Below are 57,671 nucleotides of genomic sequence, written 5' to 3' on the forward strand. Positions count from 1 at the left end.
TGTCGAACCGGAAACGATTCGCATCGGTTGCACGCCGATGGTCAATCTTTTCGAGCAGCGTTGTGAACCGATCCGGGTCAGCTACACGATGCCGGAATACCGAGTGATTCCCGATGCCCGCCAGCCCCGGGCCTTTGAAGTTCACAGTCTTTCAAGCGTGACGGCAATCGATTCGGAACGCGACGAAAAGGTTTATCACCCGTTTTATTCGGTCCGGCACGCCGGCGAGGAACGGCTGCGGCGGGGGTTTTATCATTTGCATCGGCGTCGATCGGGGCAAAGCGGCGGGGCCAAGGATCTGGCGACCGAGGTCTATTTGTCATTGGTCGATTTAGATTTCCAGCCCGACCAGAGTGACGGAACCGTGCTCGATGTGCGGGCGCTTTGCACGAGCCGAAATCTGCCCCAGCGATTGGAGTTTGGCGGCGGCCGCCCCAAGCTGCAGCTGGTTCACGGCGGACCGCTGGAAGCCCCCAAGTGCGTCACCCAACCGCGGGTGACACTGCGACCGCCGCTGGAAAAAGGCACGTACTGGCGGATGATCAGCCATCTGTCGCTCGGTCACGTGTCGCTGTTCGACGCCGACGAAGGGGCCACGGCGCTGCGAGAAATCCTGGGGCTGTACGATTTCATCGGCAAGGGAGACTCTCAGCAACGGATCGATTCGATTCGGTCGGTCAAGTGCCGGCCCGGAGTCGCGCGGTGCCAAAACCCGTCCGGCGGATCAACGCTGTGTCGCGGTCTGGACCTGGACATCTTGATCGACGAAGAACGTTTAAGCAGTGGCGGTGCCTATCTGCTCGGCATGGTGCTGGAACGATTCCTGTCCCTGTACGCTTCCATCAATTCCTTTACCCGAACCTCGTTGCGAAGTAGCCTCCGAGAACAAGAGGTTGCCCGATGGCCGGCGCGATCCGGAAGACAGACGTTTCTGTAAGCAAGCGGCTCGTCGACGAGCCGTATCAATTCAGTTTCTTTCAAGCCGTTCGGCTGCTGCTCTCCGGTGCGCTGGCGGAGATGGATCGCGATCTGTCGTTGGGGTCCAAGGCCCGTCGCGGGCGTCTGGGAACGGTCAGCAACATTTCCGAAGAAGGCGTCCGCTTTCGATCCGAAGTCTCGCTGAGTTTCTCGCCCAGCGAGATCGTGTCGCTGCAACCGAGACAGAGACGACGCGACGAGGACGACGATTCGGACAACCAGCCTTGGGAACTGGAGATTGCGTTTTGGGGACTGATCGGTCCGGCCGGCGCGTTGCCGAATCATTACACCCAACTGGTGATCGACCGCGTGCACAACAAAGACGTTGCGATGCGGGACTTTTTGGACATCTTTTCCCATCGCCAGCTGTCGTTTTTTTACCGGGCCTGGGAAAAATACTTCTTGCCGGCCGGTTTCGAAAACGCGGTCAACGAGCGACGCCCCGAAAACGATCTCGTTCGCGAAGCCCTACTCGCGATCGTCGGCCGCGGGACCAAGCACGTCCGCAATCGCTTGGAATCGGCCGATGACGCCTGTGTTTATTACGGCGGCCAATTCGTCGATCGCCCGACCGCCGAATCCCTCCGCGCGATGGTGTCGGATTACTTGCAATTGCCGGCCAAAGTGCTGTCACTGTTCGGCCAATGGCTGGTGTTGCCGATCGCCGAACGATCGCGTTTGGGGCGTGCCGATGGCCATTGCCGAATGGGCGTCGATACGATCATGGGAGACCGGACGTGGGACCCCAGTTCCAAATTCCGAATCCAGATCGGGCCGGTGACCTGGCAACAATTCGAAAGCTTGATGCCCACCGGCGAAACCTTGGTGCGGATCTGCCAATTCATCCGCAGCTACGTCGGGTTGGAATTTGATTTTGACCTGCAAGTCATCCTGTTGGCCGACGAAATTCCGGTCTGTGAAATGCCCTCGGAATCGTCCTTCACCGGCCCCGGCGAATCGACCAAGGTCAAACCGCATTTGGGATGGAACACTTGGCTGTGCAGTAAACCGCCCACGCACGACAGCGACGACGCGGTTTTTCACCACGACGGTGCGCCAACACGGTAGAACATAGATGTCCTCTTCTCTGACCTTCGACGCTTGACCGAACCATGGCACAAATCAATCTCAAAGAACTCGTCGGAAAACTCAACGACACTTGCCGTGGCGCTCTGGAAGCGGCGGCGGGGCTGTGTCTGTCCCGAACCAATTACAACATCGAGATCGAGCACTGGTTGCTGAAGTTGTTGGAGAACGACCAGTCCGACCTGACGATCGCCTGTAAAGCGTCGGGCGTGGACGTCTCTCATTTGATGTCCGATTTGAACAAAGCGATCGACAAGTTCAAAACCGGCAACGGCCGACCGCCCGCACTCTCGCCCAACGTGGTGGACCTGGTTCGCGAATCCTGGCTGTTCGCATCGGTCGATCACGGCGTCGCCAAAGTCCGCTCCGGTCACTTGCTGGTCGCCTTGTTGACGTCCTCGACGTTGCGACCGCTCGCCCGCGACGCCTCCGATCAATTCGACGAAATCAACGGCGACGCCATCATTCAAGATTTCGGAGTGCTGCTCGCCGATAGCGAAGAGTCGCAGATCCCGATGGCGGTCGGCGGTGGCGGGCCGCGGCCGGGCGGAGACCCGACCAAGCCGACGACCGGACCGACCAAAACACCGTCACTGGATCAATTCACCATCGATTTGACCAGTCGCGCCGAAGCCGGACAAATCGACCCGGTGCTCGGACGCGATCCCGAAATTCGCCAGATCATCGACATCCTGACCCGCCGACGTCAAAACAATCCGATCCTGACCGGTGAAGCTGGGGTGGGGAAAACCGCTGTGGTGGAAGGCTTCGCGCTCCGCGTGGCTGCCGGCGATGTCCCCGAAGCGATCCGAAACGTTCGCATACGAACCTTGGACCTGGGGCTGCTGCAAGCCGGTGCGGGCATGAAAGGCGAATTCGAGAATCGGCTCCGCGGGGTGATCGACGAAGTCAAGGGATCACCCACGCCGATCATCTTGTTCATCGACGAAGCCCACACGATGATCGGTGCGGGCGGCCAAGCCGGACAAGGCGACGCCGCCAACTTGCTCAAACCCGCCCTCGCCCGCGGCGAACTGCGGACCGTCGCCGCAACGACCTGGGCGGAATACAAGAAATACTTCGAAAAGGACGCCGCACTGGCCAGACGGTTCCAAGTGGTCAAAGTCGACGAACCCGATGAACCGACGGCCGTCGAGATGATGCGGGGCTTGGTCGACACACTGGAAAACCACCACCACGTCCGCATCATGAACGATGCCGTCGTCGAAGCGGTCAAGCTGTCCAATCGTTACATCACCGGCCGACAACTGCCCGACAAATCGGTCAGCTTGCTCGATACCGCGTGCGCGCGGATTCAGCTGAGCCAATCGTCGACACCGCCGGCGATCGAAGATGCGACCCGTCGCCGCGCTCAACTGGACGTTTCGTTACGCATCCTCCGCCGGGAAGAACAAACCGGCATGGACCATTCCGAAGCCATCGCGGCCGCCGAGGAGGCAAAGGTTGCGGTCGAGCAACGGCTCGAAACACTCAACGAACAATGGGAAACGGAAAAAGAGATCCTGGCGAAAATCATCGACCTTCGTAAACGGCTCGACAAAGACTCCCCCGAGCACTGGAAAGCGGAGCAGAAAGAGTCGGGAGAACAAGACGCCGCCAAGGGTTCCGAAGCCAAAGATGCTGCGAAGTCTGCGGACAAGGACGCTGAAGGATCTGCAGAGGAAGCCGCACCGCCGACCGAAGAGCAACTGCAAGCCTGGCGAAAGGAATTGGTCGGTTTGGAAAAGCAACTCAAAAAGGTCCAAGGCGAAACGCCTCTGCTGTTCCCCTGTGTCGATTCCAGTGCGATCGCCGAAACCGTTGCCGCCTGGACCGGCATCCCGGTCGGACGAATGGTCAGCAACGAAATTAACACCGTGCTGAACCTGAAAGAGCTGATGGAGGAATCGATCGTCGGCCAGTCCCACGCGCTCGATCGGATCGCGCAAAGCATTCGAACCAGCCGCGCCCAATTGCGAGATCCACGGATGCCGATCGGCGTGTTTTTGTTGGCCGGTACCAGCGGCGTCGGCAAGACCGAAACCGCGATCACGCTGGCCAATCTGCTCTACGGCGGCGAGCAGAACATGACCACGATCAACATGTCAGAATTCAAGGAAGAGCACAAAGTCTCGCTGTTGATGGGATCGCCTCCCGGCTACGTCGGCTATGGCGAAGGAGGCGTGTTGACCGAAGCCGTCCGTCGTAAACCGTACTCGGTCGTGCTACTGGACGAAGTCGAAAAGGCACACCCCGGTGTCCAGGACATCTTTTACCAAGTCTTCGACAAGGGCAACATGAAAGACGGCGAAGGCCGCGATATCGATTTCAAGAACACGGTGATCATCATGACCACCAATGCGGGAACGGATCTGATCAAGAGCCTGTGCGCCGATGACGAAACGATGCCCGATCCCGATGGGTTTCTGGAAGCCGTCTTCCCCGAACTGCTCAAGACGTTCAAGCCGGCGTTCTTGGGCCGAACGAGCGTGATCCCGTTTTACCCGCTCAGCGACGACGTGATGAGCAAAATCGTTCGGCTGAAACTCGGCAAGGTGCAGCGTCGTGTGGCGGACAGCTATGGTGCCAAGTTCACGTACAGCGATGACGTCGTCGACGGGATTCGTGCGCGGTGCACGGAAGTCGACACGGGGGCTCGAAACGTCGATCACATTCTGAACAAGTCGCTGCTGCCCGAATTGTCATCCCAAGTGCTGTCCAGCCTGGCCACCAACGCATCGATCACCGAAATCGCCATCGACATGAAAGACGACGAGTTCGTCTACACCGTCCACAGCGAAGACCCGGTCGCCGGTTAAAAGCAGCACGTCCTACGACGACCCATCATCCCGTCATGAAGACGCCCCGTCCGAACGACATGGGATTGAGCAACGTTGGTGTCCAGCCTTCAGGCGCATCCCACTCGCTGCGAAGCAGCGAAATGGGCGGCTAAAGCCTGCACACCAGCAAACGTTGGTGTCCAGCCTTCAGGCGCATCCCGCTCGCTGCGAAGCAGCGAAATGGGCGGCTAAAGCCTGCACACCAGCAACGTTGGTGTCCAGCCTTCAAGCGCATCCCACTCGCTGCGAAGCAGCGAAATGGGCGGCTAAAGCCTGCACACCAGCTACGTTGGTGTCCAGCCTTCAGGCGCATCCCACTCGCTGCGAAGCAGCGAAATGGGCGGCTAAAGCCTGCAAACCAGCAAACGTTGGTGTCCAGCCTTCAGGCGCATCCCGCTCGCTGCGAAGCAGCGAAATGGGCGGCTAAAGCCTGCACACCAGCAAACGTTGGTGTCCAGCCTTCAGACGTCCCCACTCGCTGCGGGGGACGTCGATTGTATTACTGACGAATGACTTGCCGTATCGCGTTGTGGGAACGACTCGCGAGCGGCAACCGCTCCTGCGGCCCGCACGCCAGCGGCGTGCCACATCAAAGCTTGGGGTCGCGCCCGCGCACCCCAAGTTCCTGTCGCCTTTTGGCAACCAATTTAGATTCTCTCCCCCTGGGAGAGACGGCGTTTGCGCAGTAAGCAAACGCCAGAGAGGGCCCACGCTGCAAAAGTCTTGACGCCTGCCGCTACGATCAAATCCGTCACTTATACAATCGATGTCCAATGGGGTTAAACAGAGCCCCCACCCGGAGTGCGCTTCGCGACTCCGGGCTTTGTTGTGGCACCGCTCTGCGGTGTGCACCGCAGAGCGGTGCCTAGCCCAAAAGTCGCTCAGTAATACAATCGACGTCCCGAGCAGCGACACCTCCTAATCACGACACATCGCCTCACCAACGTCCGGCATCGATTAGACTGGGACAGCGATCGGCAATCTCCGCGACGGCTGGGACGACAACAAAAACAAGACCAGTGAGAGTATCACCGGAACGATGAGTGGCGACGACGAAGACCGTTGGGTTAGCTGGGAACGCGACGACGGCACGACGGTCAGCATCGATGTCAAAAATGGCCAGCAAACGATCACAGACGACACCTCCGGCACGGCAGCGACCAGCCCGACATACACCACCGTCTACGCGAGCCACATCGACGAACCGGTCGTGCGTGACGCCACCGGCGGCTTGCAATACTACCATCGCGGCCAACAGTACAGTGTTACGGCGCTGACCGATTCAACAGGCACGATCAAGGAACAGTACGCGTATGATGCCTATGGCAATCTCTCGATCTTCGATTCAAGCGGAACTGCGCGTACGAGCAGTGCCGAAGGCAACCGCTACGCGTACACCGGACGCGAGTACGACGACGTTCTCGATCTGTATCATTACCGCGCCCGCATGTACGACTCGATCGCCGGCCGATTCTGCTCCAGAGACCAAATAGGGTACTACGACGGGATGAATCTGGTTCAATATGGTCATGGACGTCCCACAATTGCCGTTGACTACACCGGATACGAGGGAGTCATGACAAGTGACTGTGGTAGCACGGAGATAACTAGCACGTTCGGCCCAACATTTGTTTCAGGGATGCCGTGGAGCAATGGACCTGCGGACGGAGGTTTCGCGGTAACGGTTCCAGATATCGACATGGACTGCAATTGCTCACCGTGCTGTAGTGATGGAAAGTTTTACGTAAGCAGTATTTCGTTTTCCATTACCATGACGATCTTTATCGATGTTGCGAAAATATTGGAGTACAACCGGACGCGAACGCCCCCCGCGCCGCCGCTAACGCTTGAGGGAATCTATGGTCATGAACAGCAGCACGTGATGAACATGAGCTTCTGGTGGGCAACGGAAGGCAGTTCCCAAATTGGCGATGCACTTTCAGGATTGGGGAATGGCGAGTTCTCTCCAATCATTAGTACCGAGGCCGGGTGTGAGGCGTCTTGCCTTGACTTTAAGGACGCCCTGAGAAGTATCGTTGTCACTGCGTACCTTTCGCAGACTCACACCGCTCCGAACCCGCCACCCTTCCCGCAACCACGTGTTCCCAGCCCACCCTTAGGCCCCACGACGATCGCACCAAAATCTGGTTTCAGTATTCGTCGAAGCCTTGCCTCAGTGAACCCCTCTGCCAATAAATTCAGCCAGACTGGTTTTTCACTGCCCTGTTATGGAGATGGCAATGGCTTCCCAAATCGATGTGTTTCACGAGTGTTTTGATCAGGTCGGCGACCCGCGAGTCGCAGGCCGGACAATCCATCCACTTAACTCGATTCTGTTTTTGGTTGTCTCGGCGGTCATCGCAGGCGCGGACGGACCTGATGAGATCGAAAGCTTCGGTGGTGAGAAACTGGATTGGCTATCCAAATTCGCCGACTTTGATGCCGGCATTCCGTCTCACGATACCATCACGCGAGTGTTGTCCCTGATCAAACCAGCCGAGTTTCAGAAGGCGCTGCTTCAATGGCACGCTCATCTCTGCGAGATTAATTGGGATCACGCCAGCAAGGACGACAATCGTCCCGTTCACGTTGCGATCGATGGCAAGACGGTGCGCGGATCCTATACCGATGCGGAGAAATCTGATGCGATTCATATCGTCAGTGCCTGGGCGACCGCAAATGGTGTCACGCTTGGGCAAACCGAGGTCGACTCAAAGTCCAACGAAATCACGGCAATTCCCGAATTGCTCGATCTAATCGACTTACGCAATTCGATCGTGACGCTCGATGCCATGGGATGCCAAAAGTCGATTGCTGAAAAGATCGTCGAGGGAGGTGGCGACTATCTGTTCGCTGTCAAAGACAACCATCCCAAGCTCTGTGCTGCCATCGCCGATCACTTTGAGATGGCCCATAACGATGGGCTCACAGCCCACGGTGTTCGGGCAATGACGACCACAGGAAAGCAGGCCGCGCGTGAAGAGGAACGCTTCTATGCGACCTGCCCAATTCCAAAAGCACTTCGCGAACTGACCGACCAGTGGAAAGGAGCAAAAAGTATCTGCCAAGCGAATACTTGCACGACTCGTGGTGACCGGCAATCAAGCGATGTTCGCTACTACATTTCGAGCCGACCGGCGCGGGTGCATGAATTCTCAAATTGTGCTCGTAGCCATTGGAGTATAGAGAGCATGCACTGGGTCCTCGATGTCGTGTTTCATGAGGACTCCAGTCGGCTCCGAACCAAGAACGCGACATCGAACATGAGCTTTGCTCGTCGGTTTGTGACGACGCTTCTCAAGCGAGACACTCGGAAGAAGAGCCTCAGGCGGAAGCGAAAAATCGCTGGCTGGAACAGCGAATTCCTCGAGAAACTCCTGTTTGCAGCCTAATTTTGGTGCGATCGTCGTGCCTTAGGCCCCTCTCCAATGCCACCTCACCCGATACCGTTTGTTCCTGGAGATGATGATGTTGAAGTGCTTTATTAATTGGGCAGATCCAGCGGTCCGTTTTGTCGCCTTGTTGGTGTTGGCTCTTGGAGTAGCGGTCATCTTAGAGCGACAAATTGAGGCAGAACCGGGAGAATCAACAAGTCCGAACGCAATTCCACCGCGCATGCTTGAAGGGCTTTTTGACAAAAAGCTGCCAGTAGGTGGAATGGCAGGCTACTCTGGGAAGATCTACAAATCTGAAAATGCGGGTGACTTTTTTACCTACTCTTCGGTAGTTCTCAACAAAGACTGTGCTGTTGTTTTTGTTTACAGGTCTGCCCAATCGAGGCCCATGGAAAAGTTAACTGAAGCAAAGAACCTTCACGAGCTTTATCGACACTCGGTGCTGCGTCAGCGTGATATGCATTCCGACTGGCAGATGAGACGAGCCGGAAGCTATCGCCTTCCCCTGAGGAAGGAATCAAGGGTTTCGGGTACCGAAAGTCAAAGCACAAACGAATCGAATGGGCCAGGTTGGAATTGCCCACGAAAAGTTGACAGTGGATTGGCAGATGTCAGACTTCTCTGACAGGAGAACCGATTCATGGACAAGCGTCGAAAATTCAGCCGAGAATTCAAACTGGCCGCCGTCAAGAAAGTGATGGAACAAGGACTGTCGTATACCGTTGTCGCCCGAGACCTTGGCGTTGGCGATAACCTGATCCGCAATTGGAAGAAGTCTTTCGAGGAAGATGGGACTCTCGCAGACGGGGTCGCTGGTAATCAGTCGGTTGAAGCTGAACTCAAACGACTGCGTGAAGAGAACCGGCAGCTCAAAATGGAGCGAGACATTTTAAAAAAAGCGACGGCGTTCTTTGCGAAAGAAAGCAACTGAGGCTGCAGTTTATCGGCGAACATCGCGATCGATGGCCGATCGCGGTCCTCTGTCGAGTCCTGGAAGTGACGCGTGCGGCATACTACCGGTTTGTCGCCCGTGATCCTAGCGAAACCAAAGTCAAAGAAATGCAGGTCACTCAGGCCATCCACGAAATCCGGTTGGAGAATCACTTCGATTCCTACGGAAGTCCGCGGATGCATCGTGAGGTCATTAAGCAAGGCATCCAGTGCTGCCGAAACACCGTAGCCAAATACATGCAGAAGGCCGGAATCCAGGCGAATCGGCGGACTAAGTTCCGAATATCGACAACCGATTCCAATCACGATCAGCCGATCGCCCCCAATCGACTCAACCAAGATTTCTCGACAGAAGACATCAATCAAGTCTGGCTTACCGACATCACCTACATCCCTACAAAAGAAGGATTCACCTACCTGTGCGCGTTTGTCGACCTGCATTCACGAAAGATCATCGGATGGAAAACCAGTCGTAAGATCGATTCCGAGCTGGTGATTGAATCGCTCGATCAAGCGATCGCGTTTCGTTCCCCAAGTGCGGGGTTGATCGTCCACAGCGATCGCGGTTCTCAGTATGCGAGCGCAGCGTTTCGACGCCGGTTGGCCGAACGTGAACTTGTTCAGAGCATGAGTCGCCGCGGGAACTGCTACGACAACGCACCGATGGAATCTTTCTTCAAGAGCTACAAGACCGAGGAAGTCCAAGAAGTCTACGGCACCCATGAACACGCCACACGCGGCGTGTCAGAATACATCGAACAATTTTACAACCCTCGCCGCTTGCACTCGTCACTGGACTACCGAAGTCCAATCGACTTTGAGCAAGCGATTACCAGAACGTCACTCGTTGGTGAAACCTGATCCATCAGGGCTCGCTATTTACCTTCCCGTTAAGATCGGTCCACTGTCAACTTTTCGTGGGCAATTCCAGGTTTCTTAGATGAGTAACCGATGCGATTAAAATTCGCACAGCGCCACCGCAAGGCGGCGTTCTCTTTCTGTCGGCGGACGATTGACGTGATCACAGGACTGAGCCGACTTCCGCCGCAATGGATGGCCCACCTGCCTCACTACGCTTGGCGGTTACGATGACCGCCTGCTGTCTTCGGCACGATGCCGGACCTCGCACCATCCGGCACGAAAGAACGCCGAAGGCACGGCGGGTAGGATGCCCGTCGACTGAAACCCGTCGGGGACAGGATGTCCGTCGGAGAACGATGGCAGGGAGCGGGAAGCAAGAAAGGGAGACACGGAGAGGGGGAGACAAGGAGAGTGGGAGTGATGATGGTCGTGGAGTAATCGAGCGGGCCATCGTTCGGCGACCGGAGTGAGGGAGGGATCGACCGAGCGGAGCCGACGGTCGACGGAGGTGGTGACAGCGACCGAAGGATGAGGGTAGCGCCGAGCGCAGCGAGCACCACCGACGCCGAGGGCGGAGCCCGATGAGAACAGTGCGAGGCAGGATGCCGAGCTCGATATCAAGAAGGGCGAAAGTGACCGCGACGAGCGACAGCGACGTAAGCCGGGAACGAGACGCTCGGTCAACCTTCAACCGACAGCTTGTCTGTTCGGCCAAAGCCCTCAGCGAATCACCGACAGGCTCCCCGGCAGTCACGGGCGCATCAATCTCCGGCGCACGCGACTTCACGCAAAAGGCCGACGCCTCACTCTTCCCATACGTTTTTTGGCTTTCGCCGATTTCGGACTGACGCCGTCACCCGTGACCGTCCGGTGGCAGTCCGAGAGAAGGCGAGAGTCAAAAAACCAAAGTGCGATCGTTAACACCAAGTGCGTTGACTTTAACGATTGATCCCGAAGCGGTTTTCTACTTTCGCAGCGGTTGGCCGATCGACACGCTTGACAGTGAGCGGAAGCTGTCGCGTCATGGAGGGCCGGCCGATCCGTGAGCCCCTGAGCCACGTTTCACCATCGCACCGTCAAGGCTCTCGACCGCCAACGACAGCCGACAGGTGCGCAGCTTTCGCGGACCCGACCGGCAAACCGCCGACACCTCTCCCCGCGATCTCTACCAGATTCAAAGCACCCAGCATGGGCCGGGCCACCGGTCTGCGCGCACCCAACGGAGCCGACACAATGAACGAAGACTTCCTCAACGCGATCATCGAAAACCCATTCAAGGCTGTCGCCGAATTCTATGCTTCATGCTTGAAGGAAAGCGAGCGAGCCATGGCGTACGTCAATGACGAACTTCATCTCACCAACGAACAAGCGACCGAACAACAAGTCGGATTTGCCGATCGAACACTCGGCAAGCAGATCCCGCAGCGACGTATCAAGCGTGGTCGTGAAGTCCGCGACGCGCTCGTCAACGCCGGCCTCTACAAGGCCAACGGACGAGAAATAATGCGTGGCCGTGTCACGGTTTCGATCACCGACAACGAAGGCAGCATCGTCGGCTTGCGTGGCTACAAGATCGATGCGCATGCAAGCGGTCCCGACGTGATCGTTGTTGGCGAAGAAGTCAAGACACTGTCCACGAATCACACCAATGACACGAATGAAGACAGTGCCACCGACACCAAGCCTAAGCCGACAACCCAAGACGAGAACGAACTGATCATCGAAGACAATCAAATCATCTTCATCCGCGATGATCGCCGCTATCGCATTCGCGGTCTTGAAAAGAACAAGTCGACGCTGACACTCAAGGTCAACCTGATGGCTTCGCGCGATGACCTCGTTCACATGGACACGCTTGATCTTGTCAAGGCCCGATCACGAACGTCGTTTATCAAGGCTACCGCGACGGAACTCTACACCGATGCGGACATCATCAAAAAAGACATTGGCACGTTGCTGCTGAAACTCGAAGCGTTGCAGTCCGATCGCATCGCGGCGTTGAAACAACCGACACGCGTCGAAGTGGAGCTCAGCGATGAAGAACAACGCGAAGCGTTGGGTCTGCTTCGCTCGCCCAACCTGCTCGAACGCATCGTTGCCGACATGGATGCCTGCGGGATCGTCGGCGAATCCACCAACAAGCTCGCCGGCTATCTGGCCGCGACCAGCCGCAAGCTTGCCAAACCACTCGCCATTGTGATCCAGTCATCATCCAGTGCCGGCAAGACATCGCTGATGGACGCGGTGCTTTCGATGATGCCAAGCGAAGACGTCAACCGCTTCAGCGGCATGACCGGTCAGTCGTTGTTCTACCTTGACAGCGACAGCATCAAACACAAGATCCTAGCCATCGCCGAAGACGAAGGCATCCGTCAAGCATCTTACGCGCTGAAGCTGCTTCAAAGCGAAGGCGAACTGCGTCACGCCACGGTCGGCCGCGGCGAAGATGGCCGCAGTCAAACCCAAGAGCACCACGTCGAAGGCCCCACGCAAATCTTCCTCACGACAACAGCCCTCGACATCGACGAAGAACTGATCAATCGGTGCCTGATCTTGACTGTCGATGAATCGCGCAATCAGACCGACGCGATCCAAAACATCCAACGCGATGCGCGCGCAGCCGTGCTCAGTCAATCCAACGAACTCAAACGCAACATTCGCGAGCTGCATAAAAACGCACAACGACTGATCCGTCCGCTCACGATCGTCAATCCCTACGCGCCCCAGCTGACCTTCGCCAACTACAAAACCAGGCTTCGCCGTGATCACGAAAAGTATCTCACGCTGATCGACACAATCGCCCTGCTGCATCAACACGGCCGCGAAGTCAAAACCGTTGACCACAACGATCAATCGATCGAGTACATTGAAGTCACCCAAAATGACATCGCCGTTGCCAACGGCATCGCGGGTCTGGTTCTCGGGCGCAGCCTTGATGAACTCGCACCACAGACTCGCAATCTACTCGGCCTGCTCAACGACTACGTCACCGACACGGCCAAAGCGAACGCGGTTCCCCGCGACGCAGTCCGCTTCACGCGTCGCGACATCCGTGAAGCAACCGCGATCGGCAACAGCCAATTGAGCATTCACTTAAACCGTCTTGTCGATCTCGAATACGTCCACGTTCATCGCGGCAAAAACGGTCAGCGATACGTCTACGAGCTGCTCTACTGCGGCGAAGGCCGCGAGGGTCAACCGTTTATGATGGGACTGATCGATCCCAGCAAGCTCACCGAACCTGCAACTACAACCAAAACCTTCCGGGCCACCAAGTAAGCTTCCGGCCCTAGCCAAAACCTGCCGCCCTGCTTTCCGGCGGCTTCCACCGACCTTCAACCCGCTTCCGATTCACCCAAGTCGTTGTACCGCAACGACCTAGCCTCTCTGGCGTCAAACCTGATGCCAAAACCTCGCAAGGCCCCCTTATTGAAAGCCTTGTCATAGCTGCATCGCCGCGTTGGTGATGCCGTCTTCTTCGGCCGAGTGACGTTCACCCGACCGCTTTCACCCCGATCGAGCACGCCCGGCTACCGGTGCGCGCCGATCACAACCAAAGGATGCAAATCCATGTCCCAAGTTCCTCTTCCCACCGTCCTGCTGTCTCGCTACTTCAGTTATCTCAAGATGAACAACTGGTCGACCAACACCCTCTCGCGCCGCGACTATGTCTTGAACAAGTTCATTAGCTGGTCAAGCGAACGCGGAATCGACACGGTGACTGAGATCACATCCGATCTACTCGCTGCTTACCGACGTTGGCTTTATCACTATCGCAACGAGCGTACCGGCAAGCCACTCAAGTTCTGCACTCAAGCAAGTTATCTCTCAACGGTCGCGCACTGGCTCGGTTGGCTCAATGAACAAGGCTGGATTGAAACTGACCCATCAACAAATCTCGAACTGCCTAAAGAAGAACAACGCTTACCGTCATCGCATCTGACGATCGATGAAATCGAAGCGCTGCTCAGTTCCGTCGATCTCACAACACCAACCGGTCTTCGCGACCGCGCAATCTTGGAACTGTTATATGCCACCGGCATGCGACGCGCGGAGTTGATCGCACTGAAGCTTGACGACATCAACCACGAGTCTGGTCTTGCCATGATCCGCCAAGGCAAAGGCCGCAAGGACCGCGTGGTCCCCACCGGCAAGCGTGCCCTCCAGTGGCTGATGAAATACCTTCACGACGGCCGTCCTGCGCTGATCGCTGAAGACACGCAAGTGATCTTCTTAACGACCCGCGGCAACGCGTTCCACCCCGTCACGCTCAGTCAGCTCGTCAGAAGCTACCTGACCGCGTCCGGCATCACGAAGCCGGGCAGTTGTCACATGCTTCGTCACACGACGGCCACGCTGATGCTCGAAGGCGGCGCGGATCTGCGTTCGATTCAAACGCTCTTGGGTCACGAGCAGCTCAACACGACGCAAATCTACACCCACGTCTCGATCAAACGCCTCCGCGAAGTCCACGACAAAACCCATCCGGGATCCAAGGACCGACCACCGCAATCAGATCCCAACAAGTCCGACGACAAACCCACCGAGTAGTCGATCGATCCACTACAATATCGGGATGCTCTGTCATCGATCATCCCGCCGCCAAAACCTTCGCCAACGTCTCGCGCGCACCCGCGCGCGAGGCGTGAAACCGTGCGCCGATTTAAATTCAAACCGTAGCTGCAAAACGCTTCGTCAACCAACTTGCTCGCCCGGCAAATCACGCCCTGAAAACGACAGGCCATCTATCAAGTTCACGGTTCGCTATCTCCGCGGCCAACAGTACAGCATCACCGCACTGACCGATTCGAGCGGGGCGATCAAGGAAAGGTACGCGTATGATGCGTATGGTGGGTTGTCGATCTTTGATGGCAGCGGAACTGCACGTACGACGACGGCCGAAGGCAATCGGTATACCTACACGGGTCGCGAGTGGGATGCTGAGCTTACTTTGTATCATTACCGCGCCCGCATGTACGATTCGAGTAGCGGGAGATTCTGTTCGAGAGATCCGATCGGATACGCAGACGGATTCAACCTCTATAGCTGTCATATTGGACTTGCCGAGGTTGATCCTTCAGGCCTTTCCTTCTCAGTCGACTACATTGAAATGCCGCTTGCAGAATACTGGGAGATGGAGGGAACGGATACTTTTGCAAAAACGCGAGCGACAAACTTAACTGGCCTGGACGGCCGGACCATTGGTTGGAGATGGCAAATGCTCGACACCAAGAAAATAAGCAATTGTTGCTATTGCGCAAAAGTTGGAGATCCGCTCACACCCCATCTCCGCGTATCCGTGAAGCTTGCAGGATTTGACCAGCAATGGATGACAAGGCATGGGCATAACGCCATAGAGCGTCATGAACTTCGACGCGTGGCGGCATTCAGGAAAGGGTATAACGAGTATCTCGAACCGATCACGAGATTGTCAACAAAGTGTGGCTGGGTATGTCGAAGTAGTGAGAGCGAAGCCAAAGACGTGCTCGACAAATACATAGGAGAGTTGAGCAAGGCTTCGAGAGATCAGTTCAACAATTACATAGAAACTGCACAAGCAGCAATTGATGTTGAAAACCAAAATATCCGATGGGCCTACCGCAGGGTGGGCGGAACGGGAATAGTCCACTTGAGACAATTGCACAACGGTTTTCGCTTTATCGCGGAGATACCAAAGCCAAAAAAGTTTTCACCTCCAGCTTGCCCTGACAAGGGCGACTGCCATCCGCTGCAAAAAAAGCGGTAGATTTTGCATCAGATTTGCTTTCCGGTGCCTATTGGAACCAGAATACTAAACCCATTACAAAAGGCATGATTCTGAAATACTCGCTTCGATGTCTACTTCTCGTTGTTCTCGGCTTTGCAGTCTTGGCGGTAATCTTCAGAGATTGGAGTGCGGCTGCTGCGTACAATCGATCGGGGCGACGCCAGGACTTTATCGCCGTTGCGAAAATGAGCGGATTCTATAGTGATCTTGAAAACCAGATTGGTCCTCCAAATGCTCAAATTGATAAGGAGTGGCTGTCGCTTTTGAAAAAGGAGCTCGAACGAAATGGAATCGAGGTACTGGATTCCGATAAGTGGAAATTGTACCGATCGCGAGAGAACTCAGTCGACTTCGTTCATATCGTCCATGTGCGTGGAGACGAGATTGTTGGACTGTATGAGCACCGCCCGTCTTCGGAGATCATAGCGGATTAGCGTTCAAAAAGGACAACGCAATCAAAGGGGCCGGGGGGCTGAATCCCGCAATTCAGCGGCGGACGATTGACGTGATCACACGACCGAGCCAACTTCCGCCGCAACGCTTGGCCGCGAAGCTACCCCGGTTGACCGGTCGGACAAAGCTCGCACGCAAAAGAACGCCGAAGGCACGGCGGGTAGGATGCCCGTCGACTGAAACCCGTCGGGGACAGGATGTCCGTCGGAGACCGATGGTAGGAAGCGGGAAGCAAGAGAGGGAGACACGGAGAGGGGGAGACAAGGAGAATGGGAGTGATGATGGTGGTGGAGTAATCGAGCGGGCCATCCTTCGCCGACCGGAGTGAGGGAGGGATCGACCGAGCGGAGCCGACGGTTGACGGAGGTGGTGACAGCGACCGAAGGATGAGGGTAGCGCCGAGCGCGAGCGAGCAGCACCGACGCCGAGGGCGGAGCCCGATCAGAACAGTGCGAGGCAGGATGCCGAGCTCCTTATCAAGAAGGGCGAAAGTGACCGCGACGAGCGACAGCGACGTAAGCCGGGAACGAGACGCTCGGTCAACCTTCAACCGACAGCTTGTCTGTTCGGCCAAAGCCCTCAGCGAATCACCGACAGGCTCCCCGGCAGTCACGGGCGCATCAATCTCCGGCGCACGCGACTTCACGCAAAAGGCCGACGCCTCACTCTTCCCATACGTTTTTTGGCTTTCGCCGATTTCGGACTGACGCCGTCACCCGTGACCGTCCGGTGGCAGTCCGAGAGAAGGCGAGAGTCAAAAAACCAAAGTGCGATCGTTAACACCAAGTGCGTTGACTTTAACGATTGATCCCGAAGCGGTTTTCTACTTTCGCAGCGGTTGGCCGATCGACACGCTTGACAGTGAGCGGAAGCTGTCGCGTCATGGAGGGCCGGCCGATCCGTGAGCCCCTGAGCCACGTTTCACCATCGCACCGTCAAGGCTCTCGACCGCCAACGACAGCCGACAGGTGCGCAGCTTTCGCGGACCCGACCGGCAAACCGCCGACACCTCTCCCCGCGATCTCTACCAGATTCAAAGCACCCAGCATGGGCCGGGCCACCGGTCTGCGCGCACCCAACGGAGCCGACACAATGAACGAAGACTTCCTCAACGCGATCATCGAAAACCCATTCAAGGCTGTCGCCGAATTCTATGCTTCATGCTTGAAGGAAAGCGAGCGAGCCATGGCGTACGTCAATGACGAACTTCATCTCACCAACGAACAAGCGACCGAACAACAAGTCGGATTTGCCGATCGAACACTCGGCAAGCAGATCCCGCAGCGACGTATCAAGCGTGGTCGTGAAGTCCGCGACGCGCTCGTCAACGCCGGCCTCTACAAGGCCAACGGACGAGAAACAATGCGTGGCCGTGTCACGGTTTCGATCACCGACAACGAAGGCAGCATCGTCGGCTTGCGTGGCTACAAGATCGATGCGCATGCAAGCGGTCCCGACGTGATCGTTGTTGGCGAAGAAGTCAAGACACTGTCCACGAATCACACCAATGACACGAATGAAGACAGTGCCACCGACACCAAGCCTAAGCCGACAACCCAAGACGAGAACGAACTGATCATCGAAGACAATCAAATCATCTTCATCCGCGATGATCGCCGCTATCGCATTCGCGGTCTTGAAAAGAACAAGTCGACGCTGACACTCAAGGTCAACCTGATGGCTTCGCGCGATGACCTCGTTCACATGGACACGCTTGATCTTGTCAAGGCCCGATCACGAACGTCGTTTATCAAGGCTACCGCGACGGAACTCTACACCGATGCGGACATCATCAAAAAAGACATTGGCACGTTGCTGCTGAAACTCGAAGCGTTGCAGTCCGATCGCATCGCGGCGTTGAAACAACCGACACGCGTCGAAGTGGAGCTCAGCGATGAAGAACAACGCGAAGCGTTGGGTCTGCTTCGCTCGCCCAACCTGCTCGAACGCATCGTTGCCGACATGGATGCCTGCGGGATCGTCGGCGAATCCACCAACAAGCTCGCCGGCTATCTGGCCGCGACCAGCCGCAAGCTTGCCAAACCACTCGCCATTGTGATCCAGTCATCATCCAGTGCCGGCAAGACATCGCTGATGGACGCGGTGCTTTCGATGATGCCAAGCGAAGACGTCAACCGCTTCAGCGGCATGACCGGTCAGTCGTTGTTCTACCTTGACAGCGACAGCATCAAACACAAGATCCTAGCCATCGCCGAAGACGAAGGCATCCGTCAAGCATCTTACGCGCTGAAGCTGCTTCAAAGCGAAGGCGAACTGCGTCACGCCACGGTCGGCCGCGGCGAAGATGGCCGCAGTCAAACCCAAGAGCACCACGTCGAAGGCCCCACGCAAATCTTCCTCACGACAACAGCCCTCGACATCGACGAAGAACTGATCAATCGGTGCCTGATCTTGACTGTCGATGAATCGCGCAATCAGACCGACGCGATCCAAAACATCCAACGCGATGCGCGCGCAGCCGTGCTCAGTCAATCCAACGAACTCAAACGCAACATTCGCGAGCTGCATAAAAACGCACAACGACTGATCCGTCCGCTCACGATCGTCAATCCCTACGCGCCCCAGCTGACCTTCGCCAACTACAAAACCAGGCTTCGCCGTGATCACGAAAAGTATCTCACGCTGATCGACACAATCGCCCTGCTGCATCAACACGGCCGCGAAGTCAAAACCGTTGACCACAACGATCAATCGATCGAGTACATTGAAGTCACCCAAAATGACATCGCCGTTGCCAACGGCATCGCGGGTCTGGTTCTCGGGCGCAGCCTTGATGAACTCGCACCACAGACTCGCAATCTACTCGGCCTGCTCAACGACTACGTCACCGACACGGCCAAAGCGAACGCGGTTCCCCGCGACGCAGTCCGCTTCACGCGTCGCGACATCCGTGAAGCAACCGCGATCGGCAACAGCCAATTGAGCATTCACTTAAACCGTCTTGTCGATCTCGAATACGTCCACGTTCATCGCGGCAAAAACGGTCAGCGATACGTCTACGAGCTGCTCTACTGCGGCGAAGGCCGCGAGGGTCAACCGTTTATGATGGGACTGATCGATCCCAGCAAGCTCACCGAACCTGCAACTACAACCAAAACCTTCCGGGCCACCAAGTAAGCTTCCGGCCCTAGCCAAAACCTGCCGCCCTGCTTTCCGGCGGCTTCCACCGACCTTCAACCCGCTTCCGATTCACCCAAGTCGTTGTACCGCAACGACCTAGCCTCTCTGGCGTCAAACCTGATGCCAAAACCTCGCAAGGCCCCCTTATTGAAAGCCTTGTCATAGCTGCATCGCCGCGTTGGTGATGCCGTCTTCTTCGGCCGAGTGACGTTCACCCGACCGCTTTCACCCCGATCGAGCACGCCCGGCTACCGGTGCGCGCCGATCACAACCAAAGGATGCAAATCCATGTCCCAAGTTCCTCTTCCCACCGTCCTGCTGTCTCGCTACTTCAGTTATCTCAAGATGAACAACTGGTCGACCAACACCCTCTCGCGCCGCGACTATGTCTTGAACAAGTTCATTAGCTGGTCAAGCGAACGCGGAATCGACACGGTGACTGAGATCACATCCGATCTACTCGCTGCTTACCGACGTTGGCTTTATCACTATCGCAACGAGCGTACCGGCAAGCCACTCAAGTTCTGCACTCAAGCAAGTTATCTCTCAACGGTCGCGCACTGGCTCGGTTGGCTCAATGAACAAGGCTGGATTGAAACTGACCCATCAACAAATCTCGAACTGCCTAAAGAAGAACAACGCTTACCGTCATCGCATCTGACGATCGATGAAATCGAAGCGCTGCTCAGTTCCGTCGATCTCACAACACCAACCGGTCTTCGCGACCGCGCAATCTTGGAACTGTTATATGCCACCGGCATGCGACGCGCGGAGTTGATCGCACTGAAGCTTGACGACATCAACCACGAGTCTGGTCTTGCCATGATCCGCCAAGGCAAAGGCCGCAAGGACCGCGTGGTCCCCACCGGCAAGCGTGCCCTCCAGTGGCTGATGAAATACCTTCACGACGGCCGTCCTGCGCTGATCGCTGAAGACACGCAAGTGATCTTCTTAACGACCCGCGGCAACGCGTTCCACCCCGTCACGCTCAGTCAGCTCGTCAGAAGCTACCTGACCGCGTCCGGCATCACGAAGCCGGGCAGTTGTCACATGCTTCGTCACACGACGGCCACGCTGATGCTCGAAGGCGGCGCGGATCTGCGTTCGATTCAAACGCTCTTGGGTCACGAGCAGCTCAACACGACGCAAATCTACACCCACGTCTCGATCAAACGCCTCCGCGAAGTCCACGACAAAACCCATCCGGGATCCAAGGACCGACCACCGCAATCAGATCCCAACAAGTCCGACGACAAACCCACCGAGTAGTCGATCGATCCACTACAATATCGGGATGCTCTGTCATCGATCATCCCGCCGCCAAAACCTTCGCCAACGTCTCGCGCGCACCCGCGCGCGAGGCGTGAAACCGTGCGCCGATTTAAATTCAAACCGTAGCTGCAAAACGCTTCGTCAACCAACTTGCTCGCCCGGCAAATCACGCCCTGAAAACGACAGGCCATCTATCAAGTTCACGGTTCGCTATCTCCGCGGCCAACAGTACAGTGTTACGGCGCTGACCGATTCAACAGGCACGATCAAGGAACAGTACGCGTATGATGCCTATGGCAATCTCTCGATCTTCGATTCAAGCGGAACTGCGCGTACGAGCAGTGCCGAAGGCAACCGCTACGCGTACACCGGACGCGAGTACGACGACGTTCTCGATCTGTATCATTACCGCGCCCGCATGTACGACTCGATCGCCGGCCGATTCTGCTCCAGAGACCAAATAGGGTACTACGACGGGATGAATCTGGTTCAATATGGTCATGGACGTCCCACAATTGCCGTTGACTACACCGGATACGAGGGAGTCATGACAAGTGACTGTGGTAGCACGGAGATAACTAGCACGTTCGGCCCAACATTTGTTTCAGGGATGCCGTGGAGCAATGGACCTGCGGACGGAGGTTTCGCGGTAACGGTTCCAGATATCGACATGGACTGCAATTGCTCACCGTGCTGTAGTGATGGAAAGTTTTACGTAAGCAGTATTTCGTTTTCCATTACCATGACGATCTTTATCGATGTTGCGAAAATATTGGAGTACAACCGGACGCGAACGCCCCCCGCGCCGCCGCTAACGCTTGAGGGAATCTATGGTCATGAACAGCAGCACGTGATGAACATGAGCTTCTGGTGGGCAACGGAAGGCAGTTCCCAAATTGGCGATGCACTTTCAGGATTGGGGAATGGCGAGTTCTCTCCAATCATTAGTACCGAGGCCGGGTGTGAGGCGTCTTGCCTTGACTTTAAGGACGCCCTGAGAAGTATCGTTGTCACTGCGTACCTTTCGCAGACTCACACCGCTCCGAACCCGCCACCCTTCCCGCAACCACGTGTTCCCAGCCCACCCTTAGGCCCCTCTCCAATGCCACCTCACCCGATACCGTTTGTTCCTGGAGATGATGATGTTGAAGTGCTTTATTAATTGGGCAGATCCAGCGGTCCGTTTTGTCGCCTTGTTGGTGTTGGCTCTTGGAGTAGCGGTCATCTTAGAGCGACAAATTGAGGCAGAACCGGGAGAATCAACAAGTCCGAACGCAATTCCACCGCGCATGCTTGAAGGGCTTTTTGACAAAAAGCTGCCAGTAGGTGGAATGGCAGGCTACTCTGGGAAGATCTACAAATCTGAAAATGCGGGTGACTTTTTTACCTACTCTTCGGTAGTTCTCAACAAAGACTGTGCTGTTGTTTTTGTTTACAGGTCTGCCCAATCGAGGCCCATGGAAAAGTTAACTGAAGCAAAGAACCTTCACGAGCTTTATCGACACTCGGTGCTGCGTCAGCGTGATATGCATTCCGACTGGCAGATGAGACGAGCCGGAAGCTATCGCCTTCCCCTGAGGAAGGAATCAAGGGTTTCGGGTACCGAAAGTCAAAGCACAAACGAATCGAATGGGCCAGGTTTCTTAGATGAGTAACCGATGCGATTAAAATTCGCACAGCGCCACCGCAAGGCGGCGTTCTCTTTCTGTCGGCGGACGATTGACGTGATCACAGGACTGAGCCGACTTCCGCCGCAATGGATGGCCCACCTGCCTCACTACGCTTGGCGGTTACGATGACCGCCTGCTGTCTTCGGCACGATGCCGGACCTCGCACCATCCGGCACGAAAGAACGCCGAAGGCACGGCGGGTAGGATGCCCGTCGACTGAAACCCGTCGGGGACAGGATGTCCGTCGGAGAACGATGGCAGGGAGCGGGAAGCAAGAAAGGGAGACACGGAGAGGGGGAGACAAGGAGAGTGGGAGTGATGATGGTCGTGGAGTAATCGAGCGGGCCATCGTTCGGCGACCGGAGTGAGGGAGGGATCGACCGAGCGGAGCCGACGGTCGACGGAGGTGGTGACAGCGACCGAAGGATGAGGGTAGCGCCGAGCGCAGCGAGCACCACCGACGCCGAGGGCGGAGCCCGATGAGAACAGTGCGAGGCAGGATGCCGAGCTCGATATCAAGAAGGGCGCAAGTGACCGCGACGAGCGACAGCGACGTAAGCCGGGAACGAGACGCTCGGCGAACCATCAACCGACAGCTTGTCTGTTCGGCCAAAGCCCGCTGCGAATCTCCGACAGGCTCCCCCGGCGCGGAACCGCCCAGGCTGACCAACAACAGCCGATCCAAGCCGGCCGCTCACTCTTCCCCCTACGTTTTTTGGCTTTCGCCGAGCCGGACTGACGCCGTCACCCGTGACCCTCCGGTGGCAGTCCGAGAGAAGGCGAGAGGCGAAAAACGCCCACGTGCGATCGTTAACACCAAGTGCGTTGACTTTAACGATTGATCCCGATGCGGTTTTCTACTTTCGCGGCGGTTGGCGAATTGCTCTGTTGACAACCAGGCGGAGCTGTCGCGTCATCGAGGTGGTCCACGCTCTCGGGCTCATTGAGCTTGATCGCCATCGCCACCGATCAAGGCCGCCGCCATCAGTGACAACCGAGGGACACGCAGCGCAGCCGGCCGGATCGCCAAGCCCACGCGACTCCGACGGCGTGGATCTTTTCCCACGCGACCGCGCGATCGCAACGTTCCCAACTCAAGGTCAACCCGATGGCTTCGACGTTACAAACGCAAGTTCAAAGCTACATCGCTCACCTTCAACGCTCCGGACACAAACGACGCGTCGTCAACACCACCAAGAAGCAACTCGATTACTTCGTCACGTGGTGCCAAACGCTATCGATCGACTCGACAGATCAGCTCAGCGACATCACCGCCAGCGACTACCTCGAACACCTTCAAAACGAAACTGATTTACTCAACGGTTCGGTGATTGGAACCCGCATCGTTCGTGAACGCATCACCTAGCTCCGCCGCTTGCTCGAATGGCTCGCACGAGACGCCACTTTCTCAAGCGATATCGCATCGACGGTCCCCACGGTCGACAAACGCGGCAAAGTGAACTTGCCAAACACGTGCACCTACAACCAAAACCTTCCGGCCTAAGAGCAAGAGCTTCCGGGCCAAACGGCCAAGCTGATGGGTCACTTCTGGCCGGGTTCCGTCGACCTTCTGGCGCCTTCCGATTCACCCAAACCCCTGCGAGAAGTCCACAGCCGCACCCACCCAGGTGCACACGAACGTCTCCCCAAATCAGAAAACCGACCTTCTGGATAACGGTTTATGGGGTACAATGTCGGGTCGTGGATTGTGCCGTTCCCCGACATCTGATCACGGACCTGAGAGACGTAAAAAATGAGTCGGATCTCCGAAGAACTCGATGCAAAACTCAATGAGCTTGATCCACTGCGGGCGAAAAGCCTAATCATCCTCGTACGCCGTGCAATCAAAGAGGTTGAGCAGATTGAGCCCTCGTCTCTATCTGATTGGCCGGAAGGCTATTTTGAGCAGACTGCGGGTTCGTTTTCGGATGAACCTTTGGAGCGATCCCCGCAAGGGGCACCAACCATCCGCGATAGCTGGTGATGCGATATCTGTTAGACACCAACGCGTGGATTCAATATCTAAAGGTACCTGCGAGCCCAATCGCGGTGAAACTTGCATCATTGAGTCCGGCCGATATTGTCACCTGCTCGATCGTCCGCAGCGAGCTACTCCACGGGGCAGAGAAATATGGCAACCGGTTGCGACGAGTCTCGTTAGTGGAGGCCACCTTAGCCCCCTTCATTTCGTTCCCGTTTGATGACGATGACGCGCGCGAATACGCAAGACTTCGTCATTCGCTCGAACTTTCAGGAAACCTCATCGGTCCCTACGATCTGCAAATTGCAGCGGTCTGCCTCCGGCATGACTTCACCTTGGTGACGAACAACACCCGTGAATTCTCGCGGGTGACTGGGTTGCGAGTGGAAGACTGGCAATAGCGACCAGGCCCCTATGCCGTCAATGCCTTACAATGGCGGGATGCTCCGCAAGTCACCATCCCGCCGTCACAATCTTCAACGCCATCTCGCGCACACATGCGCGCGAGGCGAAATCTCATGAGGCCCCTCAATTCTGAATCATAGCCGCAGATTGGCCTCTCCTTCGCGTCGCTCGCCCCGCAAATCACGCCCTGAAAGTGGCGTGTCACTTACAACCCTCGCCCGATGCAACCTCCGCGGCCAGCGTACAGTGTCAACGCGTTGACGGATTCGAGTGGGACGATTAAGGAACGTTACGCGTATGATGCGTATGGTGGATTGTCGATCTTCGATGGTAGCGGGACGGGACGCACGTCGACGACCGAAGGAAACCGCTACACCTACACCGGTAGGGAGTGGGATGAGGAGTTCGAACTCTACCACTTCCGGGCTCGAATGTATGATCCGGTGTGTGGGCGGTTTTGCGCGAAGGATCTTCTCGGATATGTTGATGGCCAAAATGCCTACGCGAATTATTTCTCAATCTTACGCGTTGACCCAACTGGTCTCACTTCGCAAGATCTGGTTGGAATTGACAAGCAAGGGAACTTCATTTGGAAACGAACTCCCGAAAACACGTGCTACATCCGGACTGCAACTGGTGAAGTGGACGTTCGCTGCCCGATTACTCCTCCTTCCCATCCGAACAAGTTTGACTACTTGGACGGACTTCGCGGGATCTACAATGGGATTTCGAAGTTGCAAGCTGCATGCAAGAGCTGTCAATGCGAGTGCACCGAGGCGGAATGCCGCACGGATCCGATTTTACTTGTGAAGGCGTGGCTGTCAGCTTGGCAAGCAAACTTCAGCAGTGCACCGGACAGAAATCCCATTAGAGTTGGTGGCTGGTACTGCTACGACTGGGCACAGATATTCGAGTCCGCCTTTGATCGAGTTGGTTCAAAGTGTTTTTCAAAGGAGTTGCGGGCAAGTTCACATGGCAAGCCGCCCAAAGTCTACATTCATGTTTGGCTCACTGTCACAGTAGGATCGACCAGTGCTTCCAATTGCCAAGTATCGCTTGATAACGGGTTTGGGCTTATCGAAATGACATATTCGGGTGGGCATCCAATTGCGCATCCATTTGATCCCGAAAAAGAACTTTACTGGAGCACTTGCGATGAAGACCGGGTCTTACCGTTCCCTGTATGGTCAAGCACTTACTAAAGTCATCGCATGTCTAACCACTACTATTCTGGCCGTACCGCCGCATGCACATGCAGAGACTCAAACTGTCGTTAAATCGCAAAAACTCGTGGTTTGCGTCTCTGCAAAATTTGGCGATGGAATTCGTACGGAAACGCTATTGATATCGCAACGCGGTAACGAAACTCGGTGGTCGGCAATTCTCGGCGAAGGGCGATTACGCCAGGAGTTGAGCGGAACAACGCAGTTCGGAGAGAGTGATTTTCGGGATTACCTTAAGAGTTTGAGGGCCGACCTAGAACAGCGCAGCGGTTTGGGAGGAAGGCTGCATCGAGACGACATCGTCTTTGTTTTTTCAGCAATCGAAGGAGACAGTATGGCTTGGACACTGCCTCTCAGGCTCTCGAACCTAGCAGGTGGCCTCAAATCGAGTAAGAAGATCCAGGGATTGCTGCACTTGATCCATAAAGCAAAGGGCAATAGAATTGGATATGTGAATCACTATCTTTTATCAGATTCTCCTACAGGGGCCCAAGCAACTGGTTTTGCACCCGAACGTAGGGAGAAAAAGGAGGAGACGCTGAGGTCAAAAAACTAGGGCCAGCTTTTTGATCGGCAACTCGCGAGATATGAGGAAGAGAAAAAGGGGAAGAGTTTTTTAATGCGAAGCCAGCACCCACAGACGGTGACCAAATGAGGCGGACGATTGATGTGAACGCAGGACCGAGCCGACTTCCGCCGCAACGCTTGGCCATCTTCCTTTACCGATTGGACGACACCGCACATCTCGGGCATGAAAGAACGCCGTTAGGCACGCACGACGATCGCACCAAAATCTGGTTTCAGTATTCGTCGAAGCCTTGCCTCAGTGAACCCCTCTGCCAATAAATTCAGCCAGACTGGTTTTTCACTGCCCTGTTATGGAGATGGCAATGGCTTCCCAAATCGATGTGTTTCACGAGTGTTTTGATCAGGTCGGCGACCCGCGAGTCGCAGGCCGGACAATCCATCCACTTAACTCGATTCTGTTTTTGGTTGTCTCGGCGGTCATCGCAGGCGCGGACGGACCTGATGAGATCGAAAGCTTCGGTGGTGAGAAACTGGATTGGCTATCCAAATTCGCCGACTTTGATGCCGGCATTCCGTCTCACGATACCATCACGCGAGTGTTGTCCCTGATCAAACCAGCCGAGTTTCAGAAGGCGCTGCTTCAATGGCACGCTCATCTCTGCGAGATTAATTGGGATCACGCCAGCAAGGACGACAATCGTCCCGTTCACGTTGCGATCGATGGCAAGACGGTGCGCGGATCCTATACCGATGCGGAGAAATCTGATGCGATTCATATCGTCAGTGCCTGGGCGACCGCAAATGGTGTCACGCTTGGGCAAACCGAGGTCGACTCAAAGTCCAACGAAATCACGGCAATTCCCGAATTGCTCGATCTAATCGACTTACGCAATTCGATCGTGACGCTCGATGCCATGGGATGCCAAAAGTCGATTGCTGAAAAGATCGTCGAGGGAGGTGGCGACTATCTGTTCGCTGTCAAAGACAACCATCCCAAGCTCTGTGCTGCCATCGCCGATCACTTTGAGATGGCCCATAACGATGGGCTCACAGCCCACGGTGTTCGGGCAATGACGACCACAGGAAAGCAGGCCGCGCGTGAAGAGGAACGCTTCTATGCGACCTGCCCAATTCCAAAAGCACTTCGCGAACTGACCGACCAGTGGAAAGGAGCAAAAAGTATCTGCCAAGCGAATACTTGCACGACTCGTGGTGACCGGCAATCAAGCGATGTTCGCTACTACATTTCGAGCCGACCGGCGCGGGTGCATGAATTCTCAAATTGTGCTCGTAGCCATTGGAGTATAGAGAGCATGCACTGGGTCCTCGATGTCGTGTTTCATGAGGACTCCAGTCGGCTCCGAACCAAGAACGCGACATCGAACATGAGCTTTGCTCGTCGGTTTGTGACGACGCTTCTCAAGCGAGACACTCGGAAGAAGAGCCTCAGGCGGAAGCGAAAAATCGCTGGCTGGAACAGCGAATTCCTCGAGAAACTCCTGTTTGCAGCCTAATTTTGGTGCGATCGTCGTGGTTAGGCACGGCGGGTAGGATGCCCGTCGACTGACACCCGTCGGGGACAGGATGTCCGTCGGAGAACGATGGCAGGGAGCGGGAAGCAAGAGAGGGAGACACGGAGAGGGGGAGACAAGGAGAGTGGGAGTGATGATGGCGGTGGAGTAATCGAGCGGGCCATCGTTCGGCGACCGGAGTGTGGGAGGGATCGTCCGAGCGGAGCCGGCGGCCCGCGGAGGTGATTGCAAGTGACCGAAGGATGAGAATAGCGCCGAGCGCGAGCGAGCAGCACCGACGCCGAGGGCGGAGCCCGATCAGAACAGTGCGAGGCGGGATGCCGAGCTCATTATCTAGAAGGGCGTAAGTGACCGCGACGAGCGACAGCGACGTAAGCCGGGAACGAGCCACTCGGCAAACCATCAACCGACAGCTTGTCTGTTCGGCCAAAGCCCTTTGCGAATCACCGGCAGTCACGGGCATGGTGTCCGAACCGTTGGTGTGCAGCCTTCAGGCGCTCTTCCACGACGCCTTCGGCGCTCGAACAGCTGAACAAGGATCGGCTGAAGCCTAGACACCAACGGCTCGTACTCGCCGGTCGCCCCAGCGAGCAAGCCGAACCTGGGCAGGTAGAACGGTTGCCCTCACTTCATTTGATTATTCCGGATCGAGGCGTTCGGCTTCACCCGAATCGGCGAACAGCCGATGCTTGCGTAGCCTGACTTCGATGAATTTGGCCAACATCGAACACGAGACGGCGATCAGCGACGGTATCAATGCGTCTTCCCAGGTCATGTTAATCGTCCCTTGAGTGAAAATCGGATCCAGCGAAAGCCTAGGTCGACGGATGCTCCACACCGCTCACCAGACGTCTGATGTCGCCCAGTCCTCGTGAGATGCGTGCAGTCCAGGTGGACTTTGCAGGCTGTACGCCTTCGGTCGACCGATCGATCGCTGTCGCCGCAGAGGTCAACGGCGAATGCCGGGCGATCCTGCCGAGACAGGGGGCGACCGCGCTGCCAAAGCGTGTCGCGGGGATCGGGATGGTGTATAAAGATGAGACGCGGGTGTGATCGAGTCGATCGCGCGCAGCGCGGCGCATCAAACTGCCCGACGGTGCAAATGCATTGCCAACAGTTGAATTGCTGCATCAAGCATTCTGGTGGCGCGATTGTTGCAGGCAAGCGGTGTTCCAAAAGCGAACGAAGTTCCCTCACGCAAGGGGCCATCCGATGGACCGCAGACGTTGCCATTCTCTCTTCCAGGCGTCGTGTCTTCTGACCGCCTTTCCACTGGCCCTGGCGCTCTGTGCCTCAAGCCGTCTGTTCGCGGGGGACGGTGAACCGGATTCCGGCTCGCTGGTTCAGCAAGCCTTGCGGGCCGAGCTGGATGGCGACTCCGAAAAACGCGAGATGTATCTGACCAGCGCGATCAGGCAGAATCCCAACGATTCGGCGGCCCGATCGATGTCTGGGTTTCTCAAACAGGATGATCGATGGATGCCAGTCCAGCGGTCGGCGTCACTCAATGCATCAAACGATGTTCTTTCCCAATACAGTTTCCTGAGGGATCGATACGCCGGAACACTGGCCGGAGAGATTGCGCTCGCGCGTTGGTGTCGAATCAACGAGATGGAAGATCGCGAGCAATTGCACTGGAGGAACGTCATTGCAAGCGATCCTAATCATGACGAAGCACGGAAACGACTCAAACTGCGGGAATTCCGCGGCCAGCTGATGACCAAGGAAGAAGTGGACGCCTACAAGCAGTCGTTGATCGATGACAAGCGGGCACTTCGCAAATGGGAACCCACGCTCAATCGATTGCGGCGAGAACTGGAATCGACTCCATCGGCCCAAGAATCGGATGCCTGGAAGCATTTAGCCGCGATCGATGATCCCGAGGCCGTTGCTGCCATGGAAAAACTGGTGCGGCGCGTTGACACGAATTTGCAAATTCATCTGGTCGACACGATCGGCAGCATCCAAGCGCAAGACTCCGCCGACGCGCTGGTTCGACTTTCACTGAACTTGAGTGACACCGACGCACGAGAAGCCGCGGCACGAAAGTTGGCCGAACATCCGGTCCATGCTTATGCGCCACAATATCTGGATCAATTGGAGTCACCCATTCAAGCCGTGTCCAGCCTCAACGCGATCGGATACACGGTCATCAGCCATACGCGGTTGCGACAAGAGCGTCCCGACGACGCGATCAACCTGTTCCAATCGACCAACGCGGGCTTGACCGTCCAAGACCCCCGATTCCGTGCCACCCCCGCCTATCGGCAAATTGTTGCCCGTGAAGTTTCCTTGCATCGCCGCAAGATTGCCGAAACCGAGCGAGCCGTGGCGCAAAAGAATGCTCAGACCGAGCAGCTCAATGGTCGAATCTTCAACGCCCTACGCATCGCAACGGGCGAAGAGATGGGCGATGTTCCGAGCCTGTGGTGGGATTGGTGGAAGCACTACAACGAATACCTGGTCCCCGATTACAAACGGGAGTACTACTTTACCAACACGGACTATCGTCGGCGTACCATTCGCGCGCCGCAAGCGCGTCGCTGTGAGTGTTTTCCGGCAGGCACGTTGGTTCACACCGAGACAGGCAAACGGCCCATCGAAGGGATTCGGCCGGGCGACAAGGTGCTTTCCCAGGATCTGACGACGGGTGAGCTGTCGTATCGGCTAGTGCTTCAAACAAGCATTCGACCGCCGAGCGACACGATGCAGATCGCGGTCGGTGGCGAGTTGATCACCGCAACGGTCGGCCATCCGTTCTGGGTCGTCGGGCGAGGATGGACGATGGCGAAGGAACTGAATCCAGGCGATCGACTCCGCGAGATTCACCGGTCCACTCCGATCGACGTGACCGAAGGAGGTGTGGACAGCGAAGCCTACAATCTGATGGTCGACCAGACGCATTCGTATTTTGTCGGAGACGCAGGCTTTCTCGTCCACGACAACATCATTCGCGAAGCATCGAGATCCCCGCTGCCCGGCTGGAATCCGAACGATGAAATCTGACGTCAACGATGCGATGGCAAAACGACGGGACGGCAGAATCGTGGGATGGCAGAATCGTGGGTTGGCAGAATCGTGGGTTGGCAGAATCGTGGGTTGGCAGAATGATGGGTTGGCAGAATGATGGGTTGGCAGAATGATGGGTTGGCAGAATGATGGGTTGGCAGAATGATGGGTTGGCAACCGGAACACCGCAGGCCCCATTTCGATCTATCACCCCCATCTCCTTGTCTCCCCATCTCCTTGTCTCCCCATCTCCTTGTCTCCCCATCTCCTTGTCTCCCCATCTCCTTGTCTCCCCATCCTGCCACTTCAAATCATACTGTCGCTCCACCATCGAGAACCCTTTCTCCGTCCGTCGCTCGGCGGTATCGGGCTCAAATCGACAAGTCGCAATTTACTTCAACAGTTTGTCGCCTCCGCTGCGTTTCATCAGTTCGATCAACTGTAGCTCATCGACTTCGATGCCCAGACCGGGGCCGGTCGGGACGTGGGCTTGATCCTTTTCGATTCGCAGCGGCACCTTGAGCACGCTGGCGGTGAGGAACTGGTCCCCGTTGAGTGCGGCGGGCTTGTTTAAGCCGTAGGCTCCGTACAGTCCCAAAGTTGCCGCCAGCGAGATGTCGGGATCGGTCAACCCGCTGCCCAGCCACATCAAGTCCTGTTGCTGACAGAATTCAATTTGTTGCCGCGCCGATTGCAAGCCGCCGCATCGAGACGGTTTCATCGCGACGCCATCGCACATTCCCGCTTTGTAAAACTCGCGTAGATCGGTCGGACTGATCACCCCTTCGTCCATCAGAATCGGCAACGCGGCTTGCTGTTTGAGTTTTTGATAACCGCTGATCTGGTTCGGTTTCAGCGGTGCCTCCAGCACATCGACACCGGCATCGGCCAACTGTGGCGCGGTCGCCAACGCGGTGGCCGGATCGTAGCCTCCATTGGCGTCGGCCCATAGAAAGCCCTCGGGGGCGTTTTTCCGCACGCGTCGGGCCAGTTGGATGTCAAATTCAGGATCAGGCGCCACTTTGATATTGAAATTGCGATATCCGCGACGACGGCCCTCCTCCATCACCCGATCCACCTCGGCCAGTTGCTGCACATTGACGGTCCAGCTGAGCGTGATCGGCCCACCGGTTTCGCGTCCCCACATCTGCGCGAGAGACTGGCCGCGCACCTTGCCCATCAAGTCATGAAGCGCCAGGTCCACGCCGGCGCGTGTGATCGGCATGCCAGTGGTAAAGCCCGGCGCGATCACGGAGTCCATTGCCACCAAGGCGCCGTCGATGTCGTTCGGATCGCGACCGACCAGCGCCGGCGCGTAGTAGTCGCGCAGCACGAGGGTGGCCGTCTCCAGCGTTTCGTAGCTCCACTTCGCGATCGGGATACTCTGGCCCCAACCCACCGTTCCGTCGTCAGCGGTGATTTTGACCACGACGGCTGCACGTCCCAGCGAACCGTGCGGCCCGGTAAAGAACTTGAAGTAGCCGGTCAACGGATAGCGCAAGGGGAACAACTCGATGCGGTCAATCTTCATGTTGGCGGGTTCCTGCCCACGGGCGAATCGGACTAGCGGGGCAGTCACCGCTGCAACAGCCCCCGCGAATTGGCGTCGATGAAGTTTCACAGTTGGTCCTTATCTATCTTGCTCCAGTGCGTCAAACGGTCCACGGTTTTCGATGGTCGTAATCGAGCAGAGCGTTGGCCGCTTGATCATCGATGAACCGCTCCGTCACCGGGTTCCAGCGAAGTTTGCGTCCCAGCTTCATTGCCACATGCGCGATCACACAGATGCTGTTCGAACGATGCCCGACCTCGACCGGACAAATCGGCTCTTCGTGTGTCCGTATGCACTGCAGAAAGTTCTGCATGTGGTTGTCACTTTGGTACAGATGCACTTCACCCTCACCGATCGGCTCTCGCAGAATGCCACTCGGCTCGGCAGTCAAACTGGAACGTGTGACGGAGATCGATCCGGCCTCGCCTTGGAACGTGACACCGGCCGGTTTGCCAGAACTGGCCAACAGTTTGACCCCGTCGGCATAACGCCCTTCGGCCTGAAACTCGGTGTGGACGTTGAACAATCCGCGGCTTGGGAATTCACCACTGGCCTCCATCTCGACCGGTCCGGAATCATCCGAGCCGTGTCCCCACTGGGCGGTATCAAACATGTGCGCGCCCCAACCGGTGATCATTCCGCGGCAATAGGATTCGATCTGCAGCCAGCCCGGTCGGCTGAAGTCCGCTTGCGGATGAACGCGATGTTCGGTGTAGGGCATCCGAGGCGTCGGGCCGAGCCACATGTCGTAGTTGAGCTGCTCGGGAACCGGCATCGCGACGTCCTTTCCCGTGCCGGTATCGGTCGGCAGTTGAACGCGAATCGTGTGCAGCTTGCCGATGCGTCCGCTGCGAACCAATTCACAAGCCAGACGAAATCTTCGATCGGAACGTTGCTGCGATCCGGTCTGCAAGACGACATTGTGTTTTCTCACTGCCGCGACCAGTTTCTGCCCTTCCGCAATCGTGTACGTCAACGGCTTTTGCAAATACACGGCCTTGCCGGACTCGACCGCGGCGATCGCATTGAGTGCATGCCAATGGTCGGGCGTCGAGATCGTCACTCCGTCGATGTCGTCTCGCGAAAGCAACTCACGATAATCCTCAAACATTTCGATCGTCGGTCCGGGACGATCGGTCAGCTTGTCGGCGTAAATCGCGTCGCACTGCTGTTTTGCGTGCTCCACCCGCCGACGATCCAAATCGCAGACGGCCACGATGTGGGCGTTGGTCTGCGGTTCCAAACCACTGCGCAAACAGGCATTCATGTCCCCATGCCCCATCCGTCCGGTACCGATACAGCCGATCCGCAACGTGTTGCTGGGTGCGTTCTTTCCCAAGACGTAGGACGGAACGATGGTTGGAACGCCGATGGCGGCGATCGACGCGGCAGATGTTTTGAGGAAGCCGCGACGGCAGATCGATGTCGTGCCCATGGGAGTCAGACTCTCAAAATGAAAGGGAAGATTGCTGAAAGCGTGTTTGTTCCGTTTTCAGACGCGCCGCATCCCAGCGGAGCGGATGCACGATCACTCGGTAACGCAGCGTCATACTCCTGCCCGGCTGGAGCGCCATCGGCTCATCATTCAGCAAAGCCGCGTTCACGTAGCCCGTCACGGGGCTGCGGATGATGTACCACGGCGTGGGATGTCGGGGATTCTGGGGATGATCCAGAAACGCCAATCCAACCGGGTCGCCGTCGATGGTGCCGCTGTAATCGATCGACGTCGCTCGGCTGCGATGCCGGTTGCCAGGTCCGAATTCGACGGGGCCTCGTTCGCTGATCGCTTGACGATCAACCATTTCTTTCGCGAATCGCACCGACAGCCCCGCATAACCGCCCCACGATTGTTCCTTCGGTGGCGTGCGATCCAATTCCACGCGATTGTTGCCGGCGGTGAATTCGGAAATCCAATCCAAGCTGTATTCGTCGTGGGCATTCGGCGCGGAAATGACAATCCGTCGTCGTTCGCGAAGCACGACTTCGTCGTCGCCGTCGGGATGGTAGGCCAACGCAAGCGAGATCCGCGCGGAATGATCATCGCGCGTTTCCACCTTGACGTCCGTCGTCTCGGTACGCCCGGCCGGCCTGCCCGTCTGCCGGTCATGTTCCCAGTAGTTGACCCCGTTGATGTATTTCCAACAGAACCACAAACCGTGATGCCAGGCATGATCGGCCGGGCGATCCCAGGTCAGCACGCGCCCGCCCTTGGTACTCAACGGGTGAAAATATGGAACATCCAACGTGGAGCCGTGATGGAATCGCCAAAGGACCTGTTGGCCACGAACGAGCGCGACCGAAGACTCCGATCGATCCCACCGCAGCGGTGCCGGATCGGCGGCGCGCGTTTCCGTGCACAGCAACAGCGTCAGCGGCATTGCCAGTGTCAGCAGCAGAGAATGCAAGACGATCGCGCGCGTCATGGACGACTCCTCTCAAGGTGGGCGTCACAAAGATGTCCCCAAACGCGGCAAATGATGTGCCGTTGGTCAAGCGCGCTCCCTCCCTGTTCAGAGGCCGTGCGGTTCTTAAGGTCACCCTCCTGGCAGGAGGATCGAGCGAAGCGAGGGAGGTTGAACGGTCAATCGCGGTGTTCACTTCGCCGGCCAGGGTTGCGTCCCGAGTAGCAACAAAAACCCTCTCCTCGGTGCGCTCGCCCCTCCCTGTCAGGGCATTGGTATCTACACAAGCCGCTTCTTGCCCAAAGGGCATACATATCCATAGCCTGGGGCAAGCAAACCGAGCGTTTGCGAGGGTTGCGCCGCCCCAGGAACCGCATCGCAATGAGGTTCAATTTGGCCAACGGCCATGCACAACCTTCGCGTTTGTGCGAGGCATTTGTGTATGGCCGTTGGCCGAAACCATCCACTCAGAACAGATCTGACATACAAAAGATGTGTCGATACCAATGCCCAGGGGGAGAGTGACGAAAACCCCTTGTGATCCACGACTTAAAAACGGCACGACCTCTTCAACAAAGGGGACCGCAACTCAACCACCGTCGTCCCCAGGCTTGCCGCACGACAGTCGCTCCACGGGAAAGCCTGGAAAAAGAAAAAAATGTCTTCGCATCAGAGCCGCCCCCTCGCCCTGCGTTGGTCCAGCCTCCCGATCGTGCGGATACGCTCGGACGGGCTGCCAAAATAATTCGAGTTGCTTGCCCCGGACCAGGTCGCCGAGCATGATTCAGCCGCATTCACAGGGGGCGGGCGGTTCGACGAAGGACCGATTCAGCTTGTTTTCCGCCCGCTCGCGGATTTGCCATCAATTCATTAGGCTAACGCTCCGTAGCCCCTGGGAACAAGAATTCGGCTGGTCACGGAGAAAGGTGCTTGATGAGCGTGCCTGATTTGACATCGTTTGCGGAGCGTTGGGATCGCCGGCACTTATTGGATTTGGAATCCCTTTCCGCTGAAGAAATCACCATCTTGCTGGACGTCGCGAGTCGGTTGAAAGAAGCGACCGAAGGTTGTCGCCGTAAATTGTCGCTGTTGAGCGGCAAAACGTGTGCGAACCTGTTTTTCGAAAACAGCACGCGGACGCGGAACAGTTTTTCGTTGGCGGCCAAACGACTCGGCGCCGACACGGTCGAATTCGGCTCCAGTGGTTCCAGCACCGCCAAGGGCGAGACGTTCGCCGACACCGCCAAGACGATCGAAGCGATGGGCGTGGACTGGGTAGTCACCCGCCATGGGACGCCTGGAACCCCGAACCTGCTGGCCCGAGAATTGGGCTGTTGTGTGTTGAACGCCGGCGACGGTCCGCATGAACACCCGACTCAGGGTCTGCTGGATCTGTTGACGATTCGCCAACATCGCGGAAGCCTGGAGGGATTGACCGTTGCCTTGGTCGGGGACATCGCCCACAGCCGCACCGCGCGCAGCAACATCTGGGGACTGAAACGGATGGGGGCCCACGTGATCATTTGCGGGCCGCCCACCCTGGTCAGCCCCCGCTGGCAGGAATTGGGATTCGAAGTGGCCCACCACTTGGACGAGATTCTGCCGCGCTGTGACGTCTTGAACCTGCTGCGAATTCAATTCGAACGCCAGCACGCGCGGCCGTTCCCGAGTGTCCGCGAGTACGCGGCGTTGTATGCGATGAACGCCGCGCGTATGCGCCAAGCCAAAGAGAACATCCTGATCATGGCGCCGGGGCCGATCAACCGCGGCGTCGAAATCACTCCAGAAGTCGCCGATGGTCCGCACTCGGTGATCCTGGAACAGGTCACCAATGGAATCGCCGTCCGCATGTCGGCCCTGTACTTGTTGTCTGCGGCCGACGACCGATACCGCAACGCCAACAAAGCCTCCGCTTAGGAATTGAAGAGATCGTTCAACCGATGAAGAAGCCCCTGCTGATCGAAAACGGTACGTTGATCGACCCCAGCCAAAACCTGAATCGTGGCGGTCGAATCCTGATGGTCGACGGCGTGTTCGCGACGGTTGATCCGAGTGACGGCGACATCCCCCAGGACTGCGAGGTCATCGACGCCGGCGGATGCCTGGTCACGCCGGGTTTGGTGGATTTGGGAGTCGAACTCAGAGAGCCGGGTTTCGAAGAAGACGAAACGGTCCTCAGCGGATCACACGCCGCATTGGCCGGCGGCTACACGTCGATCTTGGCCGCATCGAGCACCGACCCGGTGATCGATTCGCACGGCGCAGTCGAATTTGTTCGCCAAAAAGCGACGGAGGCAAGAGGCGCGCGGGTTTACGTCGTCGGTTGCCTGAGCAAGGGGCGTTCCGGCAAACAAATGGCCGAACTGGGCCTGTTGTCCGAAGCCGGTGCGGTCGCGTTCAGCGATGCCCCCCGCGCCGCGCCGAGCGACGCGCTATTGAAGCGAGCGCTTGAATACTGCCGCATGCTCGGCCGTCCGATTTTTGATTCGCCCGAAGTCCCCGAATTGGCGCTCGGCGGCGTGATGCATGACGGACAGGTTTCTCTGGTGCTGGGATTAAAAGGGTTACCGACCGAAGCGGAAGACTTGGCGGTCGCGCGCGATGTCCGCTTGGCCGAGGCCACCGACGGTCGGCTGCATGTCGGCCCGGTCAGCACGATGGGGGCCGTCGACATGTTGCGGCGCGTCAAATCGCGCGGCGTTGTCGTGACCGCTTCGGTGTGTCCGCACAATTTGATGTTGAGCGACGCGGCGATGCGGTCTTACGAGTCCCGGTTTAAGGTTCACCCGCCGCTGCGCAGCCCTCGCCACGTGGCGACGCTCTGCCAGGCAGTCAAAGACAAAACGATCGACGCGATTCAGTCCGGCCACATGCCGCGCAGTCGCGAAAAGATGATGAACGATCTGGATCAATCGCCGTTCGGAATCTCTTCGCTGGAAACCGCCTTGGCCACGGCCGCGACGGCGCTTGTGCGAACCGGCACCTTGGATTGGATCGAATTGATCGACCGCATGTCGACGCGCCCGGCACAGATCGCCAGCCTGGACGCCGGCACGCTCGGCATCGGCCGTCCGGCCGATGTCACCATCATCGATCCCAACGCGGGATGGAAAGTTGATCCGAGTCAGTTTCGATCGACTTGTATCAGCACGCCGTTTGCCGGCATGGAACTGATCGGCCGGGTCCGACACACGATCGTCGGCGGCGAATTGCGTTTTAGTGGTTGAAGGTAAACTCGGTACTCGTCAGCACGCTCCATGCGACATCTTGCAGCCCGGTCAGGCGATCCTGCTGGCCGTACTCTGACAGCACGCCCAGCAAGGTATCCATTTCCGATTCCTGGGGCTCACGAGAGAGCCCGCGAAGAAATAGGGAACGGATGATGGCTTCGTCATCGAGGCCTTGCTCGATTGCTTCGGTGATGACGTTTCGCTCGGCGGCCAATTTCGGATTCAGCGTGTCACCGTTAGACAGGTGCAGAACCTGAACCATACTCGGTTCGTCACTGCGTTCGCATTCACAGGTGATTTCGCGTGGGTTGCGACCGAAGGTTTTCAGAAAGTACGAATTGACCGACGCGTCAAACAATTCGATCGCACGTGTTCCGGATTCATAGAAATCGGTCTTTTGTCGGTCCGCTCCGGGAAACGCCACTTCGTTGAAGGTCGTCGCAGTTCCCAGAACCTGATCGATCGAATCCAGCATGACTTCGGCCATCAAGCGTTTGGGATAGTACCGACTGTGATACTTTCCTTCGCTGCCGTTTTCCGGCAATGCAACGCTGCTCCGCTGATACGTTTCGCTTTGCAAAATCGTCCGCATCAGTTGCTTTAAATCAAAGTCGACGTCGACGACGTGATCGCTGAGCGCGGTCAGCAGCGATTCATTGGACGCCGGGTTGCTGAGGCGTAAATCGTCGACTTGTTCGACCAACCCGCGGCCGAAGAAGTTGGCCCAAACGCGATTGCTGATCGAGCGGGCGAAATACGGGTTGTCGGGATCGGTCATCCAAGCCGCCAGGACCTGTCGCCGATCGTCCGGATCATCAAACGCGATCGGTGGGGCATCCAGCGGGGCGGGCGGTTGGGGATGGCCGCGGTTGGGTTGAATCAATTCGCCCGATGTCGAAACGTACAGGGTGCGCAAGCCGTCGCCGTTGCGACCGTCACCGCCCCAGCCCTTGGCGCGGACACGGGCGAACAGGTTGGCCATCGCGTAATATTGATCGTTGGTCCACTTTTCGAGCGGATGGTTGTGACACTTGGCGCAGCCGATCGAAAGCCCCAGAAAGGCCTGGCATGCGTTTTCAGTCATGTCTTCGGGCGATTGATGCAGCGCGTAGAAATTGGTGGCCCCGTTTTCATCGCTGCGTCCGGTCGCAGTCAAAATCTCGCGGACGAATTCGTCCCAGGGCTGGTTACGTTGGACGCGGTCACGCACCCACGCGTAGTACGTCTTCACGGCGATCGGTCGCAAACGCGTGCCGTTGATCAGCAACATGTCGGACCACTTGTACGCCCAATAGGAAACAAAGTCGTCGCTGGCCAACAGTCGTTCGATCCAGTCATCGCGTCGATCGCGGGGGTCGGACTGGAGGAACTGTTGGCGTTCCTCCGGCGTGGGCAGACGCCCGATCGTGTCCAGGGTGGAACGTCGCAAGAACGTTTCATCGCTACAGCGCGGCGATGGCAGTAGATTCAACGTTCGCAGCTGCGCCAAGTTTTCTTGATCGATGAAGTTTCGCCGCGGCGCGTCCTCGTAGCGTTCCGTCGGCACGTCGTGTTCGTAGGGGACCGTCATCCGGGCCAGCACGACTTTGCTGCCGAACCAGACCAGTACGGCCGCTTCGCCGCTTCCTCGCACCAGCGCCAGACCGTCCTCATCGACGCTGGCGACGGCTTCATCGGTGGCCGTGAATTTTGCCCAGTGGGTGACATCGACGACGCGTCCGTCATCGTAGTGGGCGCTGACCAAAACCTGGGACGTGTCTCCCGGCGACAACATCGCGTTTTCGGGCATGACGCTGATGCGCTCCAGCGTCGGATCATCGTCGCTGGGGCCTTCGGCGCCATCGGCGATCCATTGGCTGATCACGTGATAGTCATGCGAATCCACATCCAGACGCAGTCCGCCTTTGTGCGGCAAGGCGCCGGTCGGTTTGGCCAACAACAAGCTACGTCCCGGATCGGCCATTTCGATCCGGCGGCCGCGCGCCTGACGCGTGATCGACAAGAAATCGCTTTGGTTGTCATAGCCGCGCAGCGAGAGACGAAACCCGCCCTTGCCGGCCAGCGCGCCATGACACGACCCCATGTTGCATCCGGCTTTTGCGAGCACCGACTGCACGTCGTTGCGGAAACTCCAACGATGTGCCGACTCGGTTCCCGAGACGACCACCGGAACATCGATCACTTGTGCGCCGACCTGACAACGGAGCGTGGTTTCCCCATCGGCCAGCGCCGTCACGACACCGTCCTGGAGGGTAGCGATCGCGGGGTCTTCGATGGTGATGGAGTAGGATTTTTGATCGAGCACCGCCGACGGCATCTGGTCGCGGACGCCGACGATCGACACGCGCTGGCGGGCTTCGCGGCCCTGCAATTGAATCGTCGCCGGCAGCACGGCGAACTCCGCGTGATCGGTCGGCACTTCGGATGCCGCACTCCATTGGCACAACATCACAATCGCCAGGGCTGCCAACAGCGGACAGAACGGATTCAAGCGTGGTCGCATGATGAAAGGTATCAAGATGGAATCAAGGGCAAAGGAATTCAACACAGACAGTGGCGTAAGCTTCCAGCTTGCGATCCAGCGAAACCGCAAGCTGGAAGCTTACGCCACGGGATCCGCTACGCGAACAGTTCTTTGACTTCGCGCATGCCGAAATCGACCAACGGGAACGGGCGTCCGCCGGGGCCGGGGATTTCGGCGTGCAAGTCCAACCCCAGGGAATGAAAGACCGTGGCGATCAGCTCGCCCGGTTGCGTCGGTCGGTCGGCGGGGACTGCACCGATCGGGTCGCTCGCACCGATCGCTCGCCCGCCTTGCACGCCGCCGCCGGCAAACGTGGTGGAAAAACATTGCGGCCAATGATCCCTGCCGCCGGCGGGATTGACCTTGGGCGTTCGTCCGAATTCGGCCAAGCCGCAAACCAACGTGTCGTCCAACATGCCCCGTTCGTCCAGGTCACTCAGCAACGCCGAGTAGCCTTGGTCGTACATCGGTGCGACGATGTTCTTCATCCCTTCGATGGTGGTGAACGGCTTGCTGCCGTGGATGTCCCAGGTGACTTCGTTGAACACAGTCAGGAAGGTGTTGATGGTGACAAACCGAACACCCGCCTCGATCAATCGTCGCGACAAGAGGCAACATTGTCCGAAGCGGTTCATCCCGTAACGCTCACGGACCTTGGTTGGTTCCTTGGTCAAATCAAAGGCTTCGCGAGCTTGCGTGCTGTTCATCAAGCGATAGGCGGCTTCGAAATTCTTGTCCAGCATCTTGGCCGACTCGGTGGATTCGAGTTCGTTCATTCGGCCTTCGATCGCCGCCCGCATCCGTCGCCGACGATCGATCCGGACATCGCCCAATGTCGGCGGCGGCAACAAGTCGGGGACTTTAAAATTCTCTTTGCTGGGATCGGCCATCAATGCGAATGGATCGTAGGTCTTGCCCAAGAACCCGCCGGCTTGGCCGTTGGGCAAGTTGCCGCCGCCGCGTCCCATGGTTTCGGGCAAAACGACATGGGCCGGTAGATCGCTGCGGCGTCCGCGCATGTATTGCAACACGGCACCGGCGTGCGGGTAATTCACGCCGCCGGTGAATTGGCGACCGGTTTGAAGCATCTGCCAGCCGGCGTCGTGCACAGCCGCCGCGGTGTGATAACAGGACCGAATGATCGAGAACTTGTCGGCGATCTCGGCGTGGCGCGGCAAGATTTCCGAGAGCTGGAAATCGCCCTTGGTCGAGATCGCTTTGAACGGTCCGCGCACCTCGGCCGGCGCCTCCGGTTTCATGTCGAAGGTGTCCAACTGGCTGGGCGCACCGAGATTGAAAATCATGATGCAGGAGCGATTGTCCTTGTGGGGATCAACCACGCCACGCTCGGCGGCGGCAAGGAATTGTGGCAACCCGAGTCCGAGGGCACCCAAGGTTCCGATTTGCAGGAAGTCGCGTCGGGGCGTGCCGTTGCACGTGTGCGAGGTTCCGCGAGCGGTCAGATTTAACATGACGAATCCAATGACGGATTGGGAGGGTCGGGGAGGGGGAGAATCGAGGAAAGATCAGCTTCGGAAAGCTCGATTCCGCCGACGGGGGGACATTTATTCTATTAGATTGAAACGCCAAACGGAAAATCGAATTTCGAATTCATGGCATCGCAGGGGCTTTTTCTTGGACGCAACGCATTTCAATCGCGAGGCCTGGGACAAGATCGCGACCAGCCGACGAAAGTGGTTCACCCCGGCAACGGCTGACCAGATCGATGCGGCCCGTCGCGGCGATTTTTCGATCCGGTTGACGGCGACCAAACCGATCCCCGCCTCGTGGATCGGGGACGTGCGAGACCGATCGATCCTGGCCTTGGCTGCGGGGGGCGGGCACCAAGGCCCCGTGTTGGCCGCCGCCGGGGCGCACGTGACGGTGGTCGATTTTAGCGCCGGCCAACTGGCGATCGATCAGCGACTGGCCCGCGAACATGACCTGGCGATCGAGACGATTCAGGCCGACATGGCAGATCTGGCCCCGCTGGCGGCCGAACAGTTTGACCTGGTGATCAATCCCTGTTCGGTCAACTTCGTCCCCAACGTGCGGCCGGTTTGGAAGGAGGCGGCGCGGGTGTTGAAACCCGGTGGGGTGCTGATCAGCGGAGTGATCCAGCCGGTGAATTTCCTGTTCGATGCGGTCAAACGCGATCGCGGCAAGTTAAAAGTGCGATTCAAAATTCCCTACAGCGATCTCGACTTGCCGCCCGAGGAACTCGATCAAACCATCGGACCGGAACGCCCGATCGATTTCGGACATTCCTTGACCGATTTGCTGGGCGGACAACTCGACGCCGGGTTCATGCTGACAGATATAATGGAGGACGGTTGGGGAGGCGACGATGCGCTGTCCGACCGAATCGCCACCTTCATGGCAACCCGAGCGGTGAAAGGAACGTGACGCGCGGGGGGCTTTTGTTAGCGGCAGGGCGCGAGCCCTCCGGTCTTTCAACGTCAAACCGGACGGCTCGCGCCGTTCCGCTTCCTCCTTCAATGCCAAACTTTTGTTAGCGGCAGGGCGCGAGCCCTCCGGTCTCTCAACCTCAAACCGGACGGCTCGCGCCGTTCCGCTTCCTCCTTCAATGCCAAGCTTTTGTTAGCGGCAGGGCGCGAGCCCTCCGGTCTTTCAACCTCAAACCGGACGGCTCGCGCCGTTCCGCTAACTCCTTCTGTGCCAAGAATTCGCAATGAAATCACAATTTGCAATCGGAATGATCCTCGCCTGGGCCATCACTGCGTCGGCGGCCGACCGCTTTCAAGCGGCACGTGATCGGTTGGTCGACGAGCGTGTGGCGACGGCCGGGGTCACCGACACGCGTGTGCTCGATGCGATTCGCCGCACGCCGCGTCATGAATTTGTGCCCCGCAGCCAATGGCCGCGGGCGTACTTTGACATGGCGCTTCCGATCGGACATTCGCAAACGATCAGCAGCCCCTTTATCGTCGCGTCGATGACCGAAGCGTTGGATCCGGAATCGACGGACAAGGTGTTGGAGATCGGGACAGGCAGCGGCTACCAGGCGGCCGTCTTGAGCCCGCTGGTCGATCATGTTTACACGATCGAGATCGTACGTGAACTCGGTGAACGGGCCGCCGAAACGCTGGCCCGACTGGATTACGGAAACGTCTCCACCCGCATCGGGGACGGTTTTTTGGGTTGGCCCGATGCCGCACCGTTCGACAAGATCATCGTCACCTGTAGCCCCGAGTCCGTCCCGACGCCATTGGTGGACCAACTGCGCGAAGGCGGCGTGATGATCATCCCGGTCGGTGAACGCTACCAGCAAACGCTGTATCGATTGATCAAGTCCGATGGCAAATTGATCCGCGAAGCGCTGCGTCCGACGCTGTTCGTGCCGATGACGGGCGAAGCGGAAGAAAACCGACAGACGCTTCCCGATCCGGCCAACCCGGTCGCCCTCAATGGCGACTTTGAAGTCGCGGCGACCGGTGACGAAGCGACGTTGTTGGAATTCGTCCCCGGCTGGTACTACGGTCGGCAAGTCACCCAGACCGAATCGACGTCCGGCGACCCCGCCCCCCAAGGCAAACGTTACGCCAGTTTTCGCAACGAAACGCCCGGCCGCAATTCGCACCTGTTGCAGGGGATCGCGATCGATGGACGCGAGGTGTCACAGATCCGACTGAGCGGACAGGTCCGCACCGAAGGCATCCAAAAGGGGCCGGGGTCTGACGCGATGCCGATGATTGCGATCTCGCTGTATGACGAACAAAGAAGCGATTTGGGCACGTTTTACTTGGGGCCGTTTCGCGGCACACGCGACTGGAGAAGCCACAGCCGGCTGATTCGGGTGCCGATCAAGACCCGTGAAGCCATTCTCCGCGTCGGCCTGTTTGGGGCCACCGGGAAAGCCGACTTCGACGCCATCAAGCTGGAAAAGATCGACCGTTAATTGGCGGAGCTTCGCCGATCGCCAGCCGGAAAAGCTTCGCCGACCCGAACCACCGGCCACCCGGATCGTGTAGGAGGTGCATTCTGAGGCCGCTTTGAAGTAGACCCCAGAGGCCGAAGCGGCTATTTTTTCGGTTGATTCTTTAGGCGACAGTGACGGGGCACCAAACGCCGCCCCGCCGGAACTCCGCCCCCCAACACCAACATCATCGGAAACCCACCCCCCATGCCAAACCCCCAGCAAGACAACGGCCCGACGGAGCGGCCATTGCTGGAGCGCCGGACTCTCTTCGGAGTTTCCTTCGCACTGGTTGTGCTTTTCGGCTTCTTCTTCTTGATGCCGTTCGCGTTTCGCGCGGCGCGGTTGAGCCTGAATAAGAAGGAAAACGATATCAAGGACTGGCTTCCGTCGGATTTCGTCGAGACCGCGGAACTGGAATGGTTTGCCGACCATTTCGCCGGCGAAAGCTTCGTCATCGCCACGTGGCCGGGCTGTACCGAAGACGACCAGCGATTGAAATTACTCGAATCCAAGCTGCGGCATGAATCCAGCAAAACCGATCCGGGTGCCGGAATCGCAGACCCCAAGCTGGCCGAGGACTATCGATCAGCCAAGGAATACGGCATCCGCCTCGGATTGCTGCCCGCCTCTCGCACGCTCGACAATTGGGGCGGTGAGAACGAAAAGTGGTTCGCAACCGCCGACGGCAAGTGGTACTACATCAAACCCAATGGGCACCTGCATCGCTGGGAAGGAAAATCGAACGGGCCGGCGGCACTGATCCGCAACATCAAGCAATCCATGGGCACGCACGAATTGCAGGGGACCTTCGTCGCCGCGTTCGGCTCCCAAGACGACGAGCGTGCCAACCCATTCCACAACGACCCCTCGCTGCTGTGCGCCCCGATGTTCCGCTCGGTCGAGACCGGTGTGTCGCTGGTCAATGAATTGTCCAAAGAAGGCGGATTGCTGTGGCCGGTTGACTTCACCGATCAGTCACGGCGTCCGATCGTGGCCCGCCGACGCGCCATGGAACGACTGACCGGTTCGCTGTTCGCCCCGGCGGTCCCACAAGACTTTGACTGGACGGCGGAAGAGTTTCGCGCGGCCGTCCCGAGCGATCGACGCTCTGCCATCCCCGAAAACTTTGACGATCTGGTTCAGAACGCGCTCAGCACGTTTGCCGACGAAAACTTAGACGGTGACCGCGAGCGATTGGCGACCGCGAGTACCGAGACACAAACCAACGCTTGGTATGCCGTCTATGATGCCGCCGGGGTCGAGCCACCACCGCGCCAGACCTGCTTGCTGATCACGCTGACCGACATCGCCCAAGACAACTTGGCGTACGCACTCGGGCGCGGCGTGATGGGCGCCCCACGTGGCCGGCTGTTGGAATTGGCGAATGACTCAGGGGTTCAACCCGCGGCGCCACCCTCGATGGCTCCGCCGCCGTTCAACCGTACCGAAGTCGAATCGATCGCCGGGGCTCCCCCGCTGCGACTCGGTGGCCCACCAGTCGACAACATCGCGATCGACGAAGAGGGCACGGTGACGTTGGTGCGTCTGGTCGGTTACAGCATCCTGGTCGGCGCGTTGCTGTCCTACCTCTGTTTCGCCAGCGTCAAGATCACACTGATGGTGTTCGTCGTCGGCGGCTCTGCGGCGATGCTCAGCATGGCGGTGGTCGGTTGGACCAACGGCAGTGTGGATGCGATCTTGATGAGCATGCCGTCGCTGGTCTACGTGCTGGGACTTTCCGGCGCGATCCACGTGATCAATTACTACCGCGACGAAGTGCGTCAACGCGGACGTGGCGGTGCGGCCGGCCGTGCCCTGCAGCACGCGATTTTCCCTTGTTCCCTCGCGGCGCTGACCACGGCGATCGGACTCGGGTCGCTGTACACCAGCAATTTGGCACCGATCAGCAATTTCGGGCTGTACTCCGCGATCGGCGTGATCGCCACACTCGCGATTTTGTTTTCCTACCTGCCCGCGGCGCTGCAAATCTTTATCACCGAATCGCACGCCGAACCGGAATCGCCTGTACCGACGCGTGGTGACGAAAAAGAATCGTGGCTCTCGGACCGCTGGGCTGCCGCCGGTGCGTGGATCTGTCGACGACACCTGTTGGTGACCAGCGTGTGCTTGATCGCATTGGTCGCCGCCGGGCTGGGGCTTTCCAAAATCAAAACGTCCGTTCAATTGCTGAAGCTGTTCGACGAGAACGCCAGAATCATTCGCGATTACGCGTGGTTGGAGAGCAACTTTGGAAAACTGGTCCCGATGGAATTGGTGCTGCGTGTCCCGCCGTCGATGCAATTAGAAACCCTCGCGAAGGCATCTCCCGCGGCGCGACATGACGGTCCGTTAGAATCCGCGACGCCGGAATCGGCGTTGCCGCTGAACGTTCTGGAACGGGTCGAAGCGGTCGCCCGGATCAACGAGGTCGTTCGTCGGACACTCGGCGAACCAGGGCTGGATATCGTCGGTTCGACAACCGCGGTCAACACGTTTCTGAAACCCTTGCCCGGCGTGACCAACAGCTGGAATCCGGTTCGGTCTCAATACATCACGGAGCTGAACGAAGGCCGCGAGGAGTTGCTGGCCAACGATTACGTTCGGCTGGAAAAGAGCGGCCCGTACGCGGGCAGCGAACTGTGGCGGATCAGTCTTCGTGTCGGTGCACTGGCCGACGTCGACTACGGAGAGTTCATCAAGACGCTGCGTGTCTCGGTCGAACCGGTGCTCCGCGCTTACGACATGCGTGACGAATTGCTGAAACAAATCGCGGCGGCGTCACAGTCGGGCCAAGGCAAACAGCCGGTCATCGTCATGATGGGAGCCGCTCGCCCGAGCCCGTTGGCGGAAACGGAACTGGTTGATCTGAGCGATGACGTCGATCTCGCCAGTGAAGACCGCATTCGAACCCGATCGATTTATTTGTCGATTCTGGAAGAATTGCTCCGCGGCGAACGACTGCGCGAACCGATTTGGGTGGACCACCAGTCAGCAGAAAACCCGATCGAAATCGGCGGCGATCTCTGGAACAAAGTCATCGGCAAAGCAGACGTGCTGGTCTGGGTCGGTGACCAACCGGCGCCCGAAGCGGCGTTGGTGAGCGCCAAGACCTTGATCGACGCACAAGCGATCTTCACCAAACCGATCAGCCATGACTTGGTCGGCGACGGCATCCCCGAAGTGACCGGCGCCGGATCGATGCAGGTCGTTTACACGGGAGTGGTTCCGGTCGTTTACAAGGCACAGCGGACCCTGCTGGGTAGCCTGGTGGAATCCATCGCGCTGGCGTTTGTGTTGATCTCCGTCGTGATGATCATCTTGCTCAACCCGGCCCGTACACCGTTGCGAATGTTAGGCCCCGTCAACTTGGGATCAGGTCTGGGTGCGGGAATCGTCTCGATGATCCCCAACATGTTCCCGGTTCTGCTGGTGTTTGGACTGATGGGCCACTTCGGCCGCCTGGTCGATATCGGCACCATGATGACCGCATCGGTCGCGATGGGCGTGGCGGTCGACGACACGATCCACTTCCTCAGCTGGTTCCGGTCGTATTTGGATCGTGGCTACGATCGCATCAAGGCGGTGGAATTGACCTACCGTCGTGTCGGTCCGGCGATGACGCAAACGACCATCGTCGGTGGACTGGGTTTGTTTGTCTTTGCCTTGTCGACGTTCACGCCGACGCAGCGTTTCGGAACGCTGATGTTGTTGCTGTTGGTTGCCGCTCTGGTCGGCGACTTGATTTTGCTTCCGGCGCTGTTGGCCGGCCCGTTGGGAAAACTCTTCCGACCGCGTGTCGGTTCTCGCGGTGCAAGTGGAGCGGAGCCGTTGGAAGAGTTGGCGCTGGTGCAACCCGACGATGGCGGCCCCGACGGCGGTTCATCTCAGGTTGACGACGAAGAGGCCGCTGCAACCTTGGTGATCGACAAAGAATCGCTGCCGAGTTTGAAGGTCCATTCTCCGTCGCGTCGCAGCGATCAACCCCACCGGATGAAAGGCCGTTAGCGATTCGGCTACACTACCGTTGCGGGCCGCCAGACCATTCAGCTTCGGGAGACGCAATCGGTGAGTCTAGTCCATCGTGTAGAACATCCACTGATCGACCATCATCTGTGCAGAATTCGTGACGCGGCGACTCCGCCGAGTGAATTCCGTGCGGCGGTCAATCGCCTGTCGATGATCCTGGGGGTCTCGGCAACTGTCGATCTGGCGACGCGGCCGAGAAAGATTACCACGCCGATTTGCGAGACGACGGGATACGAACTGTCGGTCCACGTGGGCATCGTTCCGATCTTGCGCGCCGGGCTGGGGATGGTCGACCCGATCCTGGAACTGTTGCCCGACGCATCGGTCTGGCACTTGGGGCTGTATCGCAACGAGGAGACGGCCGAACCGGTCGGATACTACGACAAGCTGCCTCACGAAAACGCGCCCAACATCGCGATGGTCGTCGATCCGATGCTGGCGACCGGTGGCAGCATCGACTTGGTGATCCGGCGACTGCAACGCTGGGGCGTCGATGAAATTCGAGTGCTCAGTCTGATCGCGTCGCAGCCCGGGATCGATCGCGTCGGACGTGACTTTCCCGATGTCAAATTATTCGTCGCGGCGATCGACCCCGAATTGAATGAACGTTCCTTTATCGTGCCGGGACTCGGCGATGCGGGCGACCGAATTTTTGATACCCCTCAAAACGGCTAGCCCGGATCATGGAACGACTCATCTGCGTGCTGGGACTGGTGGTCTTCGTCGGCATCGCGTGGCTGATCAGTAGTGATCGCAAGCGTTTTCCGATTCGAATCGTGATCGGCGGGCTGGCGTTGCAAATCCTGCTCGCCTTTTTGGTTCTGGGGACGTCGTGGGGGCAACGTTTTTTTCAGTCCATCGGGGGTGCGTTCACGTTGGTGATGGACTCGGTGACCGCCGGCAGCGGGTTTCTGTTTTCCGCCCAGGCTCCGACGATCGGCGATTCGATGTTGGGAACGTTCGCCTTTGGGGTGCTGCCCACGGTGATTTTCTTTTCCGCGCTGATGAGCATTCTGTATCACCTCCGCATCATGCAGTGGGTGGTTTGGGCGATGGCCTGGGTGATGCGTTTCACGTTGAAGACGAGCGGTCCAGAAACGCTGGCCGCGGCGGCCAATGTGTTTGTCGGCCACACCGAAGCGCCACTGGTGGTCCGTCCGTACTTGGCTACGATGACCCGCAGCGAACTCAATGCAATGATGACCGGCGGATTTGCGACCGTGACCGGCGGATTGCTGGGGGCCTACGCCGGGATGGGAATCGACATCTCACACCTGCTGACCGCCTCGGTGATCAGCGCACCGGCTGCCTTGTTGATCGCCAAAGTGATGGAACCGGAAGCGGAGGGTGCCCAAGTGTCTTCGTCGCTGCAGATGAATCGCGGGGCGTCGGAGGCTGACGACGACGACGTCGGACATGTCAATGTGATCGCCGCAGCGGTCGCCGGTGCCAGCGACGGATTGAAGTTGGCGCTCAATGTCGGCGCGATGCTGATCGCGTTTCTGGCGATCTTGAAACTGATCGACGTGCTGCTGGGGCTCGGGTGTGAGCAACTCGGCTGGGTCGATCTGACGGGCACACCGTTGATCAGCCTAGGCGTGATCCTCGGTTATGCCTGTTGGCCGATCGCCTGGTTGTTGGGAATTCCGGCGGCCGAGTGCGTCGAAGCGGGCCGGTTGATCGGGCTAAAAACGGTCGCCAACGAATTCATCGCGTACCAATCGCTGGGTGAGATGATGCGGTCGAGCGAACCGGCGATCTCGCAGCGGACGGCCGTCATTTTGACCTACGCGTTGGCCGGATTCAGCAACTTCGGCGCGATCGGGATTCAAGTGGGCGGCATCGGCGGCCTAGAACCGTCGCGAAAGCAAGACCTGGCTCGACTCGGGTTGCGGGCCATGTTCGGGGGGCTGCTGGCCTGCTGCATGACGGGGGCGGTCGCAGGACTGCTGCTGTAAACAGTTCCCGTAGGTGACGCGGTGCGTCGCGATGGCACCAGTCACGGCAGTTCCCCGACGGGGAAGACCGTGGGAACAATGCTCAGCCGTTTTGAACCAATTCTCATTGGAATCGGGCGGGGGCTTGGGGCACAATGGTAAACTGAACAGCCCACCTGAACCGAGCGTGTTTGTTTGCGGCTCGTTTTGCCCGGACGAATCGTGCTGGAAACAAACGAGCGGCTGTTACGCGCCACCCGCCTCCCGCCGCACGCTTCGAACCGTTCGACTGCTAGCCTAATGCCCCGCCTCCGGCAACACCACCATGATGCCCCATTCAGAGCCCGTCTTGAAAAAAAGCATTCTGATCGCCGCCGCCTTGATCTGCCTGTGGGGGCAAGCGACCTTCGCCGCCACCACGGAAATCGACTTTCAAAAACAAATCCAACCGATCCTGGCAAAAAAATGTTACGCCTGTCACGGACCGGATGTGGCCGAAAGCGGTTTGCAGTTCACCAGTCGCGACGCCGCGTTGGCGGAGACCGAGTCGGGCAGCTTTGCGATCGTGCCGGGTGACTTGGACGCGAGCTTGTTGATCGAGCGGATCACGACCGACGATGAGTTCGAACGGATGCCGCCGGAGGGCGATCCGGTCACCGAGGAAGAAGCGGCATTGCTCCGCGAGTGGATCGCCGAAGGCGCCGCGTGGCAAAATCATTGGGCGTTTGAACCGCTATCCAATCCAACGCCGCCGACGGTGGCGTCGGCCGATTGGCAAGCTCATCCGATCGATGCCTTCCTCTACGATTCGCTAGCCGATGCCGGTTTGAAACCCAACGCTCGGGCGGACAAACGTGAATTGATCCGGCGCGTCTATTACGACCTGACGGGGTTGCCGCCGTCCCAGGCCGAGGTGGACGCCTTCATCGCCGACGCGTCGCCCGACGCATTTAAACGGGTGACCGAACGCCTGCTCGATTCACCGCACTACGGCGAACGCTGGGGACGCCATTGGCTGGATCTGGTTCGCTTTGCGGAAACCAATTCGTTCGAACGCGACGGCCCCAAAGACAACGCGTGGAAGTTCCGCGATTATGTCATCCGGTCATTCAACGACGACAAACCGTATGATCAATTCATCCGCGAGCAACTTGCCGGGGACGAGCTGGACGACGTCACCAAAGAAACATTGACGGCGACGGGTTACTATCGTCTGGGGATTTGGGATGACGAACCCGCCGATGAATTGCAGGCCCGCTTTGACGGCCTGGACGACATCATCCTGACGACCGGCCAAGCGTTCTTGGGATTGACTATGAATTGTGCTCGTTGCCACGACCACAAGATCGATCCGATCCCGCAGAAAGACTACTACAGCATGCTGTCGTTCTTCGAGGACGTGACGCCCTACGCCCGACGCGGCGATTTGACGTCCTTCAGCCAGGTCGACGTCAGCTCCGACGAACTGCGGGCACGTTATGCCGCCAACGACCAGCAACGGCGATCGATCGAGAAGCAGATGCATGACATCGAACAGGCCGGGATCGCCAAGATGTCCGCCCCCGATCAACGCGCCACCGAAGGTGCCAAGCGTGATCGCAATCGGGTGCTGGGCGAAAAACTGAAGGCCAATCTGAGCGACGAGCAATGGAACCGATACAAGGAACTGAAATCGCATCTGAAACAGAACGCCGAAGAACTCAAGGCTCTGCCCCAGCGGGAACGCGTGATGGGCTTGGCGATGTACCGCAAAGTCGACGAGCCGACGTACGTGCTCTATCGCGGCAGCCCGCATTCGCCCAGCGACGAAGTCTCGCCCGCGTTTCCGACCTTGTTTGAAGACGGCCCGCCGGAGTTGCCCCAGACCGCATCGGCGACCGATCAATCCACCGGGCGTCGTCGCGTCTTGGCCGACTGGATCGCCAGCGACGACAACCGTTTGACCGCCCGCGTGATCGTCAATCGAATCTGGCAATTCCACTTCGGCCGCGGCATCGTTCGCAGTAGCAATAACTTCGGCCAACTCGGCACGCCACCGACTCACCCCGAACTGCTAGATTATCTGGCCAATCGCTTCATCAAGGACGGTTGGAGTCTCAAGTCGATGCACCGGCTGATTCTGTCCAGCCGCGCCTACCAAATGTCGTCCCAAGGCAATGAATCCTCCTTGGCCGCTGATCCCGACAACGACCTGTTTTGGCGGTTTGATCCGCGACGATTGAGTGCCGAAGAGGTGCGTGATTCGATCCTCGCTGCAAATGGTTCGCTGAACACTAGGGTTTACGGACCGAGTGTCTACCCGACGCTTTCACCCGAAGTCCTTGCCGGTCAATCCAAACCGGGCAGCGGTTGGGGGAAGTCCGGCGAGAGCGATCAGAATCGGCGCAGCGTTTATATCTATGTCAAACGCTCGCTGTTGACGCCGATGTTGTCCGCCTTTGATTTTCCGGATCCGGATCAAACCTGCGAAGCACGGTTCATGACGTTGCAGCCCGCGCAAGCCCTGTCGCTGCTCAACGGAGACTTCGCCGCCGAGCAGGCCGGCAAGCTTGCCGACAGCGTCGATGCCGCGGAGATCGATAATCGCGAACTGGTCCGCCGCGTCATCGCCGCGGTTTTGGCACGTGCGGCGACCGAAGCGGAAATGGAAGACGGCGATCGATTGATCGCCAGCCTTCAAAAGAAACATCATCTCGACGCCGGGCAGGCCAAAACGTTGTATTGCCTGAGCGTCATGAATTGGAACGAATTTTTGTTTGTAGACTGACGGAAGTGAAATGAAGAATCAAAAGCGAAACTTTTGCGGCCGCACACGTCGTGAGTTCCTCTGGCAAACCGGTGGCGGCTTCGGCGCTGCGGCGTTGTCATCGATGCTCTCACACGACGGCTTTCTTTCCGCCGCGGACTCCGTCGGCGACGCCAACCCCTTGGCCGCTAAACTCCCGCACTTCGCTCCGAAAGCAAAGAGTGTGATTTTCTTGTTCATGTATGGCGGCCCGAGCCACATCGACACGTTTGATTACAAACCCAAGATGGTTGGTATGGATGGTAAGAGCGTGGACGTTAAAACGTTCGGCCGCGGCGGTCGAAAGACCGGCGGCCGCATCGTTGAACCACGCTGGGAATTTTCGCAGTACGGGCAATGTGGCAAATACGTCAGTACGTTGTTCCCCCATGTGGCCAAACACGTCGACGACATCGCGTTCTTGCATTCGATGACCGCCGATTCGCCGATCCACGGTTCGGCCATGCTGATGATGAACAGCGGCAAGATTCTGTCCGGCAGCCCCGCGCTCGGGTCCTGGGCGACCTACGGTCTCGGTTCGGTCAACGAAAATCTGCCCGGCTATGTCGTCATGCTCGATCCCAAAGCCGGCCCGATCAGCGGGGCAAAGAACTGGAGCAGCGGCTACATGCCGGCGACCTACGCCGGAACCGTTTTCCGCACCAAAGGTGCACCGATTCTGAACCTGGATCGACCCGACGGCATGACCGAAGCCGTGCAACGCGAATTGATCGATTCGATTCAACAGGCGAACCATCGTCATCTGGAACCCCGCAGCGACAACGACGATCTGGCGTCGCGGATCGCCAGCTACGAACTGGCCTTCAAGATGCAATCGGCCGCGCCCGAAGCGGTTGACCTGTCGACCGAAGACGAACGCACGTTGTCGATGTACGGGATCGACCACGAAGAGACCAATGACTTTGGTACCCGCTGCTTGATCGCCCGACGTCTGGTCGATCGCGGCGTCCGGTTCGTCCAACTCTACAGTGGCGGGGCACACAACGATGACAATTGGGACGCCCACGGCGACCTGGAACTCAACCACAATCGTCATGCCGGTCGAACCGATCTTCCCATCGCCGCGTTACTGACCGACTTGAAACAACGTGGCATGCTGGACGAAACCCTGGTGGTCTGGGGCGGCGAATTCGGACGCCAACCGACCGCAGAATACGCCAAGGGCTCCGGCCGCGATCACAACTCCTTCGGTTTCACCATGTGGATGGCCGGCGGAGGCATCAAGGGCGGCGTGTCTTTCGGTACCACAGACGAACTCGGTTCGGCCGCCGTGGAAAACCCGCTGCACGTCAAGAACATGCACGCGACCGTGTTGCACCAGCTGGGACTCGATCCGAATCATCTGTCGTACTTCTACGGCGGATTGGATCAAAAACTCGTCGGAGTCGAACACGTCGAACCGATCCACGACATCATCGTCTGATCCCTACACGCCGACCTTCCCCCTCGACGACATCCCATGAAACTCTCAATGCTCTTCTCGCTCGTCGTTTTACTCTGCACGCTGGTCGTGGACATCGTCAACGCGACACCGCCCAACGTGTTGATCATCTTGGCCGACGACTGCACCTACAACGATCTGCCGTTGTACGGTGGACAGAACGCCAAGACGCCGAACCTGGATCGTCTGGCCAGCGAAGGCCTGACGTTCAACCGCGCGTTTCTGTCCGAAGCGATGTGCCAACCCTGTCGCGCGGAGCTTTATTCGGGGTTGTACCCGATGGGAAACGGCTGTGCCTGGAACCACTCCTCCAGCCACAGCGACATCGAAAGCATGCCGCATCACTTAGCCTCGGCGGGGTATCGCGTCGGCTTGGCCGGCAAGGTGCACGTGCTGCCCCAGCAGGCGTTTCCTTTTGAACCTGTCGGTGGCTTCGACAAAAACTGTGTCCGCGACCCGACGCAGCCGCACCAGATCGATCCCGCGGCCGAATTCATGTCGCGAAGCGAGGATCCGTTTTGTTTGGTCGTCGCCTTGGTCGAACCCCATGTGCCGTGGGTGATGGGCGACGCCAGTGCGTATCCTCCCAAGTCGCTGAAACTGCCACCGAACATTGCCGACACGCCGGAAACGCGACGGGCGTTCGGCGCCTACTTGGCCGAGATCACGTACATGGACTCCCAAGTCGGCGAGTTGCTCGACACTCTTGAAGCGAGTGGCAAAGCGGACGAGACGCTGGTGCTGTTCTCATCCGAACAAGGGTCGCAATATCCCGGCAACAAGTGGACCAACTACAACACCGGTGTCCACACCGCGCTGATCGCGAGATTGCCGGGCGTCGTCGCAGCCGGTCGGCGGACCGACGCCTTGGTGCAATACGCAGATGTCTTGCCGACGTTGATGGACCTCGCCGGTTTGGAACACGATGCCAAACAATTCGACGGCAAGAGCTTTGCGGAGGTCCTGCACGGCCGTTCCGATCAACACCGCCAATACGTCTATGGCGTTCACAACAACGTCCCGGAAGGCCCGCCGTATCCGATCCGTTCGATCAGCGACGGGCGATACCACTACATCCGAAACCTGCAGAACCAAAACCTGTACATCGAAAAGCACTTGATGGGGGTCAAGGGCAACGGAAAACTGAACAATCACTATTGGCAGACTTGGGTCTTCGAGTCGTTTGATAATCCCAAAGCGTTGCGATTGATTCAACGCTACCAACTGCGCCCGACGGAAGAACTGTTCGATCTGCAGGATGATCCGTACGAGATGAATAATCTGGCCGGCAGCGCGAGTGTCGCGGCGATCCAATCCAAGCTCAGCGGAGAACTCGATCGCTGGCTCGCCGAACAAGCCGATCCGGGGATCGAGCAAGACACCGTCCAAACACATCAAGCCGCCAAGCAGGGCCGGCATCGATTCCGCTCGAAACGCTGATCGCACGTGATACCGCTAGTGCTCTGGCATATTTAATTTTGACGAAGCACTCCAGCAATCTTATTGGGCTATCCATCGAAAAGAACACCCACGGATAGCAGCGCGAACCCACGGATGACAGGGTGCAAAAAATCCGTGGGTTCGCGCTGCCATCCGAGAGCGGAAAAGGGGCAGGGTAGTGGACAAGGCGACGAGTCCCCCTTTCCGCAACCAGGTAATAGACGAGGCGACGAGTCCTCGTTTCCGCAATCAGGTAGTGGACGAGGCGACGAGTCCTCGTTTCCGCAACCGGGTAGTGGACGAGGCGACGAGTCCTCGTTTCCGCAACCAGGTAGTGGACGAGGCGACGAGTCCTCTGCAGTCGTCTTCTTGGCAACGACTCGTCGCCTCATCCACGACCGCCTACCCGAAACCTAAGGAGCGGCGGAGCACTAGCCGTCCATTTGAAGAAGTGGTGAATCTGTTCGTCCGCGAATAGACTGACCGGGGTGTCTTGATTAGCATGTGCCCCCCCGGCAGCATCGCGAGGGACGCCGGTCACAGACGATGGTTTTGTCCATACTCTCGGCCGTCCGGGGAAGGTGCACGCCAGAGTCGCGTGTTCGTACTGAATCGCATTCATGAATTCCCAAGAACAATCTGTTGATCAGCAATCCCTGTCGCAAATTAGGTGTCGAGTCACTCGAAAGACGAGCGTTGCTGGCGGCATCGATCCTGCCGGTCAGCGAGCTGTCGCAGGCTGTGCCGGAAACCGATTTTTTTGTCGCGAATGATTTCGAGGCGGAAAGCCTGCCGGTCGCGACGGCGGCCGAGCCGGAAATCCTTGTGGCGTTTAGAGGCCGAGATGTGGGAGCGGCCGGCGATTCCGCTGCGCCGACGGGCATGTATTTTGGTTGGATGGAACGTGGAGACGATCGCCCGGTCCGGGGATTTGAGATCTACAATTCCGGCGACAGCGATCTGGTGCTCGGCGATGTCGAAGTGCCCGATGGATTCCGCGTGGTGCATGAGGGATCCGCGTGGCCGGGTGCCAATGTGACCCAGATCGTTCGCCCCGGTCATTTTTTATCGCTGAAGATCGAAATGTTGACCAATCAAGTCGGGGCGAAACGCGGGACGGTCACGATCGGATCAAACGATTCCAGTGAACCGCTGACCTCTTTCATGATCAGCGGGGACGTCGGATCGGACGGGTCGGAAGATTCGATCGGACTGTTCAACCAGATCTGGTCGACTTTCGAATTGAAGGGGTCCAAATATGACGATAGCATTGATCGCTCG

40 protein-coding genes (2 of these 40 running past the window's edge) are annotated in these 57,671 nt (G+C 57.9%); 34 read left to right on the forward strand and 6 right to left on the reverse strand.

The features are described from left to right. From tssF to TBK1r_RS24715, 21 genes are all read left to right on the forward strand, one after another. Window positions 1–937 carry the 3' portion of a type VI secretion system baseplate subunit TssF gene (gene tssF / locus TBK1r_RS24615; RefSeq protein WP_145216889.1) on the forward strand. The gene continues 905 nt to the left of window position 1, outside the view, so the window shows 937 of its 1,842 coding nt (coding positions 906–1,842); its start codon lies beyond the left edge, outside the window; its stop codon occupies window positions 935–937. Then, complete coding sequence (tssG, locus tag TBK1r_RS24620) at window positions 901–2,046, forward strand: type VI secretion system baseplate subunit TssG (protein WP_145216892.1); 1,146 nt, start codon at window positions 901–903, stop codon at window positions 2,044–2,046. The genes tssF and tssG overlap by 37 nt, the downstream gene beginning before the upstream one ends. 44 nt (window positions 2,047–2,090) lie before the next feature. Next, window positions 2,091–4,883, forward strand: a complete 2,793-nt coding sequence (gene tssH, locus TBK1r_RS24625; RefSeq protein ID WP_145216895.1) for a type VI secretion system ATPase TssH — start codon at window positions 2,091–2,093, stop codon at window positions 4,881–4,883. A 1,060-nt stretch (window positions 4,884–5,943) separates the two neighbouring features. Beyond that, a complete protein-coding gene (locus TBK1r_RS24630; RefSeq protein ID WP_145216899.1) occupies window positions 5,944–7,182 on the forward strand; it encodes an RHS repeat-associated core domain-containing protein in 1,239 nt (412 codons plus the stop codon). Beyond that, the gene (locus TBK1r_RS24635; protein WP_145207505.1) at window positions 7,133–8,296 is read left to right on the forward strand and encodes an ISAs1 family transposase; all 1,164 of its coding nucleotides are present in this window, start codon (window positions 7,133–7,135) and stop codon (window positions 8,294–8,296) included. Before TBK1r_RS24630 ends, TBK1r_RS24635 begins: the two co-directional genes overlap by 50 nt. Window positions 8,297–8,366: 70 nt before the next feature. Further along, complete coding sequence (locus TBK1r_RS39075) at window positions 8,367–8,924, forward strand: hypothetical protein (protein ID WP_419580355.1); 558 nt, start codon at window positions 8,367–8,369, stop codon at window positions 8,922–8,924. 15 nt (window positions 8,925–8,939) lie between these two features. Then, window positions 8,940–10,111 (forward strand): IS3 family transposase gene (locus TBK1r_RS24645; RefSeq protein ID WP_145207848.1). Its coding sequence is split into 2 segments (ribosomal slippage): window positions 8,940–9,189 and window positions 9,189–10,111, totalling 1,173 coding nucleotides; the frame shifts between segments, so codons are not numbered across the junction. Between the two features lie 1,233 nt (window positions 10,112–11,344). Next, window positions 11,345–13,390, forward strand: coding sequence for a hypothetical protein (locus tag TBK1r_RS24650; protein WP_419580356.1), 2,046 nt, complete (start codon window positions 11,345–11,347; stop codon window positions 13,388–13,390). Window positions 13,391–13,681: 291 nt separating this feature from the next. Continuing rightward, window positions 13,682–14,662, forward strand: coding sequence for a site-specific tyrosine recombinase XerC (gene xerC / locus TBK1r_RS24655; RefSeq protein WP_145211896.1), 981 nt, complete (start codon window positions 13,682–13,684; stop codon window positions 14,660–14,662). A 25-nt stretch (window positions 14,663–14,687) separates the two neighbouring features. Next, window positions 14,688–15,857: an RHS repeat domain-containing protein gene (locus TBK1r_RS24660; protein WP_145216905.1), complete on the forward strand. Its 1,170-nt coding sequence runs from the start codon at window positions 14,688–14,690 to the stop codon at window positions 15,855–15,857. Window positions 15,858–15,922: 65 nt separating this feature from the next. Continuing rightward, a complete protein-coding gene (locus TBK1r_RS24665) occupies window positions 15,923–16,312 on the forward strand; it encodes a hypothetical protein (RefSeq protein WP_145216908.1) in 390 nt (129 codons plus the stop codon). 1,111 nt (window positions 16,313–17,423) lie between these two features. Next, window positions 17,424–19,469, forward strand: a complete 2,046-nt coding sequence (locus TBK1r_RS24670) for a hypothetical protein (RefSeq protein ID WP_419580357.1) — start codon at window positions 17,424–17,426, stop codon at window positions 19,467–19,469. 291 nt (window positions 19,470–19,760) lie between these two features. Next, window positions 19,761–20,741 carry a site-specific tyrosine recombinase XerC gene (gene xerC / locus TBK1r_RS24675; protein ID WP_145211896.1) on the forward strand — a complete coding sequence of 327 codons (981 nt, stop codon included), beginning with the start codon at window positions 19,761–19,763 and terminating at the stop codon, window positions 20,739–20,741. Between the two features lie 25 nt (window positions 20,742–20,766). Next, window positions 20,767–21,906: an RHS repeat-associated core domain-containing protein gene (locus tag TBK1r_RS24680; RefSeq protein WP_145216911.1), complete on the forward strand. Its 1,140-nt coding sequence runs from the start codon at window positions 20,767–20,769 to the stop codon at window positions 21,904–21,906. Beyond that, a complete protein-coding gene (locus tag TBK1r_RS24685) occupies window positions 21,881–22,399 on the forward strand; it encodes a hypothetical protein (RefSeq protein ID WP_145216914.1) in 519 nt (172 codons plus the stop codon). Before TBK1r_RS24680 ends, TBK1r_RS24685 begins: the two co-directional genes overlap by 26 nt. Window positions 22,400–23,522: 1,123 nt before the next feature. Beyond that, window positions 23,523–23,780 (forward strand): hypothetical protein, encoded by a 258-nt coding sequence (locus TBK1r_RS24690; RefSeq protein WP_145216916.1) that lies wholly within the window; start codon window positions 23,523–23,525, stop codon window positions 23,778–23,780. Window positions 23,781–24,167: 387 nt separating this feature from the next. Continuing rightward, a complete protein-coding gene (locus TBK1r_RS24695; protein WP_145216919.1) occupies window positions 24,168–24,398 on the forward strand; it encodes a hypothetical protein in 231 nt (76 codons plus the stop codon). Continuing rightward, entirely contained in the window at window positions 24,398–24,796 is a 399-nt protein-coding gene (locus tag TBK1r_RS24700; RefSeq protein WP_145222977.1) for a type II toxin-antitoxin system VapC family toxin, read from the forward strand. The genes TBK1r_RS24695 and TBK1r_RS24700 overlap by 1 nt, the downstream gene beginning before the upstream one ends. Before the next feature lie 225 nt (window positions 24,797–25,021). Further along, entirely contained in the window at window positions 25,022–26,002 is a 981-nt protein-coding gene (locus TBK1r_RS24705) for an RHS repeat domain-containing protein (RefSeq protein ID WP_145216923.1), read from the forward strand. Further along, window positions 25,896–26,579, forward strand: a complete 684-nt coding sequence (locus TBK1r_RS24710) for a hypothetical protein (protein ID WP_419581628.1) — start codon at window positions 25,896–25,898, stop codon at window positions 26,577–26,579. The genes TBK1r_RS24705 and TBK1r_RS24710 overlap by 107 nt, the downstream gene beginning before the upstream one ends. Window positions 26,580–26,901: 322 nt before the next feature. After that, the gene (locus TBK1r_RS24715) at window positions 26,902–28,065 is read left to right on the forward strand and encodes an ISAs1 family transposase (RefSeq protein WP_145207505.1); all 1,164 of its coding nucleotides are present in this window, start codon (window positions 26,902–26,904) and stop codon (window positions 28,063–28,065) included. A 655-nt stretch (window positions 28,066–28,720) separates the two neighbouring features. Here TBK1r_RS24715 and TBK1r_RS39080 read toward each other — a convergent pair. Next, the gene (locus tag TBK1r_RS39080; RefSeq protein ID WP_419580358.1) at window positions 28,721–28,858 is read right to left on the reverse strand and encodes a hypothetical protein; all 138 of its coding nucleotides are present in this window, start codon (window positions 28,856–28,858) and stop codon (window positions 28,721–28,723) included. Window positions 28,859–28,938: 80 nt separating this feature from the next. Between TBK1r_RS39080 and TBK1r_RS24720 the strand changes: the two genes are divergently transcribed. Both TBK1r_RS24720 and TBK1r_RS24725 read left to right on the forward strand, forming a co-directional pair. Beyond that, window positions 28,939–29,136, forward strand: a complete 198-nt coding sequence (locus tag TBK1r_RS24720; protein WP_145216929.1) for a hypothetical protein — start codon at window positions 28,939–28,941, stop codon at window positions 29,134–29,136. Window positions 29,137–29,295: 159 nt separating this feature from the next. Further along, window positions 29,296–31,089, forward strand: coding sequence for a polymorphic toxin-type HINT domain-containing protein (locus TBK1r_RS24725; RefSeq protein WP_145216931.1), 1,794 nt, complete (start codon window positions 29,296–29,298; stop codon window positions 31,087–31,089). 394 nt (window positions 31,090–31,483) lie between these two features. On the opposite strand, the gene TBK1r_RS24735 is transcribed toward TBK1r_RS24725, so the two are convergent. The 3 genes from TBK1r_RS24735 to TBK1r_RS24745 form a co-directional block, all read right to left on the reverse strand. Next, window positions 31,484–32,623, reverse strand: coding sequence for a mandelate racemase/muconate lactonizing enzyme family protein (locus TBK1r_RS24735; protein WP_145216937.1), 1,140 nt, complete (start codon window positions 32,621–32,623; stop codon window positions 31,484–31,486). A 121-nt stretch (window positions 32,624–32,744) separates the two neighbouring features. After that, window positions 32,745–34,079 carry a Gfo/Idh/MocA family protein gene (locus tag TBK1r_RS24740; protein WP_145216940.1) on the reverse strand — a complete coding sequence of 445 codons (1,335 nt, stop codon included), beginning with the start codon at window positions 34,077–34,079 and terminating at the stop codon, window positions 32,745–32,747. Between the two features lie 13 nt (window positions 34,080–34,092). Continuing rightward, window positions 34,093–35,067, reverse strand: a complete 975-nt coding sequence (locus tag TBK1r_RS24745; RefSeq protein WP_145216943.1) for a DUF6807 domain-containing protein — start codon at window positions 35,065–35,067, stop codon at window positions 34,093–34,095. A gap of 912 nt (window positions 35,068–35,979) precedes the next feature. On the opposite strand from TBK1r_RS24745, the gene TBK1r_RS24750 reads away from it, so the two are divergent. Then, a complete protein-coding gene (locus TBK1r_RS24750; RefSeq protein WP_095738352.1) occupies window positions 35,980–36,963 on the forward strand; it encodes an aspartate carbamoyltransferase catalytic subunit in 984 nt (327 codons plus the stop codon). 23 nt (window positions 36,964–36,986) lie between these two features. Then, a complete protein-coding gene (locus tag TBK1r_RS24755; RefSeq protein WP_145216945.1) occupies window positions 36,987–38,273 on the forward strand; it encodes a dihydroorotase in 1,287 nt (428 codons plus the stop codon). Here the strand turns inward: TBK1r_RS24755 and TBK1r_RS24760 are convergent. Then, window positions 38,263–40,779 (reverse strand): DUF1549 and DUF1553 domain-containing protein, encoded by a 2,517-nt coding sequence (locus TBK1r_RS24760; protein WP_419580359.1) that lies wholly within the window; start codon window positions 40,777–40,779, stop codon window positions 38,263–38,265. The two genes, TBK1r_RS24755 and TBK1r_RS24760, sit on opposite strands and share 11 nt — an antisense overlap. A 116-nt stretch (window positions 40,780–40,895) precedes the next feature. Then, window positions 40,896–42,272, reverse strand: a complete 1,377-nt coding sequence (locus TBK1r_RS24765) for a DUF1501 domain-containing protein (RefSeq protein WP_145216948.1) — start codon at window positions 42,270–42,272, stop codon at window positions 40,896–40,898. 163 nt (window positions 42,273–42,435) lie between these two features. Here TBK1r_RS24765 and TBK1r_RS24770 point away from each other — a divergent pair, with 163 nt between their 5' ends. The 9 genes from TBK1r_RS24770 to TBK1r_RS24810 form a co-directional block, all read left to right on the forward strand. Then, the gene (locus TBK1r_RS24770) at window positions 42,436–43,206 is read left to right on the forward strand and encodes a class I SAM-dependent methyltransferase (RefSeq protein WP_419580360.1); all 771 of its coding nucleotides are present in this window, start codon (window positions 42,436–42,438) and stop codon (window positions 43,204–43,206) included. A gap of 286 nt (window positions 43,207–43,492) precedes the next feature. Then, window positions 43,493–44,719, forward strand: coding sequence for a protein-L-isoaspartate(D-aspartate) O-methyltransferase (locus tag TBK1r_RS24775; protein ID WP_145216954.1), 1,227 nt, complete (start codon window positions 43,493–43,495; stop codon window positions 44,717–44,719). 225 nt (window positions 44,720–44,944) lie between these two features. Next, the gene (locus tag TBK1r_RS24780; RefSeq protein WP_145216958.1) at window positions 44,945–48,745 is read left to right on the forward strand and encodes an efflux RND transporter permease subunit; all 3,801 of its coding nucleotides are present in this window, start codon (window positions 44,945–44,947) and stop codon (window positions 48,743–48,745) included. 60 nt (window positions 48,746–48,805) lie between these two features. Then, window positions 48,806–49,441, forward strand: coding sequence for a uracil phosphoribosyltransferase (gene upp, locus TBK1r_RS24785; RefSeq protein WP_095738359.1), 636 nt, complete (start codon window positions 48,806–48,808; stop codon window positions 49,439–49,441). A gap of 8 nt (window positions 49,442–49,449) precedes the next feature. Then, window positions 49,450–50,724, forward strand: a complete 1,275-nt coding sequence (locus TBK1r_RS24790) for a NupC/NupG family nucleoside CNT transporter (protein WP_145216961.1) — start codon at window positions 49,450–49,452, stop codon at window positions 50,722–50,724. 304 nt (window positions 50,725–51,028) lie between these two features. Continuing rightward, window positions 51,029–53,470 carry a PSD1 and planctomycete cytochrome C domain-containing protein gene (locus TBK1r_RS24795; RefSeq protein WP_145216967.1) on the forward strand — a complete coding sequence of 814 codons (2,442 nt, stop codon included), beginning with the start codon at window positions 51,029–51,031 and terminating at the stop codon, window positions 53,468–53,470. Window positions 53,471–53,480: 10 nt separating this feature from the next. Continuing rightward, a complete protein-coding gene (locus TBK1r_RS24800) occupies window positions 53,481–54,932 on the forward strand; it encodes a DUF1501 domain-containing protein (protein ID WP_145216970.1) in 1,452 nt (483 codons plus the stop codon). A 36-nt stretch (window positions 54,933–54,968) separates the two neighbouring features. Further along, entirely contained in the window at window positions 54,969–56,390 is a 1,422-nt protein-coding gene (locus TBK1r_RS24805; protein WP_145216973.1) for a sulfatase family protein, read from the forward strand. Between the two features lie 642 nt (window positions 56,391–57,032). Further along, window positions 57,033–57,671 carry the 5' end (the start) of a hypothetical protein gene (locus TBK1r_RS24810; RefSeq protein ID WP_145216976.1) on the forward strand. 975 nt of this gene lie beyond the right edge of the window, so the window shows 639 of its 1,614 coding nt (coding positions 1–639); it begins with the start codon at window positions 57,033–57,035; its stop codon lies beyond the right edge, outside the window.

It is taken from the genome of Stieleria magnilauensis, from assembly GCA_007753675.1.
Taxonomy (GTDB): Bacteria; Planctomycetota; Planctomycetia; order Pirellulales; family Pirellulaceae; genus Stieleria; species Stieleria magnilauensis.

Bases quoted from the DNA above. Each gene is read 5' to 3' on its own strand.
- tssG (WP_145216892.1), top strand. From the start codon at position 901: ATGGCCGGCGCGATCCGGAAGACAGACGTTTCTGTAAGCAAGCGGCTC.
- tssH (WP_145216895.1), top strand. From the start codon at position 2,091: ATGGCACAAATCAATCTCAAAGAACTCGTCGGAAAACTCAACGACACT.
- TBK1r_RS24630 (WP_145216899.1), top strand. From the start codon at position 5,944: ATGAGTGGCGACGACGAAGACCGTTGGGTTAGCTGGGAACGCGACGAC.
- TBK1r_RS24635 (WP_145207505.1), top strand. From the start codon at position 7,133: ATGGAGATGGCAATGGCTTCCCAAATCGATGTGTTTCACGAGTGTTTT.
- TBK1r_RS39075 (WP_419580355.1), top strand. From the start codon at position 8,367: ATGATGATGTTGAAGTGCTTTATTAATTGGGCAGATCCAGCGGTCCGT.
- TBK1r_RS24650 (WP_419580356.1), top strand. From the start codon at position 11,345: ATGAACGAAGACTTCCTCAACGCGATCATCGAAAACCCATTCAAGGCT.
- xerC (WP_145211896.1), top strand. From the start codon at position 13,682: ATGTCCCAAGTTCCTCTTCCCACCGTCCTGCTGTCTCGCTACTTCAGT.
- TBK1r_RS24660 (WP_145216905.1), top strand. From the start codon at position 14,688: ATGCTCTGTCATCGATCATCCCGCCGCCAAAACCTTCGCCAACGTCTC.
- TBK1r_RS24665 (WP_145216908.1), top strand. From the start codon at position 15,923: ATGATTCTGAAATACTCGCTTCGATGTCTACTTCTCGTTGTTCTCGGC.
- TBK1r_RS24670 (WP_419580357.1), top strand. From the start codon at position 17,424: ATGAACGAAGACTTCCTCAACGCGATCATCGAAAACCCATTCAAGGCT.
- xerC (WP_145211896.1), top strand. From the start codon at position 19,761: ATGTCCCAAGTTCCTCTTCCCACCGTCCTGCTGTCTCGCTACTTCAGT.
- TBK1r_RS24680 (WP_145216911.1), top strand. From the start codon at position 20,767: ATGCTCTGTCATCGATCATCCCGCCGCCAAAACCTTCGCCAACGTCTC.
- TBK1r_RS24685 (WP_145216914.1), top strand. From the start codon at position 21,881: ATGATGATGTTGAAGTGCTTTATTAATTGGGCAGATCCAGCGGTCCGT.
- TBK1r_RS24690 (WP_145216916.1), top strand. From the start codon at position 23,523: ATGGCTTCGACGTTACAAACGCAAGTTCAAAGCTACATCGCTCACCTT.
- TBK1r_RS24695 (WP_145216919.1), top strand. From the start codon at position 24,168: ATGAGTCGGATCTCCGAAGAACTCGATGCAAAACTCAATGAGCTTGAT.
- TBK1r_RS24700 (WP_145222977.1), top strand. From the start codon at position 24,398: ATGCGATATCTGTTAGACACCAACGCGTGGATTCAATATCTAAAGGTA.
- TBK1r_RS24705 (WP_145216923.1), top strand. From the start codon at position 25,022: ATGCAACCTCCGCGGCCAGCGTACAGTGTCAACGCGTTGACGGATTCG.
- TBK1r_RS24715 (WP_145207505.1), top strand. From the start codon at position 26,902: ATGGAGATGGCAATGGCTTCCCAAATCGATGTGTTTCACGAGTGTTTT.
- TBK1r_RS39080 (WP_419580358.1), bottom strand. From the start codon at position 28,858: ATGACCTGGGAAGACGCATTGATACCGTCGCTGATCGCCGTCTCGTGT.
- TBK1r_RS24720 (WP_145216929.1), top strand. From the start codon at position 28,939: ATGTCGCCCAGTCCTCGTGAGATGCGTGCAGTCCAGGTGGACTTTGCA.
- TBK1r_RS24725 (WP_145216931.1), top strand. From the start codon at position 29,296: ATGGACCGCAGACGTTGCCATTCTCTCTTCCAGGCGTCGTGTCTTCTG.
- TBK1r_RS24735 (WP_145216937.1), bottom strand. From the start codon at position 32,623: ATGAAGATTGACCGCATCGAGTTGTTCCCCTTGCGCTATCCGTTGACC.
- TBK1r_RS24740 (WP_145216940.1), bottom strand. From the start codon at position 34,079: ATGGGCACGACATCGATCTGCCGTCGCGGCTTCCTCAAAACATCTGCC.
- TBK1r_RS24745 (WP_145216943.1), bottom strand. From the start codon at position 35,067: ATGACGCGCGCGATCGTCTTGCATTCTCTGCTGCTGACACTGGCAATG.
- TBK1r_RS24750 (WP_095738352.1), top strand. From the start codon at position 35,980: ATGAGCGTGCCTGATTTGACATCGTTTGCGGAGCGTTGGGATCGCCGG.
- TBK1r_RS24755 (WP_145216945.1), top strand. From the start codon at position 36,987: ATGAAGAAGCCCCTGCTGATCGAAAACGGTACGTTGATCGACCCCAGC.
- TBK1r_RS24760 (WP_419580359.1), bottom strand. From the start codon at position 40,779: ATGCGACCACGCTTGAATCCGTTCTGTCCGCTGTTGGCAGCCCTGGCG.
- TBK1r_RS24765 (WP_145216948.1), bottom strand. From the start codon at position 42,272: ATGTTAAATCTGACCGCTCGCGGAACCTCGCACACGTGCAACGGCACG.
- TBK1r_RS24775 (WP_145216954.1), top strand. From the start codon at position 43,493: ATGAAATCACAATTTGCAATCGGAATGATCCTCGCCTGGGCCATCACT.
- TBK1r_RS24780 (WP_145216958.1), top strand. From the start codon at position 44,945: ATGCCAAACCCCCAGCAAGACAACGGCCCGACGGAGCGGCCATTGCTG.
- TBK1r_RS24790 (WP_145216961.1), top strand. From the start codon at position 49,450: ATGGAACGACTCATCTGCGTGCTGGGACTGGTGGTCTTCGTCGGCATC.
- TBK1r_RS24795 (WP_145216967.1), top strand. From the start codon at position 51,029: ATGATGCCCCATTCAGAGCCCGTCTTGAAAAAAAGCATTCTGATCGCC.
- TBK1r_RS24800 (WP_145216970.1), top strand. From the start codon at position 53,481: ATGAAGAATCAAAAGCGAAACTTTTGCGGCCGCACACGTCGTGAGTTC.
- TBK1r_RS24805 (WP_145216973.1), top strand. From the start codon at position 54,969: ATGAAACTCTCAATGCTCTTCTCGCTCGTCGTTTTACTCTGCACGCTG.